We start from the raw sequence: 47,111 nt of genomic DNA, 5'->3' as shown, positions 1-47,111 counted from the left end.
AGCTGCTCACGGTTACTTTGGTCGGTTAATCTTCCAATACGCTTCTTTCAACAACAGCCGTTCACTTCACTTCTTCCTAGCTGCTTGGCCTGTAATCGGTATCTGGTTTACCGCTTTGGGTATCAGCACAATGGCTTTTAACTTGAACGGTTTCAACTTCAACCAATCAGTAATTGATTCTCAAGGTCGCGTTATCGCTACCTGGGCTGACGTAATCAACCGCGCTAACTTGGGTATGGAAGTAATGCACGAGCGTAACGCTCACAACTTCCCTCTAGACTTGGCTGCTGCTGATGTTGCTCCTGTTGCTTTAACTGCACCTGCTATCAATGGTTAATCATTAAGTTTAGCTGAATAAAAATCGCCTCTCAGAAATGGGGGGCGTTTTTTATGTTTGTTTTTTGTCCCGCAGAGACGCAGAAGAATAAATACTGATTCACGGATGCAAGTGCTGTGATAGCCACACCAAAACTTCATCTATGTCTGTGGCTTGCTCCCCTGGGGGTACGGGGGGACGGTTTATCATTACAACTTTGAGTTTTAGTTCTCGTGCGGCGATAATTTTGGCATAAGTGGCATCACCACCACTATTTTTGCTGACAATAGTATCGATTTGATGGCGAATGAGGATTTCCTTCTCATTATGGAGGTTAAAAGGCCCGCGATCGCACAACAATATTCCTGGTGGTACTAAGGTATTTAACTCAGGTGGGTCAATCATCCGCATTAAAAACCAAATTTGATGCAAATGAGCAAAAGCACCGATTTCTTGCCTACCAATGCTTAAAAAAACGCGTTGTGATTGATTTTCGAGAACATCGGCAGCAGTTTTTATACTATCAACTTTAATCCAGCGATCGCCATTCACTTCTTGCCAAGGTTGGCGAATTAACTTCAGACGGGGTACTTTAACTTCCATTGCAGCATCAGCCGCATTTAAAGCAATTTGAGCCGCAAAAGGATGGGTCGCATCAATCAATAAATCGATTTTCATTTGATGCAGATACTTAGCTAGTCCAGTCACACCACCAAAACCCCCAATTCGCAAATCACCTAATGGGATTGACGGTTCACGAGTGCGACCTGCTAGAGATGAAATTACCTCAACTCCCTGAATATTAATAACTTTAGCAGCTAATTCTGCCGCCTCTCCGGTTCCACCCAAAATCAAAACTCGCATCATTTTATTTTTTCTGGGTTTTCCATCTAAGACAACATAGTTTTCTTCTTTCTTTCTTTCTTTCTTTCTTTCTTTCTTTCTTTACTTTGTGTCCTTTGCGCCCTTTGTGGTTCGTTCCTCATATAGTATAACTACTAGCACTCACCCCAAAGTTCTGATACAGAATTAGTATTAAAAATGTAGCCAAAATAAATTTAGCAAAAAAACAAACTAGGCGCAGAGAACACAGAAAAATCAAAAAAAGAGAAGTTTACCATTGAGGTGCTGCATCCAAAAAATTGAGGACTAATTCTGCCTCTATCGGTTTAGAAAATAGATATCCTTGAGCAAAACCACAATTTAAAGTTCTCAGTTTTTCTAATTGTTCTTTGGTTTCAACTCCTTCAGCAATCACAATCATACCCATTGATTCAGCAATACTTATTATAGCTGGCAATAGTCCCATATTATCGGGATTTTGTCCCATAATTTTCACAAATGATTGGTCAATTTTTAATTTAGTTAAAGGAAAATTATGTAAATAACTCAAAGAAGAATAACCTGTACCAAAATCATCCATGATTAATTTAATTTTTCTGTCTCTTAACTGATTAATAATCCTTTTGACAGCATGACTATTTTCCATAATGACACTTTCGGTTATTTCCAATTCTAAATTTACAGGATTTATTTGAGTCTCATCAATAATTTTATCGATTTCAAATATTAAATTAGGATGTGAAAATAATCGCGCACTCAAATTAGCACTAATAGTTAAATTTTTTGTTTTGTCTGAATAATTTTGCCAGATACGTAATTGATTACAAGCTGACCGCAATACCCATTTATCAATAAGATTAATTAAACCTGTTTCTTCGGCTATAGGAATAAACTCTGTGGGAAAAATCAGACCACGAACTGGATGTTTCCAGCGTATAAGTGCTTCAAATCCAGAGACTCTACCTGTGGTTAAAGAAATAATTGGTTGATAATAAACAACAAATTCTTGCCTTTCTACAGCTCGACGCAAATCATTTTCCAAATCCAAAAGCTGAATAGCTTCTTGATACATGGCTGGATCAAAAAGATGATACCTGGCTCTTCCTAAAGCTTTAGCACGATACATCGCTGTATCAGCATCCCGCAACAAATATTCTGGCTGCTCGTAATCTTTACTACCCCAGTTAATGCCAATACTAGCATTCATAAAGACTTCATATCTTGAAAGTTTAAAGCTAAGTGATAGCTGTTCCAATATGCTTTCAGCTACTTGGATGGCGGCATCAATATCTGGCAAGTTTTCCAAGATTATGCCGAATTCATCACCACCTAATCTTGCTAGAGTCTCATTTGATTTCAGACATAACTTGAGGCGATGAGCAATAGCAATGAGCAATTCATCTCCTACTAAATGCCCTAAAGAATCATTAATAACTTTAAAGCGATCGCAATCTAAAAACAGCACAGCAAACTTATAATTTGATTCCTGCTTTGCCATCTGCAAAGATTTTTCTAACCGCTTACTAAACATGAATCTATTTGGTAAGCCTGTTAGAGAATCATGTAATACCATATCCAGCAATTTACTTTGCAATTGCTGACGAGCAGCAATTTCTTTTTGCAGGATCTCTAAAGTTTTCTCTAGTTCTAATGTCCGCTCCTTTACTCTTTTTTCTAGTTCGTTGTTTAGATGCAAAATTTCTAATTGTGCTGTTCTTAATGCCAATTGATTTTGAATACGGACTAAAATTTCTTGAAAATCAAATGGTTTGCAAATATAATCAACTCCCCCGACATTAAAAGCCTTTACCTTATCGAAAACATCATCTAAAGCACTAATAAAAATTACTGGAATTTCTGCTGTAATCTCCCACTTTTTTAAGCGTCGGCAAACTTCATAACCATCAATATCGGGCATCATAATATCAAGTAAGATAAGATCCGGCAACACCGACTGGCAAGCAGTCAAGGCCATTTGCCAATTTAAGGCTTTACGAACGTTATATCCTTCTTTTGTGAGAATAGAAGACAAAACGCGGAGGTTAATGGCCGTGTCGTCAATAATCAAAATATCTTTTTTATCCGGATCTAATCGCTTGTAATTCATTCTGCTTTGGTTCTGGTCAATTCCATAATTTTTTCAAACTGATATTCGCTGGCTAAATCCCTGAACAATCGAAAAACTTGACTTTTATCTGGCGGTAATTCCTGAAGTAACTCTAAAATCAGGTCATCGCTACAAATTGCTGCGGCCTGGTTGATATTTTTTAACCAAATAGGTGGCATTTGTGACAAATGTCTGATAATTTCGGTTTCGTTGAGTAATATTTGTTGTTCTGGATCAACACCTGCTGTTTTAGTAATTTCTGCTTGGCTGATATATTTTACACTGAGATATTGTCTCACCTTATCTAGTAATACTTCCCGTGTAAATGGCTTGCGAATAAAATCATCGCAACCAGCTGATAAAATTTCCTGTCGTTCTTCCTCAAAGGCGCTAGCAGTCAAAGCAATAATCACCGTGTGAGTCTGGGGAATCCGTTGCTGCTGTTGGGTTTCTTTCCCCGGTGGAATAGTATTTAGTTTTGCAGACTTGTAAGTACATGAAGAATTGTAACCACCGTGAAGTTTCCGGTTTTGCCCACAGTTATATCCGGTTTCGATATTTGGGTGAGTAGCAAGCTGTGGCGAAAGTTTTTGCCACTTATGATGATCAGTCTTAAAAGTTTTTTTCATCCCACGGGCTGTAACACTAGCTTTAATAATTCTTGTGGCTTCGTAACCATCCATAATAGGCATCCGCATATCCATAAAAATTAGATGTGGTTGCCATTCCATCCATAGGGCGATCGCTTCTTGACCATTAGCGGCTTCTCGGACAATAAAACCAATAGATGATAGTAATTTAACTACAACCAAACGACTTTCTAATACATCATCAACTACCATTATTCGGTATAATTGCTGCTCTGGAGCTAAAGCAACTACTTGGTGTTGAGGTTGCTGGATCGGAATTTCGCTAGATAAACCTGGAGCGATTTGAATATCAAAGGTAAATTTACTTCCTATTTCCAGGATACTACTAACAGTAATATTACCACCCATCATCTGCACATATTTGCGGCTAATTGCTAAACCAAGTCCAGTACCCTCCTGAGATTTTTTTCCGCTTTCGGTTTGCCTAAAAGCTTCAAAAATTAGTTTAATTTCTTCTGGAGAAATACCAGCACCCGTGTCTGTCACCTCGAAAATCAGGGATGAGGACGAAGTTATGTCTCTATGCTCTTTTTGCTCCCTGATGTTCTGATCCTCAATCCCCAGTGAAACGCGCAATGTTATACTCCCAATTTTCGTAAATTTGAAGGCATTTTCCAAAAGATTGACTAAAACTTGACGTAATTTGCTTTCGTCAGTTCGCACATATTGAGGAAGATTAGGTGTATATTCAAATATTAGTTGTAAGCCTTTAGAAACAGCACGAAAACGAAACATTTCTTGTAAGCCATCCAAAAGGCGAACTAAGTCAAAGCTGCTGATATTCAATGTAGTTTTACCAGCTTCAACTTTTGATAGTTCCAGAATATCGTTGATTAAGTTGAGGAGATGTTCACCAGCACGATTGATGATGGACAAATTTTGTTGATGTTCGCTAGATAAAGAATAATCATAGCTCATGATTTGAGTAAAGCCGAGAATGGCGTTGAGTGGGGTACGCAATTCATGGCTCATATTAGCGAGAAATTCGCTTTTGGCGTGGTTTTCTTGTTGAGAAATTTGTTGAGATTGAATCAGTTTCTGTTGAGTGGTTTGTAATTGATTTAGTTGGCTCCGGCTGACAGATAATTCCTTATTTAAAACTTCAATTTCAGTACGTTGTAATTCCAAAGTTGTTAAAGACTTTTGCAATTGCTCTGCCATGCTGTTAAATGATTTGGCGATTTCTCCCAGTTCCTCACATCTTTGAATACTGATGCTTGGCGGAAATTCCCCCGCAGCAATTTTCTTAGTTGCTATATTTAATTGCACAATTGGTTTAATGATCCAGCGTTCAATCAAAAAGCAAATTTCTGCAACTATTAACAAAGTGACTACGCTTAAAATGATGATGATGAAAAAATTGTGATTAATTTTCGTGTTAAATTCTGCTTCGGGAATCACCACCACAATTACCCAATCAAGACCGATGTTATTTTGCCAACTGTCTATCTGCACAAAATAACGCGTTCCGGCTTCCATAAATTGGAAGTGTTGATGACCTACTAATAATCTCCAGCTACCAAACCGTTCGATTATATGCCGATTTGTGAGTCGAATTAAATAATCTTGGCTCTGTGATGCTAAAAGGTGTGAGGCCTGACCATCATGAATATTGCCTGTGAGGTCTGTTGTAGAACTAGCGACCATTAGCCCAGAACGCTCTAAAATAAAAGCTTTACCCAAGCGTCCAATTTCTTCTAAATTACTTAAAAAAATGTCGATTTGCGGCAATATTAAATCAACCCCAATCATCCCAACTAGCGGAGATTTGGGATCGTCAATAAAATAATTAGCAGATATAGATAAAATATCTGGTTGCTCTTGCCATGAAGAAATTTGACTCCAGAAAGGATTACTGAGTTCTATGATATTTTCATCCCCATATTTTAGGGGAGGATGATCATTGTTTACAGTCTTGAAATGAAATAGATTTTCTTGGTTGTTTGTTGTTTCAATATGAATTTGACCAATATCTCTATTTGCGAAAATTTTGCTCCTCAAAAGCTTGTAATTATTCAGATTTTCAACGCCGATCAATTCACCTTTGGAAATATTAAAATTGCTGTGACTGATTTGATTAATTTGTTGGAAAATATTTAAGTAGCTATTGAGGTGTTGTTCGATGCGATCGCAGATTTCAGTTTCTAATTGAATAGTTTGCTTTTTTAACGATTGCTGTCCGTTTTGCAATGACTGGTAGCCCACAAACCCGATTAAGCCAACAATTTGTAAGACAAAGGGCAAGATCAGAATTGATCTGAGTTGCACCTTGGCAGGAATTTTGCTAATTAAGCAGTTCAACAATTTAACGAATTGAAGTTTGGATAACATTGTAGTTCAATTTTTCCCCAACTCTAAAATTGAGCAAAATTAGCTCTTTTCATATTACTGTGTTTTTAAGTGATATTACTGGATGAAGTTTTGTTAAACAACCAGCAAATAACTGATACTAGTATAAGCGGATATTGAGCATTAATGGTATATACAGATTCAAATTCTTTAAGCTATTTCCTAATACACATAACCCTCAAACTTGGCTATGGTACTGTCATTACCTGAAATTAATTCATTTTGTGTTATTTGATACTTTCAAAAAACAACTAAAGATATATATTTGCACTCATTCATCAAATTTTAATTGCAAGTTATTGTTGTTATTAGCACTAAAGCTGAAGCCCTATTTAGCATTAAATGAGTTAAGACAATACTTTGAACACTCAAAGCTTTGATGTCGGGGCAGGTATGGCTATGCAAGTTATGACAAATCTACTCAATTACCAATAATAATTTTCATAAAACCGCCCCTACTTGCTTTACAATCAAAACTTTGCACTTTGCCATATTAAGTAATTATGTCAATTTCGTCACCAAGTTGAAAAGTTTTCCCCGTTTCTGCTGGCGTTAATCGTGTATTTACACTCAAGCGATAAAAATGGTTAAAGTACGATGAGTCCACCCAATTTGGTAAAGTGGCTTGTCGCTGCTGCACAAATATTTTTTGAAAGTTTGGGTAAGCTTCTCCCGAATCAGGATTGCGGGTTGGGACGATACAACGCTGACAAGGGTTGACTCCAAATAAGCTGATATCTCCCACTCGCAAAGAGACTATATTGCCTTGTTGAGTAAATAACTGATCTTCCCAAAATGCTGGTACACCATCAATTTCAATATTGGCACGGATGCGGCGACGCATTTGATCAACATTCAAACCAGGGAACCAGGAAGCTACCTCTGTTAAAGTCGCGGTACTAATGACTGTGGGTCCCGGTGAATTGGTGTCGTCGGGAAAGCCCAGGGCAGAATTTCGCCCTAATGTCACGGCAAACCCCAAGAAATCACTGAGACTATCTGCTATTTCTAGCTGTTGTTCATCCAGATGAAAGACTCTTGGTGATTCCTGTTTGGGGGTTTGCAGCGAGATAGTTCTATTTAAAATATCAAACTGTGATCTAATTAAATGGGTTTTGCCCACACGTTTACCATTGACAAACCTACCCTGTTCGTCAAAAATGGCAAACTCACGGTCAGACTCTAGCGCACCACTGGCCAGAATCTTTGCTTGCTCAACTTCAACGCCATCCAGTGATTTAACGGGGTAGAGTAGGGTTTTGGCTAAGTATGGCATTAATCTATGGATACAATGGTGGCTTGTCAAGTCCGCCAATATTATTTAGAGGCCAAAAGCGGAGTACGGCACGACCGATGATATTTTCACGAGGTACAACACCCCAACAACGGCTATCGTAACTACTGTTACGATTGTCACCTAAGACTAAGTATGAGTTGGGGGGTATAGTTTCAGGTTGTGCTAAATAGGCTTGTTGTGTTCCTGATGTGCAAACGTCAATTACTGTGCGCTGCTGGGAATCTAGGTACTTTGCTTCTTCAAGGGGTTTATTGTTGATATACACTAAGCCATCTCTGAGTTCTACTTTTTCTCCAGGTAAGGCGACTATACGTTTAATAAAAGCGTCGTTGTATTGTTCATCTTTTAGTGTTTTTGTGGGCGAAAAGACTACAATATCTCCCCTCTGTGGTTCAGAAAACCTATACTTCAACTTATCGACAATTATTTTATCTGCCTCCCACTGGTTTGGAGTCCCGTTTAGTGTAGGTTCCATAGAGCCGGAAGGAATCCAGCGAGCTTCAGCAACAAAAGTACGAATGCCTAGAGCTAGCACAATACTTAATATAACTGTTCTGGCTAGTTCAGCTAACCAGGAATTATCGGGCTGTTGAGTAGAGTTGTTATCAGACACTTGATTTCGCATGAAATTACTGAAATAAGGGAGAAGCGCAGGTAATTAACTCGTTCAGGGAGACTATATATTTCCATATTAACGAGTAAATTCTGATGTCCTGGCTGAAGCTAGCATTTTTAAAGAGGGATTTATCAGTTACAAATAAATTTTTTCCTAACGATATGCAAAAATTTATGACGGTGAGCGCAACTAAGTTTAACCTAAAAGTATAAATATCTGTCTAAATCCAGTTAGGCTCATGTCATTTCCACAAAGTTTACTGATTCGCCACGCTAGTATTATTCTCCCTCATGGTGAATTAATATGGGGAGGTGCTGACGCGTGATCGCCAAATCGTTGAATTAGCATCGGAAATCTCGCCCGCAGCACCAGTTAAGGAAATTGACGCACAAGGGTTAACTTTGTTGCCGGGTGTCATTGATCCACAGGTACTTTTCCGCGAACCAGAGTTAGAACACAAGGAAGATTTGTTTACAGTTGTGCCTGTGCCAAAGGTGGTGTGACTTCCTTATTGCCGTTCATGCCGACGACGAAGCCAGAATCAATCAACGTCGCCAAGAATTTGCGGGTATTCATGATCCGGTGATTCATTCTCAGATTCAAGATAGTAAAGTGGCACTTTTGGCAACCCAACGAGCGTTAAAACTTTCTAAAAAATATCAATGTCGTCTGCACATACTACATATATCTACAGCCGAAGCAGCTGACCTGCTGCGTCAGGATAAACCCATTTGGGTAACAACAGAGGTGACACCACAACATTTATTATTGAATACCAGTGCTGATGAAGCAATTAGCACACTGGCTCAGATGAATCCACCGTTGCGATCGCCTCACGATCACGAAGTGCTTTGGTAAGCTTTGCGCGATGGTGTCATGCACCTCACACCTTGACTGAAAAAGCTCAAGAATATCCCAATACTCCCTCTGGAATGCCAGGATTAGAAACTTCTCTGGCTGTGATGTTAACTGGATGTCTCAGGCTGTAGCGAAGGCTTATGGCATACCCAATCAAGGCGCGATCGCACCTGGTTATGATGCCGATTTAGTTTTAGTACATTTAAACACATATCGCCCAGTCAAGCGGGAGGAACTCTTAACTAAATGTGGTTGGAGTCCCTTTGAAGGCACAAACCTGATAGGATGGGCTATCAGCACCATTGTCGGTGGTCAAATTGTTTATAACCAAGGCAAAGTAAATACAGAAATTCGCGGATCAGCTTTGACTTTCTTGTAACCAAATATAATTAATTTTGTGCGCTTGTTTCAGAGAAATACAATGTATCAATTTTATTGCCTATATAAGATTTTATTTATACTTGAAAAATAGTACAAACACTAAATCAAAATTCCCAGGTAGCTCCCTGGAGAAAATTATTTTTATCCAATTAATAACTACATCGATACTTATAAATATAAGTATAACTTCTAATAAAAATTATTTAAATAAATTAATCTCATTACTTTACAAACAGCAACTTTTTGTTTATAGATTCCGAATCTTAGCTAGAAATACGAATTACAAACAGAAGCCCCAGGAATTGCAGTGTAAATGTTCAACACTTAACTTTTCACTACAATCTTTTTGTATTTAACTATCCGGATTTTTTCTCTAAATAACGTAGAGAATTAATAGGGTTAAGTAAACGGGCAAATTTCTGTGAAAACTATGTTTTATACATATAAAAATTTTATATGCACTGAATTTGTACGGTGTTAAAACCTGATTCTTGCAGTCCTGATTGTTTTGGGTTTCCGTCCGTAACTTTGCAAAAAAGCTTAACATTAGCCAGCAAAACGGAGCAGATAAAGACAAATCAGCATCCAATCAAACAAACTGAATCGCTATTTATCGAGATAATTAAAGCAATGAAGCAATAGGAATAACCGTAGTGTAAACAGATGAAAAAAATACCAGCATTTACTGAGTAATTTCAATTCATCTCACATCCCTATTCACAAAGATAATCCCCTAGAGGAAAGAGTTATGTTAATTCTCAGATGAATGTGACTTTTCTTGAGGGTAAGTATTAAAAATTATCTAGTAGCGTGCTAGATATTACTTGCAAATCCAATGTCTGTGACGGTTTGATTCCGGTTTTTATTCATCTACTGCAATATCATCTGCGAGAATACGCCAATCCTAGCTAACCGCAGCAAAAAGCTAGTAGATGTGAATCTTAACCAGTTCTGAAGTTGAACAGTATTTCATTGATTTTTGAATAATGAAGAGAACAATGTTAGTGAATTTTTTTGATGAGCGTGGTAGTGGTAGATAGAACAAGTGGGGAAAGTGCTGGGTGCTGAGTGAACAAAAGTTTCACCTGCTTCCCGGCCTCTTTGTCAACACTGTCCTCACCAATAGATATGACTACAGCAAATCCGTTGATTTTTGGTCAATAGACTCTGATTGCTACAAGTTCTCTAAGCCCACAAAGGCTGAGAGTTGGCAATTAAAAGGTCTAATTTCGGCTTGACGAGTACCGTCATCGCCATGAGTCAACACCAAACTCAAATAACTATCTGGCTTGTAGGGCATTCTTTCTGCCCATTCAATGGCTACAATTCCCGGCATCACTTCCAGACCTTCCCAATAAGTTTCTAGGTTTAAAGCTACAACCTCAGAGGGTTCTAAGCGATATAAATCTAAATGGTAAAGGGGAAAACGTCCTTGGATATACTCATTAATTAGAGTAAAAGTAGGGCTAATGATTTTTTCGGTGATGCCTAGACCTTGACCAATTCCCTGTACTAGTGTGGTTTTGCCAGTGCCTAAGTCACCTTCCAATAAAATCACACTGCCAGCCGTCAGATTTTGACCAAGTTTGATGCCTAAGTGTAGCGTTGCTTCTGCATCTGCAAGCAAAATATTCATAGCCGAGTCAAGATTGAATATTTTTTCTGGCTCCATGTTGAATTCATTTTCCCTGATGGGTTCCACTGTACCATCGCAACAAAACTCGTGCTAGTTTCTGGGGATTGTGACGCACACAACCTGTTTCATCTTCATGCAAGATATTAGCTAAAACAATTCGCCGCCCTAGTAGGGTAACATCTTCCCGATCCAAAAATACTGGATGGGAATTTTGTTGAGCATAGCGCTTGAGTGATTGTTCAGAGGGAGATTTTTTATGTACCAATACGGCATCAAACAGCTGTCTTTCTCCACAGGCGGCATCAATAGCTTTAATGTGGTCAGCAACAGTATATCCCTGAGTTTCGCCCGGTTGAGTCATGATATTGCAGATGTAGATACTAGGTACTGTAGATTCAGCGATCGCATCAGCAATTTCTGGTACAAGTAAATTAGGAATCAGGCTGGTATATAAGCTACCTGGCCCCACAATAATATAGTCAGCTTCTTTAATAGCTTTAATAGCTGCGGGTAAAGCTGGAGGATTAGCAGGAATACAGCCAATTTTGACAATTTTTCCCCCAGCTTTCGGAATACTCGACTCACCTTCAATCCGACGGCCATCGTCTAATTCTGCCCAGAGGCGAACATCACTCAAGGTAGCCGGTAAAACCTGTCCCCGCACTGCTAACACCTTAGAACTAGCTGCAACCGCCCGTTCTAAATCCCCAGTAATATCGCTCATGGCAGTTAAAAACAAATTGCCAAAGCTATGGCCTGTCAATCCATCCCCGGCCTTAAAACGATATTGAAATAATTCTGTTAATAACTTTTCTTCATCTGCCAGTGCTGCCAAACAATTACGAATATCCCCTGGTGGTAAAACGCCAAATTCCTGACGCAATCGCCCAGAAGAGCCACCATCATCAGCTACAGTCACAATGGCAGTAATATTAGCGCTGTAAGTTTTCAAGCCCCGTAATAAAGTCGAGAGTCCAGTACCACCACCAATTACTACTATTTTCGGACCCCGGTACAATCGACGATGTGCCATCAGCACATCAATTAAATCCTCTTCGTCCCCTGGTCTTAACACCTGAGTAATTGAGCTGACGGTGCGAGTTTGCCCCCAAAGCAGCAAAAGTATACCACCTAGTAATACCAAAGGGCCGCTGATATAGTGGGGTAAAATCTCAGCAATTCCTCCCAGAAAACCCCTGATCAACTCCATGGCCCAAAAAATTGGGGTTAGCTTTACCGATATAGCCAACCCCAAAATTGCCAGCAGTACACCTCCCAGGCTGATGAGTAACCAACGTTTGATAGCGAGTCCAGGAGATAACCACTTGAACCACTGGTTAACACGATGGGAAGTGCGGCGGCGCGACTGCTTTTGCAGGGCATTGAGGGCTTGTCTGAGAAAACCAATTGACATACCTGATTAGGAGCAGTGCTACAAAATAAATGATTAACAAAAAATTTACACTACTTGGGATGAACACCAAATATAGAGTTGATGAATTTATCAAGGGGAAAGTGCTGAGTGGGGAAAGTGCTGAGTGCTGAGTGCTGAGTGCTGAGTGGGGAAAGTTATGAGTTAAGAAAGTTATGAGTAGGTTTCTTTCCCCCTGCACCCTGCCCCCTGCCCCCCTGCCTCTTCTCCCCTGCCCCCCTGCCTCTTCTCCCCTGCCTCTTTTTCAACACTTTCCTTACCGCTATGATGACTACGGCCATAAATTGAATTTAATGGAAAAACGCATTTTAGGATTAGATCCGGGACTAGCAATTTTAGGATTTGGGCTAATTTCTTGCACCCAAAGTCCGGCTAAAATTCAGGATACATCGGTTAATATGGTAGATTTTGGAGTAATCCAGACTTCATCCAAAATGGAAATGGGACAGCGCTTGTGTACTTTGTTTGACGATTTGCACACTGTGATTCAGGAATTACAGCCAGATTTGGTAGCAATTGAAAAATTGTTTTTCTATCGGATGGCAAATACAATTGTTGTGGCACAGGCTAGAGGTGTATTGATATTGGCTTTAGCGCAGCATAAGCTGCCCTATGTGGAATTTACTCCTGCCCAAATTAAGCAAGCCTTAACAGGCTATGGTAATGCCGATAAATCAGAAGTGCAAGATGCTGTGGCGCGAGAATTGGATTTAGACTATGTTCCTAAGCCAGATGATGCTGCTGATGCTTTGGCTGTGGCTTTGACTGCTTGGTATCAGATTTAGTTTTGTATAACGAGAATAGTTAGTTGAACTAGAGAATAATTAATTAAGCTCAGAAATAAGCGTTAGTTATACCTATATAATTTATAGCTGTTAGGGCGATCGCCTGAACCGATAAACTGGAATTGAAAATGTGCGATCGCTTTCTAATGTCTAATTTTCTGGCATTCTAGAGTAAGGTATTAACTTGCTACAGCGTAATTTTATATATATAGCGATCGCTCCATGCCATTCACTAACTTTACTAATCCTTACAAAAATCCGGCTGATGTACCACAGAGGTATCGCCAGCATATCTATCTTCGTGACCTTGACTACTCACACAAGTTAGAAATAATTGGTAACTTACCTAAACATGAAAGCGCCCTATGAAAGTTCAGCGACTAATCGTAGACGAATTAAACAGGCGTAGTAATAAAGCAAAAGGTCTGTATACCGAAACTGAAAATTTGCTCACTGAAGCAAAAGCCCATATAGAACGCATAATTTTAGGAGAAGACGAGGTGACATGAAGGAGGGCAGCAAATATCAGCCACTCCTAGATTTTTTATGTGGCAGTGATCAAAATGAAATAACTCTATCATTTGCCGAAATTGAGACTTTAATAAAAGATTCTTTACCCAATTCCGCAAAAAGTAAACAGGCATGGTGGAGTAACCGCAGCAAAGGCTCATCACAAGCTTACGCCTGGATAGAGGCGGGATATCGTGTGGAAAATTTGGATTTTGATCAGCAACAAGTCACATTTAATAAACCTCCTGATAAATATCAAGTTCAGCTTCAGGGTGATACTGTACTGTGGAATGCTGAGTTAATCAAAGCACTGCGGCAACACATGAATTTAACACAAGCGGAGTTTGCACAAAAACTAGGTGTTCGACAAGCAACAGTTAGCCAATGGGAAAACAGTGTGTATGAGCCGACTTTAGCCACATCTAAATATTTGACCTTAATTGCAAAACAAGCTGGATTTAAAATTTAAACTCAATTTATTTACATGATAATACCTTACCGTATATAGTGTTTTTGTGTCAAACATTTTATTCGGTAAAGTATGAATATTTAAAACACCGAACCAAAAGCCCTCTTTCTCTTCTCTGATGGTCAAATATACCCAGATAACTTAATTTGCACAGGCATCATGCCCGCAGAACTGGACAGTAAACCTCCCCTATTCCCAAGCGGGTAAATTTCCTGGCATCAAACCCCAAAAGCTTTGAAATGAGAGTGTTTAGAAGCGATGAAAACACACTCACACAGACAACAACCAGGCAATAAAATTACAAATCTTGTCAGAAGCCAGCAAATAAGTTTCCGAGGCTTGCTGCTGACTTCCGGCTCCCTAATCACAAGGAGACTCTATTCATGATAAAGCCAATTAGCGATCGCCAACGTCCTTGGACGATTGTGCGCTTTTTAGAAAACAGTAAAACCCACACCGTCGCCCATTTTGCTAACCGCCAAGATGCCGACGATCATTTGAGAGTTCTGCACCGTGTTATGCCAAATGCAGAGTTCAAGATTGTGTTTGAGCCTCCACAGGAGTAAAAAAAATAGCGATCGCTCTGCAAATTATCCAGCAGAGCTGATCGAGTATCTTGATCCACAATTCAATCAATCAAACCTGTCAAAGATAGGATTAATACTAATAGTCCCTTGGAATCTCCTGAATATGTCCCCATCTTTAACTGAAGAAATTCTCTCTCAACTACCGGGCGATGTGATCGGCGGTTTGCGCCAAGGCGATCGCCTTTTAACATCCATCAGAGAAAATACCGCCCCCATCCCCACAGTAGTCAAAGAAAGTCAGCAACCTTTAGATGCTGTAGAGTGGGATGTCATAGTTTGCGGTGGGACTTTAGGGATTTTAATTGCTTCCGCCTTAGCAGTCAAAGGGCTACGGGTAGCGTTAATGGAACGGGGAATTTTACGGGGGAGAGAACAAGAGTGGAATATTTCTCGCCCAGAATTAGCAGTATTTGTGGAATTAAACTTGCTGAGTATTGCAGAATTAGAACAGGCGATCGCAACTAAATATAACCCCGCACGAGTCAGTTTTGCTGGTGGTACAGAAATATGGGTAGAGGATGTCTTAAATATTGGCGTAGATCCCGTTTATCTCCTAGATACATTAAAAACTAAATTTCTCGCTGTTGGGGGAAAGTTGTTAGAAAATACACCTTTTACTGAAGCAACAGTTCATCCAGAAGGAGTCATAGTTAACAACCAATACAAAACTAAATTATTAATCGACGCAATGGGAAATTTTTCTCCCATTACCCGCCAAGCCCGCCAAGGTAAAAAACCAGATGCTTTATGCTTAGTTGTGGGAAGTTGCGCCCAAGGTTATCCAAAAAATACCACCGGCGACTTGCTATTTTCCTTCACACCCTTAGAAAATCAATGTCAATACTTTTGGGAAGCTTTCCCCGCTAAAGATGGGAGAACGACTTACTTATTCACCTACATGGATGCAGAACCACAGCGCCTGACTTTAACCGCATTATTTGAGGAATATCTGCGACTGCTACCAGAATATCAGGGTGTGGAATTAAACCAATTACAATTTCAACGAGCGCTGTTTGGCTTCTTTCCTTCCTATCGCCAAAGTCCCATTCAAACCCCTTGGGATCGCCTGTTAACAGTGGGAGACAGCAGTGGTAGTCAATCTCCCTTGAGTTTTGGCGGATTTGGGGCGATGGTACGTCACCTCAAGCGGTTAACATTCGGCATTCATGAAGCACTAGAAAGCAATCAATTATCTGCCCAAAATTTAGCCCTCCTGCAACCCTATCAACCCAATCTGACAGTCACCTGGTTGTTTCAACAAGCTATGAGTGTGGGGATAAATCAAAAAATTGCCCCAGAGCAAATTAATCAACTACTCAAGGCGGTATTTGAGGAAATGCAGCAACTGGGAACACCAGTCTTAAAACCGTTTTTGCAAGATGTGGTACAGTTTTCGGGACTAACACAAACACTCTTAAAAACCGGTTTATTTCATCCAGGATTAATTGCCAAAATTATTCCCCAAGTCGGTTTACCGAATTTACTTGATTGGCTAGTGCATTACAGTAATTTAGGGATTTACACAGCTTTATTTAAGTTAAGTCCCATGTTAGAAACATGGATAAAAAATCAGCCCATTGAACAACAATATTATTGGCATCGTTTAGTTGACGCTTGGAAATATGGTTCCGGTGGTGACTACTACCGCCGTGAAGTCAAAAGTCCTACTCTCTAGGCTTTTCATGGATTTTGAATCAGCAGTCCTGACTCCTGTACGGGCGGGTTTACTAAGGATTTAGACGAACCCAAACTGGTTACTTAAACCCACCCCTCCTCACTTTCTACTCAGCACTCAGCACTCAGCACTTTGCTATGGTGTGTTTCAGCTAAATCTAAAAGTTCTTGTGTAGTTAAACTCCGTTTGTTCTCCATAGATGCTTGTCGCACTGCCTCTAAAACGGATTTCATGGCTTCTGGGTTCAGAGAAATACCATGTTGCTCCAGTACGTTGGATAATAGATGCCGTCCAGAATGCTTACCCAATACCAAACGTCTTTCTCCGCCTACCTCTTCCGGGGCAAATGGTTCGTAAGTATGAGGATTTTGTAGTACACCATGAGCATGAATACCTGATTCGTGAGCAAAACTATTTTCGCCGACTATTGCTTTCCAGGGATGCACATTATACCCTGATGCTGATGCTACAAGTCGGGAGATTTCCAGTAAGCGAGAAGTATCAATACCTAAATTAGTATTATGGATACGTTTGAGAGCCATGACGATTTCTTCTAAAGCGGCATTTCCGGCTCTTTCGCCTAAACCATTGACTGTTGTATTCACTGATAAAGCACCCGCTTTCATGCCGGCTAGAGCATTAGCAGTTGCTAAACCAAAATCATTGTGTGTGTGCATTTCCACTGGTATTGATAATGCTGCTACTAATTGTTTAACTTGTGTGTAAGTTGTGAAAGGTTCCAGAATTCCTACGGTGTCACAAAAGCGAAACCGTGATGCACCACATTCTTGAGCATAAAGCGCTACATCCAAGAGAAATTTTGACTCGGCTCTAGAAGAATCTTCTCCGCCTACGGACACAAACAATCCATGATCAAGGGCAAAGCTAATACTATCTCCCAGTTTCTCTAAAACTATCTGCCATTTTCCCTGAAATTTAGCAGCAATTTGGATCGCAGACACAGGTATAGATATATGCACTCGTCGCAAACCACAATCTATACAAGCTTGAATATCAGAAATTACGGCGCGATTCCAACCAAGGAGGTCAGCTTGCAAACCTAAGTCAGCAATTGTTTTTATGGCGTGTTGTTCTGTTTCACCCATTGCAGGAGTCCCGATTTCTAACTCATGGACTCCAATAGCATCAAGTAATTGCGCGATCGCTATTTTCTCCTTCAAGTTAAAAGCCACACCAGCCGCTTGTTCACCATCACGCAGGGTTGTGTCGTTGATCACAGTTTGATCCATTTCCGTAATGCCTCTGTTATCATAATTAATATACAAAGTTTTTATCAATAAATAAGTAAAACTACAATTATGCGCCAAAATTATTGAGCAAATTTAGAGTCAATCCTGTTTTTTGCCATGTCCTTTTTTGGTAAAAATTATAATGCAGATATGCTTGTTTTCCCTGCTTGATCTGCTCAGATGACTTTCTCCTCCCTGACACCAGAGGGGGTTGTGACTCAATCAAGAACCGCTAGAGGAGTTAGATCATAAAATTGTCGTAAGTATGCTATGGGAGGTAGTGTTTGCTCTCCTTTAGATGGAGGTATTGGTGACAAAATGAATTTACCATTTGGCAGGTATGTTGTGTCAGCAATTATGGCTCTCCTTAATTGAGAAATTGCACGGCTGAACCATGAAAACAAACTCACCAGTAATCAGCACATACTGAGTTTGTAGGGGCATTTATTAAGTATGATGCTGAATTATTATTTCTCTATAACTATGAAATTATGTAGAGAATCTTCAAATTTGAAGCCAGCCAAAAATTTGGGAGCTTTCGCCCCAAGATTAGCATTTTTGAATTACTTGGAAATATCAAGAATTATTGCAAATTCCCCAGCTAACCACCGACTAAGCGCTTTAATTACTGTATTAATTCCAACTTTTGATCTCTGATTTCATGAGGTCAGAAATATGAAAAACGCCTTTAAACCAATGTTTCAAGCAATTATGAATAGATTATTTTTCGTGTAAACAAATACAAGATTGATACAGGCGATCGCTTAAATATTTCACGTGGGTGGTTTCACCCCCTTCAGATCAAAGGATGAATTAGTGTAATCTCTGAAAGTAAAAGATCATCTATCCCTAATTCAACAATACAATGGGTTTGAGAACTACAAAAATTTCCTCATCTGCCCAGCTTGTATAGCACTGAGGCTATAGCCAGTAAAGAATTTTGTTTTATCCAAGCATCTTTTTATTCAGTAATCAGATTTATCGCCTTTTTTGACTCCATCACCAAAGGTAACTCACAAATTTCGACCTATAACTTGCGCTATGTAGTTCTGATGTCAATCAGATAGTGAAAACCGATGAATTAACTATGAGATTTAACAATCAGCTAATTGATGCGCCTAACTTCTATCATGCTATTGACCAATGTCCTTTAACGATTAGCCCTGATAGTTATGTAGTCGATGCCATTATCTTGATGAGTCAAAAACCCAGGATAAACCCGTCACTAACCCCCTCAAATTATCAGTTAGTTGACAGTAACGGTAATCGTCAGACTAATACCTGTGTTTTAATTGTAGACCAAGGACAGATATTAGGTATATTTACAACTACAGATATAGTTAGAATTACGGCTAATTACATTAATTTATCTCAAACAACAATAGCTGAAGTGATGGTAAAGCAAGTGATTACCCTGACACCATCCCATCCCCAGGATGTCTTTACAGCTTTGTCGTTATTGCGTCAGCATCAAATTCACCATCTGCCAATTTTAGACCAACAGAGTCAATTAGTCGGGCTGGTCACTGAAACCTCCTTGCTCAAAACCTTTGATCCCCTAAATAGGGTGAGCATGATCAAAACCTTACCGCAAAATCTACAGCCAGTAGAAGTAATCGGTTATCAAAGTTATGGTCAATTAACAACATGGTTGGACGCACAAACGCTGGAAGTTATCCAAGTTAATGAAGAACTTCAGCAAACCCTCGAAGAACTTCAAGTAGTGGAAGAAGAACTACGGCAACAAAACGAAGAACTAGCCGTAGCTCGTGAAATCGCTGAATTAGAACGTCAGCGTTATCAGGATTTATTTGAGTTCGCTCCTCATGGTTATTTAGTCAGTGATGCCGAAGGTGTGATTCGAGAAGCTAACCATGCAGCAGCTACATTGCTGTGTGTAAAGCAAAATTTTTTGGTGGACAAACCATTAGCTATATTTATTGCTGAACAAGACCGTCACGAATTTATTACCCAACTACAAACATTACACGAGATAGAAAACTGGGAAATTCACCTCCAGCCACAAGGTAGTTTATCTTTCCCTGCGAGTTTGAGAGCTGCGGCTATATATAAACAGGGTAAGCGAGTGGGTTGGCGCTGGTTGCTGTGTGACATTAGTTCCTGCAAACAAGCAGAAGCGGCGTTATATCAAGCCAGCGATGAATTAGAAAATCGAGTAGTAGAACGCACAAACGAACTTCTCATATCTAACGCGCTTTTACAAACAGAAATTACGGAACGCCAACGTGCCGAACAGTCATTGCAGCAAAGCGAGAAACTTTATCGCCAGCTAGTGGAAACTCAAACCGACTTGATTATCCGCATAGATTTGCAGGGAAAAATTACTTTTGCAAACACAGTAGTGTGCCAAGCATTGGGGCAACAAAATGAACAGTTACTTGGTCAGTGGGTTTTTCAGTTTTTCCATGCCGATGACTTGTCTCAAATGACAGAAAATCTCAAAAAATTGCTCTGTCCACCCCATGACTTGATTACTGATGAAAAACGTCTGTTGACAGTTGATGGCTTGCGCTGGCTACAGTGGAAGATTGCCGCAATTAAGAACGAAACTGGAGAGGTAGTGGAATTGCTGGGAGTTGGCAGAGACATTACCGAGCGCAAGCAGATGGAAGAATCACTGCGAGAGAGTGAGGCGCGACTAAATTTAGCCTTAGAAGCCACTAAAATGGGGATTTGGGACTGGGATCTCCTCACCAATCAAGTAGTATGCTCTGCTAATATGGCACTCCTTTATGATTTGCCTCATACTTCTAGTTCAGAAACCATAGAAGACTTTTTTAAGTTAGTTCATCCTGAAGACAGGCAATGTTTGTCTGAGATGATCACTCGCAGTTTGGCGGAGAAAAGTGAATATCAAGGTGAATTTCGGGTTGTTTGGCTGGATGGCAGTATTCATTGGCTCAGTGGCAACGGTAAAGTCTTTTGTAACGAACAGGGGCAGCCCATACGGTTGATCGGTACAACTAGGTGCATCGGCGATCGCAAAGAAGCAGAAGCAGCACTGCAAGCCAGTGAAGAACGTTATCGTTCAGTGGTTGCTGCTATGCAGGAGGGGATTATGATCCAAGACGCTAAGGGCAATATAACTGCCTGTAATGCCAGCGCCCAAAGAATTTTGGGACTTTCTGTTGACCAAATACTTAAGCACACCTCTGACGAACCTGGCTGGCAGACTATCAAAGAAGATGGTTCTCCCTTTCCTGGTGAAATACATCCATCAATGATTTCTTTGCGTACCGGCAAACCCTGCTCGAATGTGGTCATGGGAATTTATCAGCCTAATAGACAACTAACCTGGATTTCTATTAATTCCCAACCCTTATTTTATGATCATGACCCCGTTCCTTACGCCGTAGTCACTTCTTTTACTGACATTAGCGAGCAGCAAGCAGCGCTACGCGATCGCAAACAAGCACAAGAGAAAATTAGCGAACAGGCAGCCTTACTTGATATTGCTACCGATGCGATTTTAGTGCGAGATTTCCACAGCAAAATCCTATTCTGGAATCAAGGTGCAGAGCATATATATGGTTGGTCAGTAGAAGAGGCTTTAGGCAAAGATACACAAGAACTTTTTTGCAAAAAAAATTCGCCGCAACTCAAAGCAGCCCTCAAAGCTGTAATTGAATCTGGTTCGTGGCAGGGTGAGTTACACAAAGTTACGAAATCCGGTCAAGAAATTATTGTCGCCAGCCGTTGGACACTGATGTATGATGCCACAGGACAACCAAAATCCATTCTGTCTGTTGATACTGATATTACAGAAAAAAAGCAACTTGAAGAGCAGTTTTTCCGCGCTCAAAGATTGGAAAGTCTTGGCACTTTAGCCGGCGGAATTGCTCACGACTTGAATAATATCTTGACACCTATTTTGGCAGCATCTCAACTGCTACAGGTGAGATTCGCTCAAGACAAAGAACATTATCACCACCTCCTAGCAATTATTGAAAACAACAGCAAACGAGGGGCGGCTTTAGTTAAACAAGTTTTGTCATTTGCGCGAGGATTTAAGGGAGAACGCACTATAGTTCAACTCAAACATCTGATTACGGAAATTACTCAGATCACCAAACAAACATTTCCCAAATCTATCGAATTTACCATCACCATACCAGAAGATTTGTGGGCTGTTTCTGGAGATGCGACACAGCTGCATCAAGTGTTAATGAATCTGGTCGTGAATGCCCGTGATGCCATGCCAGAAGGTGGTATGGTCAGCATTTCTACGAAAAATATGTTTATTGATGAAGCCTATGCCCGGATGAATATTGATGCCAAAGTTGGACATTATGTAGTGATGACTATCACCGATACGGGAATGGGGATAGCACCGGAAATATTAGATAAAATTTTTGATCCATTTTTCACCACAAAAGATGTCGGTAAAGGCACAGGATTGGGGCTGTCAACAGTGCTGGGAATTATCAAAAGCCACGGCGGGTTTATGAATGTATCTAGCACAGTGGAGCAGGGCAGTCAATTTCAGATGTTTTTACCTGCTGTAGAAGTTAAACAACCCATCGATATCAATCATGTAGAGATAGTTCCAGGACAGGGAGAACTAATTTTATTTGTAGATGATGAAGTTGAAATTCAAGAAATTGGGAAAATTGTTCTGGAAAAATACAATTATCAAACTCTCATTGCTAGTAATGGCATTGAAGCGATCGCACTTTATGCCCAGCACAAACAGCATATCAGTGCAGTTTTAATGGATCTCATGATGCCGGAAATGGATGGAATCACCGCCATTCGCACCTTACAAAAAATGAACCCACAGGTAAAAATCATTGCTTGTAGCGGCATTAACTCTATGGAAACTTTGACAGATGCAAATCATACCACTGTCCAACTAGTTGTTTCCAAACCCTACACAGCCCCCGATTTAGTAAATAGTTTGCACCATGTACTGAGTAAAAAGTAGCTGATCGTCGTTTTGGCTGAAAGAAACTACTTGATTGGCTGTTTTTGTTGCGAAATTGAGAGGGTATAGTTATACTGATTTTGAGATAAATCACCAACGTGTATGTTGTAAGTTCCCGGCATATAAAAACCAGAAATTTCTGGATTGGTTTCAGAGAAAGTATCTGATAACACGCAAAAGCTGCCTCCAGGCCCTTCAATTCGCAGTGTGGGCTGTCCAGATCCTTTAACTGTTAAGCGTAAGTAAGGCAGTGGGTTGGTTACGTGCATAACGTGATTGGGTGTCTTAGCAATGTTGCCGCAATTACTGGGAACTGTGCCTCCAGATGTGCCATTTACAACCAGTGGTTCTGAGTTGGAATTGGGTCTAATTTGCAGTGGTTGTCCTTGAGCGGAGTTTAAATCAGCCAATGCTAAAGTCATCACCAAAGCGGCGGGTGTAAGTAGCCTCAAGATTTTCATAATGACCAATGCCCCCGACTATTTCTAGTGCAGTATTTATATCAATAAGTCTAAGTTTAGAGACGGGGAAAAACTATTCTATGTTCCTCAGTGTTTTATATGAATTTTTATTTATCCTGCAATCTCCAAAAAATAATTTCCAGGATTTGGTAGGTTTGTTGTGGAACTAGTGACTTAGAGTGAAGCTGAAACAATCATGAATCGTCAACATGAAGAAGAATTGCAACGTCGCCTGCAAAATTTAGAGGCAGAAATTAACTCTACATCTCCAGATGTGAGACAACCACCAAAAGACACACAAAAATCGCCATCTGTATTTACCAACTTTAAATCTCAGTTAACAAAACTGCAACTTTGGTTTCAAAACTTGAACGGGATCACCAAAGTGATAGTTGCTGGTGTGGGGGTAATATTGGGATTTGCGATGCTTCAAGCAGTGCTAACACTGGTGGCATCTTTGATCAGTGTGGCATTGTTAGCATTCTTAGTGTATCTTGGGTACAAATTTTTTGTATCTGGTAGCTGGCAAAAAAGGCAATAAGCAATAGCGATGAAAACAGTGTTGATGGCTCAAAACTTGGAAAAATCAGCACTTTGCTATATATTCCAACTGCGCCGAGAGCCACTTAAAGATAAATTCAAAGGAATTATGCAATGGCGACCCCAATTGTGAGGAAAAATACCAGTCAATCTAGCCAGTCTAACAAACCGGAAAAAGCCAAGTCATTGCCATTAAACTCTAGGCGTTTGGCTGCATGGGCAACTGAAATCAGCTTAGTCGTAGTTAGTGGGCTAGTTCCCTTTGGACTTGGTGTTTATGTCAATTCTCGCAGCGATCTCAATCGTGTGCCACTTCATCCAGTATTGGTAGTCACAGAAAGAGCGATCGCCCAACCCTTGGCTTTACCTGTAAGCTATGGTATTCGCAACGTCGCAGCCCCGACAAATTTTTTGTGGCTCATAGCCTTGTTAGCCCCTGTCACTCTTTCATGGTGGCAATTATATTTACTGGGAAAAACAGGTAGTACTATTCCCAAGCGCAAATTTGGTGTGCGAGTTGTCAACGAAGTAGGCAAACCAGCCGGTTTAGTAGCAGTTGCCGCACGGGAAGGAATTGGTCGCTGGACTGTACCTGTTTCCATTGCCTATATTCTTTGGCGCTACAGTTTTGCTTTTCCCAATTTAGGATTGTTCACATTTTTGGCTGTATTGATGGTGCTGGGAGAAGGGCTGGCCTTACCTGCACGTCGAGGTCGTCGCGCCCTGCATGACTGGTTAGCAGGTACATATACAATTGATGCCAATATTCCCTTGCCATTATCTGCTCAGGTGAATAAATCTCCAGTCACGCAGTCCGGGGAGGAATTAGCCCCTGTATCAATGTCTATGCTCACAGGGGAAAGCACAAATACTACTACTCTATGGCGACGGATGCGGCAAAACCCTAGCCGGACTTTGTTTGGGGTAGCGCTAGTCAGCATGATAGCCGTGCTAGGAACTTTAGTCGCCACCCAAGTTTATATCCAAACTCAACAAACCCGGCGGGAAACCAAGCAAATCAATAGCCAAAAATTTCTGGCTCTTGTAGAAACATTGAATCCTAACTCTGGTGCTAACACAGAGGAACGCCAAACTATAATTCTGGCAATGGGTGGAGTCAACGATCCTGATGCCATCCAATTTCTCACAGACCTGCTGGTTCAAGAAACTGACCCCATCATTCTGAAAACAATTCAACAAGCTTTAGCCACTGTGGGACTCAAAGCTATTCCAGAATTAAAAATTAAAAACCAGTTTTTAGCAGGTGAATTAAAGGGTAGCACTGCATCTTCAGAACGGCAATTGCGAGAACAGCAGTTACATATTAACCAGCAGACAATCAACAAAATTCTGAGTGTCTACAGCGCCCAAACCGCAGGTGTTGATCTCAGTCAGGCTGAATTAGGACAAAGTGGCACTCCAGAAACTTCATTTTTTAACTTGGTCTTAGATAACGTTGATTTGTCGGGAATTAACCTCAAATCGGCAAATCTTAACCAAGCCAATTTTAAAGGTAGTATCTTTCGCGCACCTGGTGAGGATGGACGCTGGGATACTTTTGACGATGCGATCGCTGATTTGAGCCAAGCTCAAATGAAACAAGTCAATTTCACTGATGCTAATCTCAGTCGCGTGATCATGAATCGGAGTGATTTAAGCCGCGCTACCCTCAATAGAGCTAATTTATCTCATGCCCGTTTAATTGCTGCTGATCTCAGTAGCACCCAGCTAGTGGGAGCCAATTTGCGGGGTGCATTCTTAGAGAAAGCCAGCTTCACTGGGGCTGATATCGGTGATGCTAAGTTCAACGAAGCCAATTTGTATGCGGCGCGTTTAAGTCGAGTCATTGCCATCGGCACACATTTATCCTATGCCAACTTAGCTAATACTGATTGGCGAGGAGCAGACTTATCGGGAGCCTATTTAGACCGGGCTAATCTCAGCAATGCTAACCTCAGCGCCACTCGACTTACTGGTGCTGTTTTGCGCTCCGCTAAACTAGAAAATACCAACTTAGAAAATGCTGACCTGAGTTTTGTCGATTTACGGGGAGCAAATGTCGCAGGTGCTGATTTTAAAGGCACAGTTCTCGCTCCTGTCCCACAAAATCCCGCCGACCAATTTGTGCAAATGCCAGAGTTAGGCTCAGTCTCTGCTGTAGTCCAAGGTGTTGATTTTTCTCAAGCCAAAAATTTAGACCGTCGGCAAATAGCTTACATTTGTACCCAGGGCGGTTTACATTCTAGTTGTCCGTAGAAATGGGGAATGCGGTAATTAGTTGTAGGTAAATTATTACCTAATTAATCAATAATAGCGGTAATATTAAGTATTCAAATGAACTGATAACGTTCAAGATGGTGTGAGGTTTCCAATAATGAAGCATCTTTACTCTTCGGTTACAGCTTTAGCAACTGGTACGGTCTTGAGTGTCGTGATGATCGCAATTAAACCAGCCCAAGCTCAGGTAGCTTATGGTAGTTATGTCGGTGTAGGGCCAACTGTTGGCCTTACTGATGGTGTTCAAGTTGGGGGTGTTATAGCTGTGCGTTACAAACTGCTAGAATCACCAATTTCTTTCCGCGCTCAAGCTTTAGTAGGAAGAAATACCGCAGTTGTACCCACGGTTTCTTATGATGTCCCCATCAACTGGCAAACAGATGCTTACTTAGGCGCTGGTTTAGTGTTAGCTGGTGGTGGTGATTCTTCTCCTGTGGGCAACAAAATCAGTTTTGCTTTACAACCAGGAATTGATTATGTTATGCCAAATAGTAAAACTGTGATTTTTGGTAACGCCATCATTGCTTTTGATGCTTACCGTGAAGGTTCTGGTGGTGCGGCTATCTCTGTGCAAGGTGGTGTTGGTTATAGATTTTAATATTTTACCAATAAATTTGATCCCCGTACTGTAGTGGCGGGGTTTATTTTGTTGATTTAGCAATTTCATTTTTAGGGATGCCCTTAACTACAAATAACTACAAATTTTTGCTCTTGTGAAATTTAACGTCAGATATTTTTTAATCAAACTACCGAGAATTTCAATTCCTTGCTCAATATCTTCTGGTGTGTGGCAAAAGTTCAAGCGCATTGCTTGATAACCTCGTCCTGGAAAAAATACAGACCCATTGGCAAGAAGGATATTGTGGGATAAGGCCTCTCGACAAATTGCTTGAATCGGTAAATAATCGGGCAGATGAATCCACAAAAATAAACCACCTTTGGGAATAGTCCAAGCGATTGAGCGGAGCGCAGTGCAGGAGGCGATCGCATCGGGAAAATAATGTTCTAGTGCTTGCAACATCATGTTCCGTCCTTGCAAATTGCTAGTGCGTAAACGACTCAGGTGACGGCGGTAATGTCCCGAACCTAAAAACTCGCTGACAATTGCCTGAGATACCGTAGAAACGTGCAAGTCATTGAGTAATTTTTGTTTCACTAAATGCTGATGATGTTCCCCTGTCACCACCATGTAACCGACTCTTAATCCTGGCATGAGGGTTTTGGAGAATGTACTGATGTAGGTAACTAAATTGTGGTGATCGCTGGCCTTAATGGGAGCAGGAACAGGTTCAAAATTTAACCCTTCATAAGCATTATCTTCCAAAATCGAACATTCGTACTGTTGTGCTAATGCCAGTAATTTTTGACGATGTTCCTGGTTAGTTGTAATCCCTGTGGGGTTATGTAGAGTGCTGATAGTGTAGATTAATTTTGGTCGGTGACTGTTGAGATATTGCTCTAGTAATTCTAGATTCATTCCCTGTGCAGTCATGGGAATTCCTATAACTTTAGCGCCTAAGTTTTCCAGAATACCTAAAGCACCATGATAAGTTGGTGTTTCCACAATCGCCCAATCCCCTGCTTGGAGATAGTATTGCATTGCTAGAGATAATGCTTGTTGTGAACCAGTAGTAATAATTATTTCTTCGGGAGAAACTACTAATCCTGTTTGCACTAACATTTGAGCAATTAACTGTCGCAGGAGAAGTTGTCCTTGAGGCAAGTCTTCTTTAAACAGGATATCTCCAGCTTTGGCTAAAGCACGTTTGGCAACTCGTTGTAGATTTGCTAACCCAGGATTATGGGGAAAACCTGAGCTGAAATCTATCATATCTGCTTGCCGTCGAGCCTGAATGGAAGCTGTATATTGTTCTAGAAAAGATCCTCCCCCTTGAGAAATTATTACCTCTTGGGCTGGGGCAAAGTAAGAAATTCGGTTAAAACCAGGGCTAAAGGTGGGGTTAACAAAATATCCTGAACCTTGGCGAGCATGAATCAATCCATCGACTTCTAGGAGACTATAGGCTTCAATTACAGTTAACTTGTTGACTTGAATACTTTCGGATAAAGCCCTAATTGAGGGCAGTTTTTGTCCAGCCGTGATTTTGCCAGATTGAATTAAACGGCTCAAATAACTGCGAATTTGCAAGTAAATAGGGTTTTGTGAGTGCCGATCTAGAGGAATAATCACAGCGTCACCCTTCCTTAACGAAGAAAGTAGGAGAATACAGGCAATATAAAGGATTTTTCTGGGCTTTAACCAGTACAGTTGCGTTGAATTTGACTATAACAGTGAGAAATGCGGCGACTGTACCAGACTAAATTGGCTAAATCTGTACCTTCCCACATAGCTATTAGTCAGGGAATCTAGAAGGTATAAGTGGAGAAAAAATATTGTTATGAAGATAATTGAAGTATGGTTGCAGCTAAAGTCCAAACTGCAAAAATTAGTTACTGCACTATCAGCTAGTTCAGAATTGCAAGTTTGGCAAAAAAGCGATCACTATGGTCATATTTATTGGCGCGCCTACAACCCCATCACAGGCCGCTCGGCTTGTTTTGGCTCGGAAGCAGAAATGCGAATATGGATTGAGATGCAATATTACCAAGAAATGTAACGATCAGAATTGATTTCTCCAAGAGTATAATCATCATCATAAATATGAACCAGTCATTGATTATGCCATCTATCAATTCTTCTAATACAAATGATCTACTTCGTTACCGTCCTCGCCGTCTGCGCCGGACTGAAGCTTTACGAAAAATGGTCAGGGAAACAATTCTGAGCGTTAACGATTTAATTTATCCCATGTTTGTGACAGAGGGAGAAGGCCAGAAAGTTGAGATCGCTTCCATGCCTGATTGTTATCGCTTTTCTTTAGATTTATTGTTAAAAGAAATTAAGGAAGTGTATGATTTGGGGATTAATGCGATCGCACTGTTTCCTGTAGTTCCAGAAGAGCTAAAAGATGATACTGGGACTGAAAGCTTTAACCCAGATGGATTGGTACAACGAACTGTCAAAGCTATTAAAGAAGCAGTTCCCGAAATTATTGTCATGACTGATGTTGCCCTTGACCCCTTTACAACTCATGGGCATGATGGTTTAATCGATGACCAGGGTAATATTTTAAATGACCCGACAGTGGAAGTTTTGGTGAAAATGGCAGTTTCCCAAGCAGCAGCCGGGGCAAGTTTTGTTGCACCTTCTGACATGATGGATGGTAGAGTCGGCGCAATTCGTCGGGCTTTAGATGCAGCAGGCTACATAGATGTGGGAATTTTGGCATATTCTGCTAAGTATGCTTCTGCCTATTATGGCCCGTTCCGGGATGCTTTAGATTCTGCACCAAAATTTGGTGATAAAAAGACTTATCAAATGGATGCAGCTAATGCTAGAGAAGCTTTGAAAGAAGTGGAATTAGATATTGCTGAGGGAGCAGATATGGTCATGGTTAAACCTGCTTTGGCTTATCTAGATATCATTCATCAAGTCCGCAAGGCCACGAATCTGCCGGTGGCAGCATATAACGTTAGTGGTGAATACGCCATGATTAAAGCGGCGGCACGTATGGGTTGGATTGATGAGAAAAAAATAATTTTAGAAACTTTAACCAGTATGAAACGTGCTGGTGCTGATTTAATTTTAACTTATTTTGCCAAAGAAGTGGCTTTAATGTTGGCGTAAGTAAAAATACAGTGTTACTAGTAAACCAACCACAAAATCTCTTATTATAGGGGGTTGAGAGGCGATTTCCAGAGTGAGACTCTAACCAGTAAGAACTCAGGATGAGAAAATCAAGACTTTTTCTATATTAGAGACTACTATTTTTAGTCCCGTAAACGCATAATAGAAATGTGACTGATTTGTTCGCCCCTCTACAATCATTGAAAGAAGGACACTGGTTCAAGCTGATTTGCGGAGCCAGCTTCCAACATCTACCGGCAGTCAGAAGTTTAACACTAGCCTATACATTGGCAGGTGCTGACTGTATAGATGTGGCAGCTGACCCAGCAGTTATAGCAGCAGCGCAGGAAGGTTTACAAGTAGCTAGGCATTTAATCAAGGATGCAAAGCAGCGAGGTTACGGCTATAGAGGTAATTTACCTTTTTTAATGGTCAGCCTGAACGATGGAGAAGACCCCCATTTTCGCAAAGCTGAGTTTAACTCTACTGAATGCCCCACAGATTGTCCTAGACCATGTGAAACAATTTGCCCAGCTCAAGCGATCGTTTTTAAGCAGAGGGATGACACTTCGGCTGCGCTCAGTGTGAACTTTTCAGGAGTCGAAGCTCAAAAATGCTATGGCTGTGGACGTTGCATACCAGTTTGCCCATATGGTAAAATTTATACAAAATCATATATGTCCAGTGCTGGAGCGATCGCACCATTGGTAATGTCAAAGGTTGTAGATGCTATAGAAATTCACACAAAAGTCGGACATTTGGCAAAATTTCAGCAATTATGGCAAACAATTTCACCGTGGGCTGACCAACTCAAGGTGTTGGCCATTAGCTGTCCTGATGGCGATGGCATGATTGACTACCTACAAGCAATTACTGAACTAATTACCCCATTGCGTAGCGCCTTAATTTGGCAGACAGACGGCCGTCCTATGAGTGGTGATATTGGAGATGGCACTACGTTAGCAACGGTGAAACTAGGGCAGAAAGTTTTGACAGCTAAGTTACCGGGATATGTGCAGTTAGCAGGTGGCACTAATCGCTACACCATTGTTAAGTTAAAGGCCATGGGACTGTTGAAAAGTGTAGAGTACCAACCTCAGCCTCATGTTGCCGGAATTGCTTACGGTAGCTACGCCCGTGTGCTGCTGTCACCAATTCTCGATCAGTTAGAGAATCAGGAGGTGAGTCAAACCAGTGTAAAGGCGAAAGTTCGCCTGGAAGCAAAACCCGAATTACTCTGGCCAGCAGTCAAGCTTGCCCATTCCCTGGTTTCCCAGATCAAGTCACAGCAGGAGCGCTAATCGCTTGTTCCTGATCTCTAAAAACGTCACCATAGAAAGCATGACGATTAAAGAAGACCTTCAAAAGTTATTAGACATTTTACCCCAAGACCTGCGGCAAGTCCTAGAGAGTCATCCCCAAAGAGATAGTTTAGTTGAAGTGGTCTTGGATCTGGGTCGTTGCCCAGAGGCTCGCTTTCCTAATCAAGCTGAGTATCTGAGCGAAACACCCGTCACTCAAGCCCAAATCGATGATTGCATTCAGCGAGTCGGAACCTTTAGCGGAGATAATCGAGCCGGAATTGAGCTAACTTTGCATCGTATCAGTGCTATTCGTAACCGTAGTGGTAGGATTATTGGCTTGACCTGTCGCGTAGGCCGGGCAGTATTCGGCACTATTGGCATGATTCGTGATTTAGTAGAAACTGGTAAATCAATTCTCATGCTGGGGCGGCCAGGTGTGGGTAAAACTACAGCTTTACGAGAAATTGCCCGTGTTTTAGCAGATGATTTCCATAAGCGAGTAGTAATTATTGACACCTCAAACGAAATTGCTGGTGATGGTGATGTACCTCACCCGGCTATCGGTCGTGCGCGGCGGATGCAAGTTGCACAACCAGAACTTCAGCATCAGGTAATGATTGAGGCCGTGGAAAACCATATGCCAGAAGTCATTGTCATTGATGAAATTGGTACAGAACTAGAAGCTTTAGCAGCTCGTACTATTGCGGAACGGGGTGTACAGTTAGTTGGTACTGCCCACGGAAACCAAATTGAAAACCTGATCAAAAACCCCACCCTTTCTGATTTGGTTGGCGGTATTCAGGCTGTGACTTTAGGGGATGACGAAGCCAGAAGGCGGGGTAGTCAAAAGACGGTTTTGGAACGCAAAGCTCCTCCCACTTTCGAGATTGCTGTGGAAATGTTAGAACGACAACGCTGGGTAATTCATGAAAGTGTTGCGGATACTGTAGATACTTTGCTCAGAGGTCGTCAGCCTAGCCCACAAACTAGAACTGTGGATGAGCAAGGCAAGGTGGCTGTAACACGGCAGTTATCAGTAGTTAACGGTCGAGGTGGGCAAGTTTCCCCAAGAGAAGAATCCTTTCCTCCAGCCCGACCGACTAATGGCTGGCGTTCATCAGGACAAATGGTAGCATTGCCACCTTTGTCTTTAGAACGGGAGCGAATAACTGGACGTACTGAGTTTGACCGCTTACTGGATGAGTCTTTTAACTACTCTGAGAGTGTTGATTTTAAGACCAGTAGACACTCAGGGCCAAATGGTGAAGATTTGCCATTACACATTTATCCCTATGGTGTCAGTCGCCACCAGTTAGAACAGGTGATTGGTGTATTAACTTTGCCAGTGGTCTTGACAAAAGACATTGATACTGCTGATGCAATTTTAGCACTGCGATCGCACGTCAAAAACCAAGCGAAATTACGGCAAATGGCTAAAGCCCGTCATGTGCCAATTCATATCATTAAGTCTAGTACAATTCCGCAGATCACCCGTGGTTTGCGGCGGTTGCTGAACATTGAAGACCCGGATATGACAGATGACCGAGAATTGCAATTGTTTTTACACAGTGGCACTGATGACGAGATGGATGCTTTAGAAGAAGCTAGACTTGCTGTAGAGCAGATTGTCATTCCCAAAGGACAACCAGTGGAGTTACTGCCCCGTTCTTCGCCAGTACGTAAAATGCAGCATGAGTTGGTAGAACACTATCGACTCAAATCTGATAGTTTTGGTGAAGAACCAAATCGGCGTTTGCGGATTTATCCAGCGTAAAAGAGGAAAGGGGGCAGGGGGCAGGGTGCAGGGGAGAAGAGGAAAGGTTATTAAGTAACCGGAAGTTTAAAGTAATTTCTTGCTCGCTGCTCCCTGCTTCTTACACTGGACTGACTTTGGCTCGATACAGTAGCTTGTCGCCTTGTAGATAGCCTGTGTAACGTACTTTCACTGTTTCACCTGGTTGGGCTGTTCCTTCTATTAATTGGTGCATTTGGGGATTATATGGTATTTCTGCTCCCACTGGTGCGATCGCTTCTATTCCCCAATCCTGTAATAATCTTTCTAAGGGTTTTTGCACCAAAGGCACAATTTTAATTGCAGCTAACTGGGGATTTTCCGTAGCTTTCTGGGCTGCTGTCGGCCATTGTAATAATAAAGATTCCAGCAATTGTAAACTCGACTGCTGGAATTCTTGTTTTAAGATTTCTCGTTGTTGTTCTAATTGCCGGAGCGATCGCTGGTATTCTGTTTTTAATTCTGCAATCTCTTTTTCGCTGGTTAGTGAAAAATCAGAAGAAGGGGAAATGGGGAGTGCTGAAAAAGTTTCGAGTAATTCACTCAACGAAATCTTGAACACTTGCGATAACTTTAGCAGCACATCTACCCGCATTTGTTCTAGTTTGCCTTGTCGCAGGCGCAAAATTTGACGTTCTGAGACAGCAGCATCACGACTCAACGCTTTAAAACTAGAAATATTTACACGCTGCATCAAATGTTGCAACTTTTGGGTGTCATTAGTCATTAGTCATGAGAAATTTACATACTTCCCCCAATACCTGTAGGGGCGGGTTAATAGATATCATCGACACAACCAGGATACTAATAAACCCGCCCTTACCACACAATACCCAGTCTCTATTCTTCCAGTAAACTTCTCAACATCCAAGCGGTTTTTTCGTGAACTTGCATCCGTTGAGTTAATAAATCGGCGGTGGGTTCGTCGTTAACTTCTTCCAATAGAGGAAAAATAGACCGTGCAGTTCTGACTACGGCTTCTTGTCCTTCCACCAGCAAGCTAATCATTTCTTTAGCTTTGGGAACTCCTGGAGTTTCTGGAATTGAACTCAGTTTGACATATTCGCTGTAGGTTCCTGGCGCAGTGTGTCCCAATGCTCTAATTCTTTCGGCAATCAAATCAACAGCTAAGGCTAGTTCTGTATACTGAGTCTCAAACATTATATGCAAGGTTTGAAACATTGGCCCTGTAACATTCCAATGAAAGTTATGTGTTTTTAAATACAGGGTATAGGTGTCAGCCAATAGGCGAGACAGCCCCTCGGCAATTTTAGCCCTACTTGCATCGTCAATACCGATATTTACACTTTTGGCTGTTGCTTGAGATGACATATTTTTCCCCTAATTGGTTATGTGTTTGAGAAATCTAACGTCTAACATCTATTAACTCATGCCAAGTGCATCTTGAGGACGCTAAGTGGCGCTTTACGGACTCTGGCGACAATTGTTTCTTTGCCTAAGCGCTGACAAGCTTCATAACGGTGACAACCAGAAAAGCCATAATACTCTCCTTCTACTTCTAGAACATCAATGGGTTCTTGCTGGCCAATAGCTGCAATTGATTCCATTAAGGCTTGTACTTTATTGGGGTCGTTTGCACGGGGTAAAGGCCGCTTAATTTGATTTAAGGGAATTTCTTGAACTCTCATGATCAAAAGTTTACTTAACTCGTTTGTTCTGTATCCTTTTCTAAATCATACTCGTTATGACTTTATTATGCAAGGTACATTCTAAGTAAAAATTGATGAATAGGGAATTGAGATGCGATCGCCTTCACAAAAATTAACTTGACAATTACAAAGAAGTGTGTATATGGGGCGGTTAGGCGATCAGCTATGCTGGGCGGTTACGCCATCGCACAATCTCCACAAATGCAACCAACCGCCATGCTTTGGAGACACATTGGAGGTTTAGAGCGACTGGTTGAAGGTTAACTTGGGGGGATGTTCTGCCAAAGTTCAGCTGCGATAAACCTCGATAGATGCCCGACATTAGTTGTCGCAATTACTACATCTGAAACTTCTAGAGTCATGGCTTGAGCCACCAGAATCATATCACCGTCAATCGTTTTATCACCTGCTGTTGGTTGCCCTTGCTGACGAGCTTTTGCCCAAAGTAGTGCAGATTGACGCATTGCAAGGGTTGTAATTGGCAAATATTCAATCAATTTGGCTAAATCATCTAAACGAGCAATGCCTTTTGTTTTGTTTGCTCGCAACAACTCACGGCGAACTTCGTAGTCTGCAATTTCTGGAATGATAATGCGACTTCCTGAACTGAGGTGAAGTTGGAGCCACTGAGTACAAGCAACACTCTGAGAAGACAGTTTGGGATTGGTGATCAGTCCGAGGGGTCCTGTGTCTAATACTATGGCTCGGCTCACCAAGTAATCCCCTTCATTTCAAGTGGAAATAACTTACGTTCAGACAGCCGATCCTCGTCTAACGCATTAATGAGGTACTGACCTGTTTCTTGCTGTTCTTCAACATTCTCATCATCAAGCCAAGACTGAAGCAGATTAACCGATTCAGCTCGCTTTTGTTTTAACAGAATAGAGTCTGTCAAAACTTGCAATGTCACCGCCTCAACCGAAAGCCCTTGTTTGTTAGCTTCTTGCAAAAGATATTGCTCTAATTCTGGTGGTAGGTTAAGGGTTAGGGTCATAAGCCTTTTGGGGAATACAAATTCTATTTTAAAGTAAGCTATGCGATATGTGATCGCACTATTTCCATATCAAGCGATCGTCTGGAATTTTCAGCTTCTACGGATTCAAGGTATTTTTTTGGTATAATTTGACTTGTAGTAAATCTAAAACATTACCTCAAACCTACTCATATTTATTTATACTTTAAATAACTATCATGATCAATGGAGTAGAACTTAGAGAACTTGCTTCCCAAATAACAATAGTAATTGACAGCCCTGAATCAGTTAAGCGACAGATTAAGCAAATTAGTTTTGCTCAGAAAAAACTTAAAATTCTAAAAAAAGAATTATCTCTATCTATACGCAATATCAACCAGGAAGCAGCGCAAGCGAATGCAGATACCCTGCTTTCTGTACTCTCTGATATTTCAGGGAATCGCAAGCTAGCTGGACAAGCGAGAGCCATACAGCGTAAGAAGATTGATAAAAATAAAAAGCAAGTACGTCAACCATATATTGAGTTACAAATGCAAATTGACCAACTAATTTTAGAAGGAGATAGATTGAAGCTTTTAGCACAAGAATATTGTTTAGACCCAGAAGGAGTCACAGCACGTATTCAAGCAGAAGAAGAACAAAAAATACTCCGGCATCAAGAACAATTGAAATATGCCGAAGAATTAAAACGGCAACAGGAAGAAGAATTGAAGCAGCAAATTGAAAAACTTAATAGGCAAATGGATTTTTGGGGTGGATATAGTGGATTTATAGCCCTTGTCATGGCCTCTATTGCCTGCGGATTTATTCTGTCTGGTTTCGGAAGGCTTATTCAAGGAATGCAAATAAACTGGTTCTTGACAGTCTTTTGGTTATTAACTTTCATTCTGAGTATTAATTTATTTATTAAAAAGAAGTTTTTTAAATAAAATTAGTTTTTTTTATTTCTATTCAATAACTATTCAGTTCAGTCAAGGCTGACAATTTGTACAAACCTTATTACAGCATATTTCATTTGGGTGAAGTACAATAGGGCGGGCAAGATGCCCACCCTACAAGAGTTTCAACAGAAGAATTTGTACTTCATTTACCTGCAACCTGCTGTATAATCAATTATTGTTAATCATTATAAACTACGCACTATGTATTTATTATGAATCAATCCAACAATACTGGAATTCTGGAAAAGTTTGTCAATACAGTAATGGGGTTGAAACCTGCTAAAGAACAACCTCCCAATGCATCAGCAGCTACCACACAAGAACTAGATATCAACGCAGTTTTAGTTTATAAACTAGGAACTATCCTGCAAATAGGAGTGATGATTCTTGTGTTACTGGGAATGGAAAAATTAATCATGTTGATTGATCAAAATTCTTCCTTTCCCAGTTGGTTCAGCACTGTATTAACTGCATTATTTTTTGCTGTATTAAGTATCCGTTCCCGAATTTTTTCCCTTTTAGATAATACCCGTTCTCGCACAACTTATGACCAGGTAATCAGGCCAAGATGGTCTCCTCCACCTTTAGCATTTCCCATCGTTTGGATGATAATTGCAGTATTGCGGGTAATTTCTTCGGTATTGGTTTGGCAAGAAATGAATCACCAGTTTTTAGTATTACCTTTAATTCTGTTTGTGGTACATCTGGCTTTAGGCGATACTTGGAATACGATTTTTACTGTAGAACGGAGATTAGGCGCTGCTGTTCCTGTCGTGATTTTAGGCCCTTGGTTATCTGCTCTGGTGGTGACAGCAATTTATTGGCAAACAGTTCCTTTAGCGGGAATGATTTTATCTTTTTCCTGTATCTGGTTAACTGTAGCTGCTGCATTGGTATTTAGAATTTGGCAATTAAATGGATCTGAGCCATTGTATCCTTTAAAACTCACACTTGGACAGAAATAATTACTCAAAATTTACCTGCACAGGAAAGCAAGGAAAAATATCTCTGCTCTGTTGAGTTACGCATTAAACATACATGAAAAACGGTAGGGAAGAATTAATTCTCTACCATTTAATTTAGGAATTTAAAACCATAATCTAAGGCTGTTATCTTCTACTATAATTTTTTAATTGTTATTAAACCGCCTTCTATAAATTGTATAGATAGTTCATAGCCATCCAGTAAAGCAGTTCCCAATAAAGGCCGCTTTCCTGTAGCTAAAACATTAACTAATCTTTCTTCACTATTCCAGATAATAACAGCCTCATGTATTGGTATATCTACCCAACTATTATTAGCTAGATTTGCAGGTAGTTCATATAGAAAAGGTAAACCCATTAAAGTGACTGCTGCTGGTGGTAAACTCAGCTCACCTGTAAACCCTGTATCAATTACAAATTCAATAGTAAAATCTGGTTTATTTGGCAGACGAAATATGACGTTAACTGTGGGATGTCCGCTTTTAATAATACCAGTTATCACCGATAGTCACGCTCCATATCACCACAGAAAGAAACAGCGACTTTGTAGCCAATACGCAGTCCATAGAGTCTACCTAGTGGGTTCTTTTTGCGTAAATATCTTGCTGATTCTATACCTGTTTTATCAACTGCATATTCACCTGTCTCTATATCAATAATTACCATTTTACCGATATTTTCTGCGGTTTCTACTTGTTGACGAATGCTATTGTCATATAATTCTTTGGCACGTTTGCCAACTTCTTCGCTGCTGAGGAAAATTGCTTGCATTTTGTTAATTTTTTTGGGTTATTATAGCAACCACCAAGGCAGACTAAACATAAAATTAAGGTTTTGAACCCACGTAGGTGGCCTTCCCTCTGGGAAGACGCTACGCGTAACGTCTGGATGGTTCCGTGACTTCCAGTCGCCTGGTGCAAGATATAAGCTTTGCTATATGTGTTTATTTTAGTTGATTAAGAGTCTTGTTTATAAGAAAACGAGCGAGTTAAAACTACTCTCTACATTTCTGCTCCTCGACGTGACATAAAAAAAACGGTAGAGAACCAAAATTCCCCACCGCTTCTGAAACTTTTACAAATCTTAACTAGGACTCAACGCCTTGGGGTAATAACTCCCGTGTTTGTTGAGAACTAACTTGAACAATGCCATTTTCATCAACATCAACTAAGGCTGTATCGCCATCCTTGATGCGACCAGACAGAATCTCTTCTGCTAGACTGTCTTCTAACAAGCGCATAATCGCTCGACGTAACGGCCTTGCACCGTAACTAGGACTGTAACCTTCCTCAATCAAGCGATCTTTGAAGCGATCGCTCACCTCTAAAGTGATACCCTTCTCAGTAAGACGACCAAATACTTCCTTGAGCATGATTTCAGCAATTTGTGTCACCTCTGGCTTACTCAACTGACGGAAGACGATAATTTCATCTAGTCGGTTGAGGAACTCTGGACGGAAGTATTGCTTTAGTTCTTCGTTCACCAAAGAGCGAATGCGGTTGTATTGAGTCTCGGTAGCATCATCAGCGAATTCAAAGCCGATACCGCCGCCGCCTTTCTCAATCACCTTAGAACCAATGTTAGAAGTCAAAATCAGCAAGGTATTCTTAAAGTCTACTGTGCGTCCTTTGGCATCAGTCAAGCGACCATCTTCCAAAATTTGCAGCAGCATATTGAACACATCGGGGTGAGCTTTTTCGATTTCGTCGAATAGCACCACTGTATAAGGTCGCCGTCTCACAGCTTCTGTTAATTGACCACCTTCGTTATATCCCACATAACCAGGAGGCGAACCAATCAGTTTACTAACTGTGTGGCGTTCCATATATTCCGACATATCCAGGCGGATCATTGCTTCTTCGGAACCAAAGAAGTAAGAAGCTAAGGACTTCGCTAACTCGGTTTTACCTACACCAGTTGGCCCGGAGAAGACAAAACTGGCGATGGGTCGATTGGGATTTTTCAAACCGACACGAGCGCGGCGAATGGCTCTTGAAACGGCTTTCACCGCATCTTCTTGACCGATTAAGCGCTGATGCAAGGTATCTTCCATGTGCAGCAACTTCTCGGATTCCGATTCGGTGAGTTTGTTCACCGGTACGCCAGTCCAGGAAGCGACGATGTGAGCAATATCCTCTTCGCCAACTACAGGTTCATCACCTTCAGTCCCGGTGGCGTTGGTTTTGCTTTGAGCGATCGCCCGGATTTCGGCTTTGATTTCCATTTCGCGATCGCGCAGTTCGCCGGCTTTGTCAAAGTCTTGTCCGCGTACAGCGTCGTCTTTTTCTTTTAAGATTTGACGTAGTTCTTTGTCTAACTCTTTAGCTGCGGGTGGCAATTGGGAGTTAATCAAACGTACCCTCGAACCAGCTTCATCGATTAAGTCGATGGCTTTGTCTGGAAGGTAGCGATCGCTGATGTAACGGTCAGATAATTTGGCCGCCGCTACCAGCGCTTCATCAGAGATTTTTAACTTGTGGTGTTGCTCGTAGCGTTCGCGCAACCCGTGCAAGATTTCAATAGTTTCATCAACTGACGGCTCACCCACCATTACTGGCTGGAAGCGTCGCTCTAAGGCTGCATCTCGCTCGATGTGCTTGCGGTACTCATCTAAGGTTGTGGCTCCAATACACTGCAATTCGCCTCTAGCCAAAGCTGGTTTGAGGATGTTTGCTGCGTCAATGGCTCCTTCCGCCGCACCTGCACCAATTAGGGTGTGTACCTCGTCAATCACCAGAATCACATTACCCGCCGAGCGGATTTCATCCATGATTTTCTTGAGGCGTTCTTCAAATTCACCCCGGTACTTGGTTCCTGCTACTAGCAAGCCAATATCTAGAGTGACTACGCGCTTATCTTCCAGGATATCGGGGATATCTTTGTTGGCAATTCGCGATGCTAAACCTTCAGCGATCGCTGTTTTACCAACCCCTGGTTCACCAATCAATACTGGATTATTTTTAGTCCGGCGACCCAAAATTTGGATCACCCGTTCAATTTCTTTGGCGCGTCCTACAACTGGGTCTAGCTTGTTGTCCGTTGCCATTTGGGTCAGGTTCGAGCCAAATTCATCCAAGGTTGGAGTTTTGGTGCGTCCCGATGGACCAGTGGCTGAAACTTCTGCTGTTTCTCCCAGCATTCGGATGACTTGAGTTCGTACTTTAGATAAATCTACCCCTAGATTCTCTAGCACCCTGGCTGCCACACCTTCCCCTTCCCGGATCAGGCCCAACAGCAGATGCTCGGTGCCAATGTAGTTATGCCCTAATTGGCGCGCTTCTTCTAAGGATAGTTCTAAAACTCGCTTTGCCCGTGGCGTAAACGGAATTTCCACGGCAACAAAGCCCGAACCTCGTCCTATGATTTTTTCTACCTCAATGCGGGCATCTTTAAGATTGACACCCATTGATTTCAACACTTTGGCCGCAACTCCCGTACCTTCCCCAATCAGACCCAAGAGGATCTGTTCGGTTCCGACGAAGTTGTGACCTAAGCGGCGGGCCTCTTCTTGGGCCAGCATGATTACCTTAATGGCTTTTTCTGTGAAGCGTTCAAACATGGCATTTTTCCCATCACCTGCGTCGTGCCGGTATGCTGATTTTAGCACAGGCTCTGCTTTTGGATGCCTGTATAAAGATTATAGGCGACCAAAAAATTTCGCCCAAGATGATGGCGTAATTGTTAATTATTTATTACTTTTTATGTGGCTGCTATACTGAGGAGCTTCAGTCTACCAATGTTTCTGGGCTTGACTACTATGCAACAGACCACTATGGCTAAGGATTTATTTAACCATTTACAAACATTAACTTTTAACATATTTATCAGCATCTCGTCAAGAATATGGCTAACTGATATCTTTTTGTAAAGTTAAAAGCTTTATTGATTAAATATTTTAATGAATAATTTTCCCGGAAACCGGAATTTTTTCTGATTAATGTGATCCTGCTTGCGGTTTGGTAATTTTCTGCGCCGAACAAACAGGTAAACATTGACCAATGACCAATGACCAATGACCAATCACTCAAAGTATTTGCCAAAAAGACTGGCGCAAGCGATCGCTCACGGTAATATACCAATTGTCCAAAGTTGCTGCAAATTGTGGATATTGCAAGTCTGATAGCCATAGCACTAAAGCATCCTCGCCGTTATCTTGGTAATAACCCTTGCGCCGTCCCGCTATTTTAAAGCCAAATTTTTGATATAAAGATATAGCTGCCGCATTAGAAGCTCGGACTTCGAGGGTAGCTCGCTCTAAGCCGCGATCGCAAGCAGCCTTCAGCAAAAAATATAGTAAAACCTGTCCCAAGCCTTGACGGTGATATTGGGGATGAATCGCCAAAATTGTAATGTGTGCTTCGTCTAAAATTGCCCAAAAACAGCCCAATCCTAGCAGTTTTGCAGAAAAAACCGGAGAAAACAAACCCAATAATTCACTGTTAGGACTGTCTAACTCTCTTTGGTAGCCCTCTAGAGTCCACAAACCGCCAAAACAGGCTTGATCTAATTCTAAAATTGCACTTAGATCCTCTGAATTTAGTGTTTTAAGTTTTAAGTCTAATGAAGTCACGTTTGTGGGGAGTGGGGAATGGGTAAGGGTGGGTTTAGGGACCTCCAATTAAAAAAATACTCCATTGCTGAGGTAGGCAGGGGAGCAGGGAGCAGGGGGGATAAAGAACTAAAGATGGTCTGATGACATGGGGCAATTTATTTTCTGGAAATTCCTGAAGCAGTGAGTCTGTAATCCCGCCCCTAATTTTGACTTTTGCTATATCTCCTGTTCGGGGCGCTATTTTCGGTAAACTGAGGATCGGGACACTTTTTTACGCCACGCCCAAAACATTTTAAACTTTGAGCAAGGATAATTAATAAAAACTATGGTATCGACTCACCCCACAGAGGTTCAACATACTGGTAGCAAGTATTTACCTCAACGGCGCAGCCAAAACGCAAATGCTTCGCCCAATCAAGAACTTTTGCCTTTGACCGCCAAAGTTAATAGTCAAGACATCCTGGAAATTGGTGGGTGTGATGTCACAACCCTAGTGGAGCAGTTTGGTTCACCTTTGTACATTTTAGATGAAGAAACGCTACGTTTAGCTTGTCAACAATACCGGGACACATTCAAGCAATATTATCAGGGAGAATCTCAGGTATTATACGCCTCAAAAGCCTGGAATTGTTTAGCTGTTTGCGCGATCGCTGCATCTGAAGGTTTGGGAATAGATATAGTTTCAGGTGGCGAACTCTATACAGCCCTAAATGCTGGTGTTAGTGCTGACAAACTCTACCTCCACGGTAATAATAAATCTCGTGAAGAACTCGCTTTAGCCATCGACTCTGGTTGTACAATTGTGGCGGATAACTGGCTAGAATTGCGGACTTTGGGGGAAATGGCAGAAACAACACCAAGTATATCTGCTATTCGCATCATGTTGCGGTTAACACCAGGGATTGAATGCCATACCCACGAATACATTCGCACCGGACATTTAGATAGTAAATTTGGCTTTGATCCCAATGATTTAGACGAAGTATTTACCTTTGTCAGCCAGCAACCTTCTTTAAACTGCGTAGGTTTACACGCTCACATTGGCTCCCAAATTTTTGAACGCCAACCCCATCGCGATTTAGCAGCCGTGATGGTGCAGTGGTTAGAGAAAGCGGCAAATTACGGCTTAAGTGTCACAGAATTAAATGTTGGTGGTGGTTTAGGAATTAGATACACCGAATCGGATGATCCCCCTAATATTGCCGAATGGGTCAAAGCCATTTGTGAAGTCATTCAATCAGCTTGTACAGCCGCAAATCTGCCTTTGCCAAAATTGTTGTGTGAACCAGGGCGATCGCTTATTGCCACAGCCTGCATCACGGCCTATACTATTGGATCATCGAAAGTCGTACCCGAAATTCGTACCTACATATCAGTTGATGGCGGTATGTCTGACAATCCCCGACCCATTACCTACCAATCAGTTTATCGTGCAGTAGTGGCCAATAAAGTATCTGCTCCACTCACAGAAACAGTGACAATTGCTGGTAAACATTGTGAGTCAGGGGATATTCTGATTAAAAATGCCCAACTGCCAAAAACTGAACCTGGGGATATTTTAGTAATTATGGGAACTGGTGCGTACAATTACAGTATGGCATCTAACTATAATCGCTTACCCCGGCCAGCAGCTGTTGTAGTGGCGAATGGTGAAGCCAATCTAATTTTACGCCGCGAAAGTTATCAGGACTTGATTCGACAAGATTGTCTACCAGACAGACTAAACGCGCAGAAGTAACCAGCGTGAAATCAGTCAACAGTTAACAGTCAACAGTTAACAGGTGTATGTGAGGAATTGAAAATTGCCACCAAAGCTTTCCACTAAATTAGTGTGGTCTTTCACTATAGGACTCCTATTTGAATTTTGATAGCTTATGTGGCATAAGCCATATAAAACTCCTTCTTCCCTGTTCCCTGTTCCCTGTTCCCTATTCCCTGTTCCCTACCTATACGAGTAAATATGGCTACACCACGCCAGCTACAGAAACCAAAACTGTTAACTCCCTGATTCTTCAAGCGTCAACTTTTGGGGCATGAAAAAGACAGCGAAATGACAGAATATTGAAGGAGAACAAAGAGTAATCCAGATGTCATGAGAGATTCACCGAAGCAATGGCTGATAAACCTGGGATGGTCACAGTCCTTGCTGCTTGGGACTCTGGATATCGTACTAGTGTTAGCGCTGACTTATATGATACTAGTTATTATTAGTGAGCGTCGAACACTGTGGATGGTGCGGGGTTTTATTATTTTGATGTTAGCTTCAGCACTCAGTGCCAGAATGGGTCTACCACTGCTAAATTTTGTTCTGGAAAAGTTGGTGATTGGCTGCGCTGTGGCGATGGCAGTTGCTCTCCAGTCAGAGTTTCGCCGATTTTTGGAGCAAGTGGGACGTGGTGAATTTCAGCAGCTATTTAAACCATCCAGTTTAACAATCCCCAAGTCTGATAGTGTAATTGATGAAATTGTGGATGCGGTTAAAGAACTTTCCAAAAACCGCATAGGAGCTTTGCTGATTGTGGAAACCACTGGTCCAATTCACGAGCGGGATTTTTCTGTACCTGGAGTCAAGCTGAATGCTGATGTTTCTAAGGAACTAATCCAGACAATTTTTCAGCCAAAAACTCTACTGCACGATGGGGCAACCTTGATCCGTGGCTCACGTATTGTCTCATCAGGGATCATTCTACCACTTTCGGGACGCACAGCCTCCCGCCAGCTAGGAACACGCCATCGGGCAGCAATGGGAATTACTGAGCGAGTCGAAAATTGTATCTGTGTCGTTGTATCAGAAGAAACGGGTTCTATTTCTTTAGCAGAACGCGGCAATCTCAATAGACCTCTGACGATTAGGACACTCAAAGAGTCCTTAGATGCTCGGTTATCGACCACTGTAGACCGGGAAGCTGTGGCTCCTAGTGTATTGGGTTTGGGTCTTCAGATGGGTCGCAAGGCAATAGGATTAGTTTCACGTTTACTCGGATTACCATCGACTGCTTCTCGAAATAAAAAATGACAGCACAACAAACTGAATTGCAAAATTTACCCTCCGACTTAAAACAAGAGCTACTACCCAAACACGTCGCAGTGATTATGGATGGCAATGGTCGATGGGCTAAACGTCAAGGCCTACCCCGAATTATGGGACATAAGCGAGGAGTGGATGCTCTGAAGGATTTGCTGCGCTGTTGTAAAGATTGGGGCATTCAGGCATTAACGGCTTATGCTTTTTCCACTGAAAATTGGAAAAGACCCCAGGAAGAGGTAGATTTTTTAATGACTCTGTTTCAAAAAGTTCTCCGCCAAGAACTGCGGGAGATGGTCAAAGAGAATGTGCAAATCCAGTTTGTGGGAAATTTGGATGCTTTACCGCGATCGCTCCAAGCAGAAATCTCCCGTTCAATGGCGGAAACGAGCCATAATCATGCTATTCGCTTTACGATCGCTACTAATTATGGCGGACGGCAGGAAATTTTACAAGCTTGCCGGGCGATCGCTCACAAAGTCCAGCAAGGTGTGATTCAACCTGATCAAATCGATGAGCAGTTATTTGAGCGTCACCTTTACACAGCCGGAATTACTGACCCCGATTTATTAATCCGTACCAGTGGCGAAATGCGACTTTCTAATTTCCTCCTCTGGCAAATGGCTTATGGAGAAATTTATATCACTGATGCTCTTTGGCCAGATTTTGACCGCACTGAGTTTTACCGCGCCTTATCTGCTTACCAGCAACGAGAGCGCAGGTTTGGGAAAGTCTAACACCGCAAGGCGGGAGTCAAAAGTTTACCCTGAGAGTAGCCGAAGGGTCAAAAGTTAAAAGTCAAAAATTTAAGAATAGTTAAGTAATTTTTAATTAATGTAATTTAATCACCATAATTCCAATCAAGGATATGGTGATTTTCTTGCTATTTGACTGAGTGATCTGTAATATCTATGACTAAACCCAAAATACTATAACTTAATCGATTAACTGTAGATTAAAATTCGGGAGCATCGGGTCAGTATGTGGCTGGATAATTGGAATCGTTGGCAACGCACATCTTTAAAAAGCTTTATTTCATTATTTTTGGTAGTAGTTAGTTTAAGTGTGGCGATCGCTGCCTGTTCTCCTGGTAATAATCATAGGGCTGTGGCCAGAAAAGAACTGACCTTGGTGAGTTACGCCGTCACCCGCGCCGCATATAAAAACATTATTCCCCTCTTTGTCGAATACTGGCGAGAAAAAACCGGACAGAAAGTCACCTTTGGCCAAAGCTACGGCAGTTCAGGCTCCCAAACCCGTGCGGTGATTAACGGTTTAGAAGCCGACATAGTAGCCCTAGCCCTATCAGCAGACACCTTGCAAATTCAGGATGCTGGACTGATTAAACCAGGCTGGGAGAAAAAGACACCCAACGGCGACGGTATTGTTCACAGTTCTGTAGGCGTGATAGTTACCCGTGAAGACAACCCCAAAAATATTAAAAGCTGGGATGATTTAGCCCGCGATGATGTGAGGGTAGTCACCGCCAACCCTAAAACCTCCGGTGGTGCGCGTTGGAACTACATGGCTTTATGGGGAAAGGTGACGAAAACAGGTGGTACAGAAGCACAAGCCCAAGACTTTGTGACTCAGGTTTATGCTAATGTGCCAGTTTTACCAAGAGATGCCCGTGAAGCCACTGACGCATTCTTCGTCCAAAAACAGGGAGATGCACTGATAAATTACGAGAACGAAGTCATCTTAGCTAAACAGCAGGGACAGGACTTACCTTACATAATTCCCGATATTAATATTTCTATTGATAGCCCCATTGCCGTAGTAGATAGCTATGTTGATAAGCAAGGTAATCGCGAAGTAGCAGAAGCCTTTGTGCAATTTCTTTTTACCCCCGCAGCCCAACGCGAATTCGCCAAAGTGGGCTTTCGATCTGTCATCCCGGAAGTAGTCGCGGAATTTTCCGATACTTATCCCCAAATTTCCACCCTGTTCACCATTGAAGATTTTGGCGGCTGGAGTCAAGTCAGCCAGAAATTCTTTGCCGATGGCGCAATTTTTGACGATATCCAAACTAATATATCCAGACGCTAGGATTCAGTGCTGAGTGCTGAGTGAAGAAAGTTACGAGTAAGTTTTTTGCCCCCCTGCCCCCTGCTCCCTGCTCCCTGCCCCCTGCCCCCTGCCCCCTGCTCCCTGCCCCCTGCTCCCTGCCCCCTGCCCCCTGCTCCCTGCCCCCTGCCC

At 41.6% G+C, this 47,111-nt stretch carries 41 protein-coding genes and 2 pseudogenes; 24 read left to right on the top strand and 19 right to left on the bottom strand.

Translation table 11 applies throughout. The features are described from left to right. Window positions 1-337 (top strand): annotated as a pseudogene (locus VB654_RS05335) (photosystem II q(b) protein); the annotation flags it as partial. Window positions 338-436: 99 nt separating this feature from the next. On the opposite strand, the gene VB654_RS05330 reads toward VB654_RS05335, so the two are convergent. From VB654_RS05330 to lepB, 5 genes are all read right to left on the bottom strand, one after another. Next, a complete protein-coding gene (locus VB654_RS05330) occupies window positions 437-1,183 on the bottom strand; it encodes a cobalt-precorrin-6A reductase (protein ID WP_323212493.1) in 747 nt (248 codons plus the stop codon). Window positions 1,184-1,430: 247 nt separating this feature from the next. Further along, window positions 1,431-3,266: an EAL domain-containing protein gene (locus VB654_RS05325; RefSeq protein WP_323212492.1), complete on the bottom strand. Its 1,836-nt coding sequence runs from the start codon at window positions 3,264-3,266 to the stop codon at window positions 1,431-1,433. Next, window positions 3,263-6,247 carry an ATP-binding protein gene (locus VB654_RS05320; RefSeq protein ID WP_323212491.1) on the bottom strand — a complete coding sequence of 995 codons (2,985 nt, stop codon included), beginning with the start codon at window positions 6,245-6,247 and terminating at the stop codon, window positions 3,263-3,265. The genes VB654_RS05325 and VB654_RS05320 overlap by 4 nt, the downstream gene beginning before the upstream one ends. Before the next feature lie 511 nt (window positions 6,248-6,758). Next, entirely contained in the window at window positions 6,759-7,541 is a 783-nt protein-coding gene (locus VB654_RS05315; RefSeq protein ID WP_323212490.1) for an MOSC domain-containing protein, read from the bottom strand. 4 nt (window positions 7,542-7,545) lie between these two features. Beyond that, entirely contained in the window at window positions 7,546-8,187 is a 642-nt protein-coding gene (gene lepB, locus VB654_RS05310) for a signal peptidase I (RefSeq protein WP_323212489.1), read from the bottom strand. A 229-nt stretch (window positions 8,188-8,416) separates the two neighbouring features. Here lepB and VB654_RS05305 point away from each other — a divergent pair. Then, window positions 8,417-9,415 (top strand): annotated as a pseudogene (locus VB654_RS05305) (amidohydrolase family protein). A 988-nt stretch (window positions 9,416-10,403) separates the two neighbouring features. Beyond that, on the top strand, window positions 10,404-10,457 hold the full coding sequence (patS, locus tag VB654_RS25195) for a heterocyst-inhibiting signaling peptide PatS (RefSeq protein ID WP_416235658.1): 54 nt from the start codon (window positions 10,404-10,406) through the stop codon (window positions 10,455-10,457). 134 nt (window positions 10,458-10,591) lie between these two features. Here patS and tsaE read toward each other — a convergent pair whose 3' ends face one another. Further along, a complete protein-coding gene (gene tsaE, locus VB654_RS05300; protein ID WP_323212504.1) occupies window positions 10,592-11,053 on the bottom strand; it encodes a tRNA (adenosine(37)-N6)-threonylcarbamoyltransferase complex ATPase subunit type 1 TsaE in 462 nt (153 codons plus the stop codon). A gap of 43 nt (window positions 11,054-11,096) precedes the next feature. Further along, entirely contained in the window at window positions 11,097-12,467 is a 1,371-nt protein-coding gene (locus VB654_RS05295) for a gluconeogenesis factor YvcK family protein (RefSeq protein WP_323212487.1), read from the bottom strand. A 311-nt stretch (window positions 12,468-12,778) separates the two neighbouring features. Here VB654_RS05295 and ruvC point away from each other — a divergent pair, with 311 nt between their 5' ends. The 6 genes from ruvC (at window position 12,779) to VB654_RS05265 (ending at window position 16,511) form a co-directional block, all read left to right on the top strand. Continuing rightward, window positions 12,779-13,270 carry a crossover junction endodeoxyribonuclease RuvC gene (ruvC, locus tag VB654_RS05290; RefSeq protein WP_323212486.1) on the top strand — a complete coding sequence of 164 codons (492 nt, stop codon included), beginning with the start codon at window positions 12,779-12,781 and terminating at the stop codon, window positions 13,268-13,270. Window positions 13,271-13,492: 222 nt separating this feature from the next. Next, window positions 13,493-13,639, top strand: a complete 147-nt coding sequence (locus VB654_RS05285) for a hypothetical protein (RefSeq protein ID WP_323212484.1) — start codon at window positions 13,493-13,495, stop codon at window positions 13,637-13,639. Beyond that, on the top strand, window positions 13,636-13,779 hold the full coding sequence (locus VB654_RS05280; RefSeq protein WP_323212482.1) for a hypothetical protein: 144 nt from the start codon (window positions 13,636-13,638) through the stop codon (window positions 13,777-13,779). Before VB654_RS05285 ends, VB654_RS05280 begins: the two co-directional genes overlap by 4 nt. Next, window positions 13,776-14,249 carry a helix-turn-helix transcriptional regulator gene (locus VB654_RS05275; protein WP_323212481.1) on the top strand — a complete coding sequence of 158 codons (474 nt, stop codon included), beginning with the start codon at window positions 13,776-13,778 and terminating at the stop codon, window positions 14,247-14,249. Before VB654_RS05280 ends, VB654_RS05275 begins: the two co-directional genes overlap by 4 nt. 383 nt (window positions 14,250-14,632) lie before the next feature. Further along, window positions 14,633-14,815 (top strand): hypothetical protein, encoded by a 183-nt coding sequence (locus VB654_RS05270; RefSeq protein ID WP_323212480.1) that lies wholly within the window; start codon window positions 14,633-14,635, stop codon window positions 14,813-14,815. A 124-nt stretch (window positions 14,816-14,939) separates the two neighbouring features. Further along, window positions 14,940-16,511, top strand: a complete 1,572-nt coding sequence (locus VB654_RS05265; RefSeq protein WP_323212479.1) for an FAD-binding oxidoreductase — start codon at window positions 14,940-14,942, stop codon at window positions 16,509-16,511. Window positions 16,512-16,621: 110 nt separating this feature from the next. Here VB654_RS05265 and nifV read toward each other — a convergent pair whose 3' ends face one another. Then, window positions 16,622-17,761: a homocitrate synthase gene (gene nifV, locus VB654_RS05260; protein ID WP_323212478.1), complete on the bottom strand. Its 1,140-nt coding sequence runs from the start codon at window positions 17,759-17,761 to the stop codon at window positions 16,622-16,624. A gap of 1,087 nt (window positions 17,762-18,848) precedes the next feature. On the opposite strand from nifV, the gene VB654_RS05255 reads away from it, so the two are divergent. Beyond that, window positions 18,849-22,706, top strand: a complete 3,858-nt coding sequence (locus tag VB654_RS05255) for a PAS domain S-box protein (protein ID WP_323212477.1) — start codon at window positions 18,849-18,851, stop codon at window positions 22,704-22,706. Between the two features lie 26 nt (window positions 22,707-22,732). Here VB654_RS05255 and VB654_RS05250 read toward each other — a convergent pair whose 3' ends face one another. Further along, the gene (locus VB654_RS05250) at window positions 22,733-23,167 is read right to left on the bottom strand and encodes a hypothetical protein (RefSeq protein WP_323212475.1); all 435 of its coding nucleotides are present in this window, start codon (window positions 23,165-23,167) and stop codon (window positions 22,733-22,735) included. Window positions 23,168-23,363: 196 nt separating this feature from the next. Here VB654_RS05250 and VB654_RS05245 point away from each other — a divergent pair, with 196 nt between their 5' ends. The 3 genes from VB654_RS05245 to VB654_RS05235 all read left to right on the top strand — a co-directional run bounded on the left by VB654_RS05245 (window position 23,364) and on the right by VB654_RS05235 (window position 26,582). Beyond that, window positions 23,364-23,708: a hypothetical protein gene (locus tag VB654_RS05245; protein ID WP_323212474.1), complete on the top strand. Its 345-nt coding sequence runs from the start codon at window positions 23,364-23,366 to the stop codon at window positions 23,706-23,708. A gap of 113 nt (window positions 23,709-23,821) precedes the next feature. Continuing rightward, window positions 23,822-25,963, top strand: coding sequence for a pentapeptide repeat-containing protein (locus VB654_RS05240; RefSeq protein ID WP_323212472.1), 2,142 nt, complete (start codon window positions 23,822-23,824; stop codon window positions 25,961-25,963). Between the two features lie 118 nt (window positions 25,964-26,081). After that, window positions 26,082-26,582 carry a hypothetical protein gene (locus VB654_RS05235; protein ID WP_323212471.1) on the top strand — a complete coding sequence of 167 codons (501 nt, stop codon included), beginning with the start codon at window positions 26,082-26,084 and terminating at the stop codon, window positions 26,580-26,582. A gap of 87 nt (window positions 26,583-26,669) precedes the next feature. Here the strand turns inward: VB654_RS05235 and VB654_RS05230 are convergent, their stop codons facing one another. Then, window positions 26,670-28,175, bottom strand: a complete 1,506-nt coding sequence (locus tag VB654_RS05230) for a PLP-dependent aminotransferase family protein (protein WP_323212470.1) — start codon at window positions 28,173-28,175, stop codon at window positions 26,670-26,672. A 208-nt stretch (window positions 28,176-28,383) separates the two neighbouring features. Here VB654_RS05230 and VB654_RS05225 point away from each other — a divergent pair, with 208 nt between their 5' ends. From VB654_RS05225 to VB654_RS05210, 4 genes are all read left to right on the top strand, one after another. Beyond that, complete coding sequence (locus VB654_RS05225) at window positions 28,384-28,602, top strand: hypothetical protein (protein ID WP_323212469.1); 219 nt, start codon at window positions 28,384-28,386, stop codon at window positions 28,600-28,602. Window positions 28,603-28,664: 62 nt separating this feature from the next. Then, window positions 28,665-29,672, top strand: a complete 1,008-nt coding sequence (gene hemB, locus VB654_RS05220) for a porphobilinogen synthase (RefSeq protein ID WP_323212502.1) — start codon at window positions 28,665-28,667, stop codon at window positions 29,670-29,672. Between the two features lie 170 nt (window positions 29,673-29,842). Beyond that, the gene (ldpA, locus tag VB654_RS05215) at window positions 29,843-30,973 is read left to right on the top strand and encodes a circadian clock protein LdpA (protein WP_323212468.1); all 1,131 of its coding nucleotides are present in this window, start codon (window positions 29,843-29,845) and stop codon (window positions 30,971-30,973) included. Window positions 30,974-31,013: 40 nt separating this feature from the next. Further along, entirely contained in the window at window positions 31,014-32,750 is a 1,737-nt protein-coding gene (locus VB654_RS05210; RefSeq protein ID WP_323212466.1) for a R3H domain-containing nucleic acid-binding protein, read from the top strand. A gap of 100 nt (window positions 32,751-32,850) precedes the next feature. On the opposite strand, the gene grpE is transcribed toward VB654_RS05210, so the two are convergent. The 3 genes from grpE to VB654_RS05195 form a co-directional block, all read right to left on the bottom strand. After that, window positions 32,851-33,495 (bottom strand): nucleotide exchange factor GrpE, encoded by a 645-nt coding sequence (gene grpE / locus VB654_RS05205; RefSeq protein WP_323212465.1) that lies wholly within the window; start codon window positions 33,493-33,495, stop codon window positions 32,851-32,853. Window positions 33,496-33,608: 113 nt separating this feature from the next. Further along, window positions 33,609-34,100: a Dps family protein gene (locus VB654_RS05200; RefSeq protein ID WP_323212463.1), complete on the bottom strand. Its 492-nt coding sequence runs from the start codon at window positions 34,098-34,100 to the stop codon at window positions 33,609-33,611. Between the two features lie 56 nt (window positions 34,101-34,156). Further along, the gene (locus VB654_RS05195; protein WP_323212501.1) at window positions 34,157-34,420 is read right to left on the bottom strand and encodes a sulfiredoxin; all 264 of its coding nucleotides are present in this window, start codon (window positions 34,418-34,420) and stop codon (window positions 34,157-34,159) included. A gap of 135 nt (window positions 34,421-34,555) precedes the next feature. On the opposite strand from VB654_RS05195, the gene VB654_RS05190 reads away from it, so the two are divergent. Next, window positions 34,556-34,702, top strand: coding sequence for a hypothetical protein (locus VB654_RS05190; RefSeq protein ID WP_323212462.1), 147 nt, complete (start codon window positions 34,556-34,558; stop codon window positions 34,700-34,702). Here VB654_RS05190 and VB654_RS05185 read toward each other — a convergent pair. Both VB654_RS05185 and VB654_RS05180 read right to left on the bottom strand, forming a co-directional pair. Further along, a complete protein-coding gene (locus tag VB654_RS05185; RefSeq protein WP_323212461.1) occupies window positions 34,699-35,151 on the bottom strand; it encodes a nuclease in 453 nt (150 codons plus the stop codon). The genes VB654_RS05190 and VB654_RS05185 overlap by 4 nt on opposite strands. Then, on the bottom strand, window positions 35,148-35,432 hold the full coding sequence (locus VB654_RS05180; protein WP_323212460.1) for a hypothetical protein: 285 nt from the start codon (window positions 35,430-35,432) through the stop codon (window positions 35,148-35,150). The genes VB654_RS05185 and VB654_RS05180 overlap by 4 nt, the downstream gene beginning before the upstream one ends. Before the next feature lie 197 nt (window positions 35,433-35,629). Here VB654_RS05180 and VB654_RS05175 point away from each other — a divergent pair, with 197 nt between their 5' ends. Together VB654_RS05175 and VB654_RS05170 are read left to right on the top strand one after the other, a co-directional pair. Continuing rightward, the gene (locus tag VB654_RS05175; protein WP_323212458.1) at window positions 35,630-36,340 is read left to right on the top strand and encodes a hypothetical protein; all 711 of its coding nucleotides are present in this window, start codon (window positions 35,630-35,632) and stop codon (window positions 36,338-36,340) included. Between the two features lie 224 nt (window positions 36,341-36,564). Then, the gene (locus VB654_RS05170) at window positions 36,565-37,317 is read left to right on the top strand and encodes a TspO/MBR family protein (RefSeq protein ID WP_323212457.1); all 753 of its coding nucleotides are present in this window, start codon (window positions 36,565-36,567) and stop codon (window positions 37,315-37,317) included. 154 nt (window positions 37,318-37,471) lie between these two features. Here VB654_RS05170 and VB654_RS05165 read toward each other — a convergent pair whose 3' ends face one another. The 4 genes from VB654_RS05165 to rimI form a co-directional block, all read right to left on the bottom strand. Then, window positions 37,472-37,837 (bottom strand): clan AA aspartic protease, encoded by a 366-nt coding sequence (locus VB654_RS05165; RefSeq protein ID WP_323212456.1) that lies wholly within the window; start codon window positions 37,835-37,837, stop codon window positions 37,472-37,474. Beyond that, window positions 37,834-38,106, bottom strand: a complete 273-nt coding sequence (locus VB654_RS05160) for a hypothetical protein (protein WP_323212455.1) — start codon at window positions 38,104-38,106, stop codon at window positions 37,834-37,836. Before VB654_RS05160 ends, VB654_RS05165 begins: the two co-directional genes overlap by 4 nt. Before the next feature lie 316 nt (window positions 38,107-38,422). Beyond that, the gene (locus VB654_RS05155) at window positions 38,423-40,894 is read right to left on the bottom strand and encodes an ATP-dependent Clp protease ATP-binding subunit (protein WP_323212500.1); all 2,472 of its coding nucleotides are present in this window, start codon (window positions 40,892-40,894) and stop codon (window positions 38,423-38,425) included. 465 nt (window positions 40,895-41,359) lie between these two features. Then, the gene (gene rimI / locus VB654_RS05150) at window positions 41,360-41,905 is read right to left on the bottom strand and encodes a ribosomal protein S18-alanine N-acetyltransferase (RefSeq protein ID WP_323212454.1); all 546 of its coding nucleotides are present in this window, start codon (window positions 41,903-41,905) and stop codon (window positions 41,360-41,362) included. A gap of 307 nt (window positions 41,906-42,212) precedes the next feature. Between rimI and lysA the strand changes: the two genes are divergently transcribed. The 4 genes from lysA to VB654_RS05130 all read left to right on the top strand — a co-directional run bounded on the left by lysA (window position 42,213) and on the right by VB654_RS05130 (window position 46,961). Further along, complete coding sequence (gene lysA / locus VB654_RS05145) at window positions 42,213-43,625, top strand: diaminopimelate decarboxylase (RefSeq protein ID WP_323212453.1); 1,413 nt, start codon at window positions 42,213-42,215, stop codon at window positions 43,623-43,625. 354 nt (window positions 43,626-43,979) lie between these two features. Next, window positions 43,980-44,903, top strand: coding sequence for a diadenylate cyclase CdaA (gene cdaA, locus VB654_RS05140; RefSeq protein ID WP_323212451.1), 924 nt, complete (start codon window positions 43,980-43,982; stop codon window positions 44,901-44,903). After that, complete coding sequence (locus VB654_RS05135) at window positions 44,900-45,649, top strand: isoprenyl transferase (protein WP_323212449.1); 750 nt, start codon at window positions 44,900-44,902, stop codon at window positions 45,647-45,649. The genes cdaA and VB654_RS05135 overlap by 4 nt, the downstream gene beginning before the upstream one ends. A gap of 244 nt (window positions 45,650-45,893) precedes the next feature. Next, complete coding sequence (locus tag VB654_RS05130; protein WP_323212448.1) at window positions 45,894-46,961, top strand: sulfate ABC transporter substrate-binding protein; 1,068 nt, start codon at window positions 45,894-45,896, stop codon at window positions 46,959-46,961. The last annotated feature ends 150 nt before the right edge of the window (window positions 46,962-47,111 follow it).

It is taken from the genome of Nodularia sp. UHCC 0506 (assembly GCF_034931045.1).
GTDB lineage: Bacteria > Cyanobacteriota > Cyanobacteriia > Cyanobacteriales > Nostocaceae > Nodularia.
Note: the sequence above shows the minus strand (reverse complement) of the source record. Positions and strands in the feature narration are given on the sequence as shown.

Excerpts from the sequence above, each read along its gene's own strand:
- VB654_RS05330 (WP_323212493.1), bottom strand. The coding sequence starts at position 1,183 with ATGATGCGAGTTTTGATTTTGGGTGGAACCGGAGAGGCGGCAGAATTA.
- VB654_RS05325 (WP_323212492.1), bottom strand. The coding sequence starts at position 3,266 with ATGAATTACAAGCGATTAGATCCGGATAAAAAAGATATTTTGATTATT.
- VB654_RS05320 (WP_323212491.1), bottom strand. The coding sequence starts at position 6,247 with ATGTTATCCAAACTTCAATTCGTTAAATTGTTGAACTGCTTAATTAGC.
- VB654_RS05315 (WP_323212490.1), bottom strand. The coding sequence starts at position 7,541 with ATGCCATACTTAGCCAAAACCCTACTCTACCCCGTTAAATCACTGGAT.
- lepB (WP_323212489.1), bottom strand. The coding sequence starts at position 8,187 with ATGCGAAATCAAGTGTCTGATAACAACTCTACTCAACAGCCCGATAAT.
- tsaE (WP_323212504.1), bottom strand. The coding sequence starts at position 11,053 with ATGAATATTTTGCTTGCAGATGCAGAAGCAACGCTACACTTAGGCATC.
- VB654_RS05295 (WP_323212487.1), bottom strand. The coding sequence starts at position 12,467 with ATGTCAATTGGTTTTCTCAGACAAGCCCTCAATGCCCTGCAAAAGCAG.
- ruvC (WP_323212486.1), top strand. The coding sequence starts at position 12,779 with ATGGAAAAACGCATTTTAGGATTAGATCCGGGACTAGCAATTTTAGGA.
- VB654_RS05285 (WP_323212484.1), top strand. The coding sequence starts at position 13,493 with ATGCCATTCACTAACTTTACTAATCCTTACAAAAATCCGGCTGATGTA.
- VB654_RS05280 (WP_323212482.1), top strand. The coding sequence starts at position 13,636 with ATGAAAGTTCAGCGACTAATCGTAGACGAATTAAACAGGCGTAGTAAT.
- VB654_RS05275 (WP_323212481.1), top strand. The coding sequence starts at position 13,776 with ATGAAGGAGGGCAGCAAATATCAGCCACTCCTAGATTTTTTATGTGGC.
- VB654_RS05270 (WP_323212480.1), top strand. The coding sequence starts at position 14,633 with ATGATAAAGCCAATTAGCGATCGCCAACGTCCTTGGACGATTGTGCGC.
- VB654_RS05265 (WP_323212479.1), top strand. The coding sequence starts at position 14,940 with ATGTCCCCATCTTTAACTGAAGAAATTCTCTCTCAACTACCGGGCGAT.
- nifV (WP_323212478.1), bottom strand. The coding sequence starts at position 17,761 with ATGGATCAAACTGTGATCAACGACACAACCCTGCGTGATGGTGAACAA.
- VB654_RS05255 (WP_323212477.1), top strand. The coding sequence starts at position 18,849 with ATGAGATTTAACAATCAGCTAATTGATGCGCCTAACTTCTATCATGCT.
- VB654_RS05250 (WP_323212475.1), bottom strand. The coding sequence starts at position 23,167 with ATGAAAATCTTGAGGCTACTTACACCCGCCGCTTTGGTGATGACTTTA.
- VB654_RS05245 (WP_323212474.1), top strand. The coding sequence starts at position 23,364 with ATGAATCGTCAACATGAAGAAGAATTGCAACGTCGCCTGCAAAATTTA.
- VB654_RS05240 (WP_323212472.1), top strand. The coding sequence starts at position 23,822 with ATGGCGACCCCAATTGTGAGGAAAAATACCAGTCAATCTAGCCAGTCT.
- VB654_RS05235 (WP_323212471.1), top strand. The coding sequence starts at position 26,082 with ATGAAGCATCTTTACTCTTCGGTTACAGCTTTAGCAACTGGTACGGTC.
- VB654_RS05225 (WP_323212469.1), top strand. The coding sequence starts at position 28,384 with ATGAAGATAATTGAAGTATGGTTGCAGCTAAAGTCCAAACTGCAAAAA.
- hemB (WP_323212502.1), top strand. The coding sequence starts at position 28,665 with ATGCCATCTATCAATTCTTCTAATACAAATGATCTACTTCGTTACCGT.
- VB654_RS05210 (WP_323212466.1), top strand. The coding sequence starts at position 31,014 with ATGACGATTAAAGAAGACCTTCAAAAGTTATTAGACATTTTACCCCAA.
- grpE (WP_323212465.1), bottom strand. The coding sequence starts at position 33,495 with ATGACTAATGACACCCAAAAGTTGCAACATTTGATGCAGCGTGTAAAT.
- VB654_RS05200 (WP_323212463.1), bottom strand. The coding sequence starts at position 34,100 with ATGTCATCTCAAGCAACAGCCAAAAGTGTAAATATCGGTATTGACGAT.
- VB654_RS05180 (WP_323212460.1), bottom strand. The coding sequence starts at position 35,432 with ATGACCCTAACCCTTAACCTACCACCAGAATTAGAGCAATATCTTTTG.
- VB654_RS05175 (WP_323212458.1), top strand. The coding sequence starts at position 35,630 with ATGATCAATGGAGTAGAACTTAGAGAACTTGCTTCCCAAATAACAATA.
- VB654_RS05170 (WP_323212457.1), top strand. The coding sequence starts at position 36,565 with ATGAATCAATCCAACAATACTGGAATTCTGGAAAAGTTTGTCAATACA.
- VB654_RS05160 (WP_323212455.1), bottom strand. The coding sequence starts at position 38,106 with ATGCAAGCAATTTTCCTCAGCAGCGAAGAAGTTGGCAAACGTGCCAAA.
- VB654_RS05155 (WP_323212500.1), bottom strand. The coding sequence starts at position 40,894 with ATGTTTGAACGCTTCACAGAAAAAGCCATTAAGGTAATCATGCTGGCC.
- lysA (WP_323212453.1), top strand. The coding sequence starts at position 42,213 with ATGGTATCGACTCACCCCACAGAGGTTCAACATACTGGTAGCAAGTAT.
- cdaA (WP_323212451.1), top strand. The coding sequence starts at position 43,980 with ATGAGAGATTCACCGAAGCAATGGCTGATAAACCTGGGATGGTCACAG.
- VB654_RS05135 (WP_323212449.1), top strand. The coding sequence starts at position 44,900 with ATGACAGCACAACAAACTGAATTGCAAAATTTACCCTCCGACTTAAAA.
- VB654_RS05130 (WP_323212448.1), top strand. The coding sequence starts at position 45,894 with ATGTGGCTGGATAATTGGAATCGTTGGCAACGCACATCTTTAAAAAGC.